General features: G+C 50.9%; 52 protein-coding genes and 2 pseudogenes (2 of these 54 cut by a window edge). 43 read left to right on the top strand and 11 right to left on the bottom strand.

Going from position 1 to position 57671, the window contains the following annotated elements; translation table 11 throughout:
• The 4 genes in view from ilvA to CIP100161_RS07950 are tightly spaced (at most 25 nt apart) and all read left to right on the top strand, a layout consistent with a single transcriptional unit that may run on beyond the window.
• Positions 1-484: the 3' portion of a threonine ammonia-lyase IlvA gene (gene ilvA, locus CIP100161_RS07965; RefSeq protein WP_155873406.1), read on the top strand. 815 nt of this gene lie to the left of the window's left edge; 484 of the gene's 1299 nt are visible here — the last part of the coding sequence; the start codon falls outside the window, past its left edge; the stop codon is at positions 482-484.
• A 23-nt stretch (positions 485-507) separates the two neighbouring features.
• Positions 508-1149, top strand: coding sequence for a YigZ family protein (locus tag CIP100161_RS07960; protein WP_155873404.1), 642 nt, complete (start codon positions 508-510; stop codon positions 1147-1149).
• Between the two features lie 25 nt (positions 1150-1174).
• Positions 1175-1405: a hypothetical protein gene (locus CIP100161_RS07955; protein WP_155873402.1), complete on the top strand. Its 231-nt coding sequence runs from the start codon at positions 1175-1177 to the stop codon at positions 1403-1405.
• Positions 1406-1410: 5 nt separating this feature from the next.
• Positions 1411-1788: an RNA-binding S4 domain-containing protein gene (locus CIP100161_RS07950; protein WP_155873400.1), complete on the top strand. Its 378-nt coding sequence runs from the start codon at positions 1411-1413 to the stop codon at positions 1786-1788.
• 43 nt (positions 1789-1831) lie between these two features.
• On the opposite strand, the gene CIP100161_RS12375 is transcribed toward CIP100161_RS07950, so the two are convergent.
• The 6 genes from CIP100161_RS12375 to CIP100161_RS07925 all read right to left on the bottom strand — a co-directional run bounded on the left by CIP100161_RS12375 (position 1832) and on the right by CIP100161_RS07925 (position 8118).
• Positions 1832-1957 (bottom strand): hypothetical protein, encoded by a 126-nt coding sequence (locus CIP100161_RS12375; RefSeq protein WP_268828313.1) that lies wholly within the window; start codon positions 1955-1957, stop codon positions 1832-1834.
• Positions 1958-2009: 52 nt separating this feature from the next.
• Positions 2010-3029, bottom strand: a complete 1020-nt coding sequence (locus CIP100161_RS07945; protein ID WP_155873398.1) for a GTP pyrophosphokinase — start codon at positions 3027-3029, stop codon at positions 2010-2012.
• 81 nt (positions 3030-3110) lie between these two features.
• Positions 3111-3728 (bottom strand): hypothetical protein, encoded by a 618-nt coding sequence (locus CIP100161_RS07940; protein WP_155873396.1) that lies wholly within the window; start codon positions 3726-3728, stop codon positions 3111-3113.
• A 134-nt stretch (positions 3729-3862) separates the two neighbouring features.
• Entirely contained in the window at positions 3863-5209 is a 1347-nt protein-coding gene (locus tag CIP100161_RS07935; RefSeq protein ID WP_155873394.1) for an exonuclease domain-containing protein, read from the bottom strand.
• A 135-nt stretch (positions 5210-5344) separates the two neighbouring features.
• A complete protein-coding gene (gene glgX, locus CIP100161_RS07930) occupies positions 5345-7552 on the bottom strand; it encodes a glycogen debranching protein GlgX (RefSeq protein WP_155873392.1) in 2208 nt (735 codons plus the stop codon).
• 20 nt (positions 7553-7572) lie between these two features.
• Complete coding sequence (locus CIP100161_RS07925) at positions 7573-8118, bottom strand: TetR family transcriptional regulator (RefSeq protein ID WP_155873390.1); 546 nt, start codon at positions 8116-8118, stop codon at positions 7573-7575.
• A gap of 224 nt (positions 8119-8342) precedes the next feature.
• On the opposite strand from CIP100161_RS07925, the gene CIP100161_RS07920 reads away from it, so the two are divergent.
• Together CIP100161_RS07920 and CIP100161_RS07915 are read left to right on the top strand one after the other, a co-directional pair.
• On the top strand, positions 8343-9005 hold the full coding sequence (locus tag CIP100161_RS07920) for an Rv0361 family membrane protein (protein WP_155873388.1): 663 nt from the start codon (positions 8343-8345) through the stop codon (positions 9003-9005).
• Positions 9006-9178: 173 nt separating this feature from the next.
• Complete coding sequence (locus CIP100161_RS07915) at positions 9179-9736, top strand: hypothetical protein (protein WP_155874562.1); 558 nt, start codon at positions 9179-9181, stop codon at positions 9734-9736.
• 3 nt (positions 9737-9739) lie between these two features.
• On the opposite strand, the gene CIP100161_RS07910 is transcribed toward CIP100161_RS07915, so the two are convergent.
• A complete protein-coding gene (locus tag CIP100161_RS07910; protein ID WP_155873386.1) occupies positions 9740-10786 on the bottom strand; it encodes a YbjN domain-containing protein in 1047 nt (348 codons plus the stop codon).
• A 349-nt stretch (positions 10787-11135) separates the two neighbouring features.
• Here CIP100161_RS07910 and hisD point away from each other — a divergent pair, with 349 nt between their 5' ends.
• The 14 genes from hisD (at position 11136) to pyk (ending at position 23748) form a co-directional block, all read left to right on the top strand.
• Positions 11136-12467 carry a histidinol dehydrogenase gene (hisD, locus tag CIP100161_RS07905; protein ID WP_155873384.1) on the top strand — a complete coding sequence of 444 codons (1332 nt, stop codon included), beginning with the start codon at positions 11136-11138 and terminating at the stop codon, positions 12465-12467.
• Positions 12468-12505: 38 nt separating this feature from the next.
• Positions 12506-13606, top strand: coding sequence for a histidinol-phosphate transaminase (locus CIP100161_RS07900; protein WP_155873382.1), 1101 nt, complete (start codon positions 12506-12508; stop codon positions 13604-13606).
• 80 nt (positions 13607-13686) lie between these two features.
• The gene (hisB, locus tag CIP100161_RS07895; protein WP_155873380.1) at positions 13687-14295 is read left to right on the top strand and encodes an imidazoleglycerol-phosphate dehydratase HisB; all 609 of its coding nucleotides are present in this window, start codon (positions 13687-13689) and stop codon (positions 14293-14295) included.
• 2 nt (positions 14296-14297) lie between these two features.
• Complete coding sequence (locus CIP100161_RS07890; protein WP_155873377.1) at positions 14298-14513, top strand: hypothetical protein; 216 nt, start codon at positions 14298-14300, stop codon at positions 14511-14513.
• Between the two features lie 160 nt (positions 14514-14673).
• Positions 14674-16086, top strand: coding sequence for an MFS transporter (locus CIP100161_RS07885; protein ID WP_155873375.1), 1413 nt, complete (start codon positions 14674-14676; stop codon positions 16084-16086).
• Between the two features lie 66 nt (positions 16087-16152).
• The gene (hisH, locus tag CIP100161_RS07880; RefSeq protein ID WP_155873373.1) at positions 16153-16785 is read left to right on the top strand and encodes an imidazole glycerol phosphate synthase subunit HisH; all 633 of its coding nucleotides are present in this window, start codon (positions 16153-16155) and stop codon (positions 16783-16785) included.
• Between the two features lie 97 nt (positions 16786-16882).
• Entirely contained in the window at positions 16883-17611 is a 729-nt protein-coding gene (gene priA, locus CIP100161_RS07875) for a bifunctional 1-(5-phosphoribosyl)-5-((5-phosphoribosylamino)methylideneamino)imidazole-4-carboxamide isomerase/phosphoribosylanthranilate isomerase PriA (protein WP_155873371.1), read from the top strand.
• The gene (locus CIP100161_RS07870) at positions 17608-18393 is read left to right on the top strand and encodes an inositol monophosphatase family protein (RefSeq protein ID WP_155873369.1); all 786 of its coding nucleotides are present in this window, start codon (positions 17608-17610) and stop codon (positions 18391-18393) included. The genes priA and CIP100161_RS07870 overlap by 4 nt, the downstream gene beginning before the upstream one ends.
• A 50-nt stretch (positions 18394-18443) precedes the next feature.
• Positions 18444-19220, top strand: coding sequence for an imidazole glycerol phosphate synthase subunit HisF (hisF, locus tag CIP100161_RS07865; protein ID WP_155873367.1), 777 nt, complete (start codon positions 18444-18446; stop codon positions 19218-19220).
• A gap of 21 nt (positions 19221-19241) precedes the next feature.
• Positions 19242-19592: a phosphoribosyl-AMP cyclohydrolase gene (gene hisI / locus CIP100161_RS07860; protein WP_155873365.1), complete on the top strand. Its 351-nt coding sequence runs from the start codon at positions 19242-19244 to the stop codon at positions 19590-19592.
• 47 nt (positions 19593-19639) lie between these two features.
• On the top strand, positions 19640-20269 hold the full coding sequence (locus CIP100161_RS07855) for a TIGR02234 family membrane protein (RefSeq protein WP_155873363.1): 630 nt from the start codon (positions 19640-19642) through the stop codon (positions 20267-20269).
• Positions 20270-20387: 118 nt separating this feature from the next.
• A complete protein-coding gene (gene trpC / locus CIP100161_RS07850; protein ID WP_155873361.1) occupies positions 20388-21194 on the top strand; it encodes an indole-3-glycerol phosphate synthase TrpC in 807 nt (268 codons plus the stop codon).
• Between the two features lie 71 nt (positions 21195-21265).
• Entirely contained in the window at positions 21266-22117 is an 852-nt protein-coding gene (lgt, locus tag CIP100161_RS07845) for a prolipoprotein diacylglyceryl transferase (protein ID WP_155873359.1), read from the top strand.
• A 209-nt stretch (positions 22118-22326) separates the two neighbouring features.
• Positions 22327-23748, top strand: coding sequence for a pyruvate kinase (gene pyk / locus CIP100161_RS07840; RefSeq protein ID WP_003852060.1), 1422 nt, complete (start codon positions 22327-22329; stop codon positions 23746-23748).
• Between the two features lie 109 nt (positions 23749-23857).
• Here the strand turns inward: pyk and CIP100161_RS07835 are convergent, their stop codons facing one another.
• From CIP100161_RS07835 to CIP100161_RS07825, 3 genes and pseudogenes are all read right to left on the bottom strand, one after another.
• On the bottom strand, positions 23858-26287 hold the full coding sequence (locus CIP100161_RS07835) for a glycogen/starch/alpha-glucan phosphorylase (protein ID WP_155873357.1): 2430 nt from the start codon (positions 26285-26287) through the stop codon (positions 23858-23860).
• A gap of 122 nt (positions 26288-26409) precedes the next feature.
• A pseudogene (locus CIP100161_RS07830) lies at positions 26410-27715 on the bottom strand (amidohydrolase).
• 43 nt (positions 27716-27758) lie between these two features.
• Positions 27759-29087 carry a DUF4921 family protein gene (locus tag CIP100161_RS07825; RefSeq protein WP_155873355.1) on the bottom strand — a complete coding sequence of 443 codons (1329 nt, stop codon included), beginning with the start codon at positions 29085-29087 and terminating at the stop codon, positions 27759-27761.
• A gap of 31 nt (positions 29088-29118) precedes the next feature.
• On the opposite strand from CIP100161_RS07825, the gene CIP100161_RS07820 reads away from it, so the two are divergent.
• On the top strand, positions 29119-29547 hold the full coding sequence (locus CIP100161_RS07820; protein ID WP_003852052.1) for a hypothetical protein: 429 nt from the start codon (positions 29119-29121) through the stop codon (positions 29545-29547).
• On the opposite strand, the gene CIP100161_RS07815 is transcribed toward CIP100161_RS07820, so the two are convergent.
• Positions 29517-30683, bottom strand: a complete 1167-nt coding sequence (locus CIP100161_RS07815; protein WP_155873353.1) for a glycerate kinase — start codon at positions 30681-30683, stop codon at positions 29517-29519. The two genes, CIP100161_RS07820 and CIP100161_RS07815, sit on opposite strands and share 31 nt — an antisense overlap.
• Positions 30684-31100: 417 nt before the next feature.
• Between CIP100161_RS07815 and gdhA the strand changes: the two genes are divergently transcribed.
• From gdhA to CIP100161_RS07705, 22 genes and pseudogenes are all read left to right on the top strand, one after another.
• Positions 31101-32447 (top strand): NADP-specific glutamate dehydrogenase, encoded by a 1347-nt coding sequence (gene gdhA / locus CIP100161_RS07810; RefSeq protein ID WP_155873351.1) that lies wholly within the window; start codon positions 31101-31103, stop codon positions 32445-32447.
• A 168-nt stretch (positions 32448-32615) separates the two neighbouring features.
• Positions 32616-33329, top strand: a complete 714-nt coding sequence (locus tag CIP100161_RS07805) for a DivIVA domain-containing protein (RefSeq protein ID WP_010935141.1) — start codon at positions 32616-32618, stop codon at positions 33327-33329.
• A 40-nt stretch (positions 33330-33369) separates the two neighbouring features.
• A complete protein-coding gene (locus CIP100161_RS07800; protein ID WP_014311436.1) occupies positions 33370-33900 on the top strand; it encodes a YceD family protein in 531 nt (176 codons plus the stop codon).
• Positions 33897-34646, top strand: a complete 750-nt coding sequence (gene rnc, locus CIP100161_RS07795; protein ID WP_155873349.1) for a ribonuclease III — start codon at positions 33897-33899, stop codon at positions 34644-34646. The genes CIP100161_RS07800 and rnc overlap by 4 nt, the downstream gene beginning before the upstream one ends.
• Before the next feature lie 17 nt (positions 34647-34663).
• Positions 34664-35554 carry a bifunctional DNA-formamidopyrimidine glycosylase/DNA-(apurinic or apyrimidinic site) lyase gene (gene mutM, locus CIP100161_RS07790; protein WP_155873347.1) on the top strand — a complete coding sequence of 297 codons (891 nt, stop codon included), beginning with the start codon at positions 34664-34666 and terminating at the stop codon, positions 35552-35554.
• 99 nt (positions 35555-35653) lie between these two features.
• Positions 35654-37120 (top strand): alanine/glycine:cation symporter family protein, encoded by a 1467-nt coding sequence (locus tag CIP100161_RS07785; RefSeq protein WP_155873345.1) that lies wholly within the window; start codon positions 35654-35656, stop codon positions 37118-37120.
• A pseudogene (locus CIP100161_RS07780) lies at positions 37120-37311 on the top strand (acylphosphatase); the annotation flags it as partial. The gene CIP100161_RS07785 and the pseudogene CIP100161_RS07780, both read left to right, overlap by 1 nt.
• Before the next feature lie 38 nt (positions 37312-37349).
• A complete protein-coding gene (gene smc, locus CIP100161_RS07775) occupies positions 37350-40835 on the top strand; it encodes a chromosome segregation protein SMC (protein ID WP_155873343.1) in 3486 nt (1161 codons plus the stop codon).
• A gap of 104 nt (positions 40836-40939) precedes the next feature.
• Positions 40940-44500, top strand: coding sequence for a hypothetical protein (locus CIP100161_RS07770; protein WP_155873341.1), 3561 nt, complete (start codon positions 40940-40942; stop codon positions 44498-44500).
• Between the two features lie 74 nt (positions 44501-44574).
• Complete coding sequence (gene ftsY, locus CIP100161_RS07765; protein WP_014302089.1) at positions 44575-46125, top strand: signal recognition particle-docking protein FtsY; 1551 nt, start codon at positions 44575-44577, stop codon at positions 46123-46125.
• A gap of 102 nt (positions 46126-46227) precedes the next feature.
• Positions 46228-46944 (top strand): ammonium transporter, encoded by a 717-nt coding sequence (locus CIP100161_RS07760; RefSeq protein WP_070794650.1) that lies wholly within the window; start codon positions 46228-46230, stop codon positions 46942-46944.
• A gap of 156 nt (positions 46945-47100) precedes the next feature.
• Complete coding sequence (locus CIP100161_RS07755; RefSeq protein WP_010935133.1) at positions 47101-47439, top strand: P-II family nitrogen regulator; 339 nt, start codon at positions 47101-47103, stop codon at positions 47437-47439.
• An 11-nt stretch (positions 47440-47450) separates the two neighbouring features.
• On the top strand, positions 47451-49604 hold the full coding sequence (locus CIP100161_RS07750; protein ID WP_155873339.1) for a [protein-PII] uridylyltransferase: 2154 nt from the start codon (positions 47451-47453) through the stop codon (positions 49602-49604).
• Positions 49605-49713: 109 nt separating this feature from the next.
• The gene (gene ffh, locus CIP100161_RS07745) at positions 49714-51330 is read left to right on the top strand and encodes a signal recognition particle protein (RefSeq protein ID WP_010935131.1); all 1617 of its coding nucleotides are present in this window, start codon (positions 49714-49716) and stop codon (positions 51328-51330) included.
• Between the two features lie 233 nt (positions 51331-51563).
• Positions 51564-52037, top strand: a complete 474-nt coding sequence (gene rpsP, locus CIP100161_RS07740) for a 30S ribosomal protein S16 (protein WP_014303577.1) — start codon at positions 51564-51566, stop codon at positions 52035-52037.
• A gap of 129 nt (positions 52038-52166) precedes the next feature.
• Entirely contained in the window at positions 52167-52667 is a 501-nt protein-coding gene (gene rimM, locus CIP100161_RS07735; protein WP_085713559.1) for a ribosome maturation factor RimM, read from the top strand.
• Positions 52667-53545, top strand: a complete 879-nt coding sequence (trmD, locus tag CIP100161_RS07730; protein ID WP_155873337.1) for a tRNA (guanosine(37)-N1)-methyltransferase TrmD — start codon at positions 52667-52669, stop codon at positions 53543-53545. Before rimM ends, trmD begins: the two co-directional genes overlap by 1 nt.
• Entirely contained in the window at positions 53529-53897 is a 369-nt protein-coding gene (locus CIP100161_RS07725; protein WP_010935128.1) for a hypothetical protein, read from the top strand. The genes trmD and CIP100161_RS07725 overlap by 17 nt, the downstream gene beginning before the upstream one ends.
• Positions 53898-53922: 25 nt before the next feature.
• The gene (locus CIP100161_RS07720; RefSeq protein WP_155873335.1) at positions 53923-56199 is read left to right on the top strand and encodes a Tex family protein; all 2277 of its coding nucleotides are present in this window, start codon (positions 53923-53925) and stop codon (positions 56197-56199) included.
• A 173-nt stretch (positions 56200-56372) separates the two neighbouring features.
• On the top strand, positions 56373-56714 hold the full coding sequence (gene rplS, locus CIP100161_RS07715) for a 50S ribosomal protein L19 (RefSeq protein WP_155873333.1): 342 nt from the start codon (positions 56373-56375) through the stop codon (positions 56712-56714).
• Between the two features lie 89 nt (positions 56715-56803).
• The gene (gene lepB, locus CIP100161_RS07710) at positions 56804-57598 is read left to right on the top strand and encodes a signal peptidase I (RefSeq protein ID WP_088262101.1); all 795 of its coding nucleotides are present in this window, start codon (positions 56804-56806) and stop codon (positions 57596-57598) included.
• Positions 57595-57671, top strand: the 5' end (the start) of a protein-coding gene (locus CIP100161_RS07705) for a ribonuclease HII (protein WP_155873331.1). The gene runs 613 nt beyond the window's last position; the window shows 77 of its 690 coding nt (coding positions 1-77); it begins with the start codon at positions 57595-57597; its stop codon lies off the right edge, out of view. Before lepB ends, CIP100161_RS07705 begins: the two co-directional genes overlap by 4 nt.

The following is a 57671-nucleotide window of genomic DNA, read 5'->3' as shown; positions in this document are numbered from 1 at the left end:
CCCGATCAGCGTTAATGAAGGCGCTGTGTGTACTGAGATGCTTGACTTGTACCAAAACGAGGGAATTATTACAGAACCCGCAGGTGCGTTGTCGGTTACTGGCTTGAAAGAGTTGTCACTAGGAAGCGGGGACGTCGTTGTCTGCATTATCTCAGGTGGTAACAACGATGTGCTGCGTTACGGGGAAATCATGGAGCGCTCCCTCGTTCATCGCGGACTCAAGCACTACTTCTTGGTCAATTTCCCTCAAGAGCCAGGGCAGTTACGCACTTTCCTCAACGACATCTTGGGCCCAGATGATGACATCACTTTGTTTGAGTATCTCAAACGCAACAACCGTGAAACCGGAACTGCGCTCGTAGGACTTCAGCTCGGGGTTGCTTCCGAACTCGACGGTCTGCTCGAGCGAATGAATGCTTCGCGCATTGATTGCCGGCGACTGGAACCAGGAACGCCAGAGTATAGTTACCTCGTTAATCTGTAACAACTCGGACGAAAAGGAGAGCGGTGGACCTCTACCGTAGGCCTGTTGCCCACGAGGAATTTCGTAACGAAATCGAGATTAAACGGTCACGATTTATCACAGTAATTCGACGGGCTACGACGGAACAAGAAGCTAGAGACGTTATCAATGAACTGAAAAATGAATTCCCTGATGCACGTCACCACTGCAGCGCATTTATAGTTCATGTGGACGATGCAGTTCCCGTGGAACGCTCAAGCGATGATGGTGAACCTTCTGGAACTGCAGGAACTCCCATGCTCGACGTCGTCCGTGGTAGTGGTCTGCTAGACATCGTTGCGGTCGTCGTTCGCTATTTCGGTGGCGTAAAACTGGGCGCAGGTGGGCTAGTTCATGCCTACTCTGATTCGGTATCGCAGTGCCTTGAATTGGTTCACAGCGTACAACGTAGGCGTCGAGAGCTATATACTATCGACGCTAACCATAGCGATGCTGGCAGGTTGGAATCTGAGTTACGGCGCCGAGATATTGATATTGTTGATGTCTCCTATAGCAACCGAGTGACGATGACGATCGCGATTGAAATTGGGCAGCGAGAACAGACCCAGGGATTATTGTCTTCTCTTACTTCGGGCGCGGCAGTTTTGCGAGAAGCTGGGGTGTCATGGATTGAATCGGCATCCTAAGCTGTGCTGCATTAGTATCTAGAGCATGACTATGCAAAGGCGTCCTATTAATAGCATTGAACAGCGCAAATTGGAAGTGCGTAAGTATTCTCGCAACGCCGTGGTGTCCGTTGCTGGTGGAGTAGTCGGCGGCATTGCTCTCGCCCTTATTGCCGAGTCGGCAACATGGCTTGTCATCGGCCTGGTCATCGCTGTAGTGGGCGGTTGGGTTAATTGGTCTAAGGTTCAAAAAATAGTCAACCATAAGGACGTATAGCGCCCATGGCAGAGAATGCGGCATCTGTGCGTATCGACGTGTGGGTTTGGGCTGTTCGCTTGCTCAAAACACGGTCGTTATCGGCGCAGGCGTGCAAAGCGGGGCATATCAAACTCAACGGGGTTGCAGTTAAGCCTTCGCAGTTGGTAACTCCTGGGGATCGAGTGCGGGTATGGGCTGATCACCGCGAGCGTGATGTAGAGGTTGTGAGCACTGTTCGTAAACGTGTAGGTGCTGCGATTGCCCAATCCTGCTACATTGATCATTCTCCGCCACCGCCGCCGAAAGAAATTCTGCTTTCTATGCCGCGTCGTGACAAAGGCGCGGGGCGGCCAACGAAAAAAGAACGCCGAGACATTGATCGGTTGCGCGGTAGGCGCTGATAGTGGGCGTTTATGTGAAAGGCTTTCGTTGATTTTGGGTGAATTAGGATAATCCCCAGCTTGGTAGTGGAAAATCAATTCCAAACTTGCGGAAGAAGTCCGCGATGCTTAGCGCCCATGTGGCAATAAAATCTGCGAGATCTGGAAACATCAAAATGGATGAAGTCATCTATCCGTATTCTCCTCAACGTTGAAGTATGTTATTTCCACGATACGTTTGTTCAGGATTGTTGTAAATCTGAGCGGTTTCGAGGGGCATGTTTGTTGAGGATCCGGAGGCGTTCGTTAAGCCGGGGGAGACGGAGTCGAGGATTCTTTCCAGTCTCCCCAGTGGCTTCAATATGCTTGGTGCCATAACGGTACAGTAGGAGGTCGTCGATAATGCGTACTTGTCCTGGCTTGAACTTGTAGTTCAAGGCCTTGCGCACTGCTTCGATGTCGCGATCGTTGAGCAATTCCTTGAGTTGTGCTGCAGTGTTGATGGAGTGAGCGAAGAGTAATTCTTCGAGCCAACGATAGTGCTCGCTGCGTGATTGCGGGAAACGGGATCCTACGAGCATCGCGATGACTCCCGGCAACGTTTCCGCAGTAATATCTACCTCAAGGTTGGGGCTGTGCTTTTGAGGTTCTTGGATTGCGGCAATGAGGTCGAACTGTTGATCCGCTAATTCGATGAGCCCTGCGGCTAAGGTAAAAGCTCTGTCGATTTGGGGATCAAGGTTAGCTGAACGCTTGTATCGGATGTCGTGTTCGAATTCTGCCCACGCATGTTGCAAAACGGTACGAATTTGTACTTCGAAAACCATGCCGACGTAATTGTTGAGGTCTTCAACGCGGTCGTCGATTTTGAGAATAAGATGATGCGATCCGTAGCCAAAGCTTCCAGAAATGCGAGTAAGGGCGGTCTTATCGACGGAGCGCTCCACCGTGAAAACATCCGCGAGGGCTTCGATAATTTGTGGGATCTCGGTGGAATGCAAAGTAGTAATTCGCACGCCGATGATGTCGTGGACATCGTCCCATGGGTGAGGGTAAATAAACGCACCTTGGGCGTTCTTTTTTCGAGCTTTGGTTTTAAGAGAGTGCCAGTCTTTAATACGAGCGCTGACGCGATCATAGGTAAGACCAGCATCGGTAAGGACATCTTCGAGCGCATCACTGAAGTCACGTTCGGCATGGGGATGTTTCCGAACGAATTGAGCGTACTGAGAATGTAGCTCAGAAATCAGTGACTGAGGCATTGATGCTCCTTACTGCTACGGGGAAGAATTTTCTAAGGGATGACGATGACCGGCGCTACATATTACCACTATGCAGCAATGTTAGGCCGATAATTGATTAGCGGACCCGTGGTGCAGCGGTTGTTGCCATGCTGTGGACTTAATATGCGCTGGGAATCCCTCGTGGTAAATCAAGGCATCGCTGACGAGCGGGGTAGAAAACGTTGACAGCCACGATTCCAATTGTGGGCTCACAATGTGAGAAGCAACGGCGATTAATAATTGAGGATGCGGTACGTAGAAGACTGGGGTTGCACACAAGATGTTGGCCAGATGGTGATAAATAACCTCGAAGGTAAGCGGATGCGCGATCCATGAACTTGTGGGAGCGCCTGTGATGTCAACCTGAAGGCCTTCGGTCATGCGCTTTGTGAGAAAAGTGGTGGGTCTTGTTCTGATAGGGATCCCGCGTGCATTACTTGTGGTGCGGATCAGATTATTTGCCGCAGTATCCCATAGGTATTGCGCACTTATGTCTAAGTCGTCGAGTGAATACTTGCTACTAGCAATATTGGCGTTAAGGCATGGAGATAAAGCAATGTGAACACTTGTTTGTTCGCCGATGATGGTTTCTTCAAAAGCGGGGTCACGGCGTGGCGTGAGCGACAGTTGAAGGGACGCGAGAAGATCGGTGTGGGTGAAAGTGGTGTCGGACTGCATGCTGATCCCCAGTGCTCCTTGTCTATTTATATGAAGGCTCTACATATTCAGACGTAATGAACACGGGGGTTGGTTCCCAAAGATATATCTTTTACCCCTTTGTGTAGCCCCCTTTATGGCCACTGCGTGGGATATTAAAACGGCGGTTGTTCATCCGCAGGATTAAGACCTAGTTGCGCAAACAGGTCTTCTTGAGTCCATAGGTCAATCTCTTGGCCTTTGGCACGTAGCTCTTCGGCACGTTTTTGTTTAGAGGTTGGTTTGTCCCATGGACCGCACACAAGAATTGTCGTCTTTTTTGTTACGTTTTTGCCAATAACACCTCCTTGGCTCGCAATTCCAGCCCATAGCTCGCCTTTGTCGTAAGGGGCGAAATCGCCACTAAGCGTGACAGATTGTCCAAAGAGTCGGCCTTGAGGATCGGCGTCAGGATTAGGATCAGGGATTGTTTCTGGAGTTGCTACTTTCGACCAAGGCGCACGCGCCTCTTTGGTTACTTTGCGGGGTTTTTCTGCTGATGGGGTTTCAATATCAGAGGTGGCAGAAAGAGGTGAAGCTGTCGCGTTCGTTACACCACGAACTTTGAGAACGGGATACACACGGGCGTCGGATAGCTGACCAGTGTGGAAACCTAGCGTGTTAAACGCGGAAGCAAAATCAGTAATTTCGGTGTTCAGACGCTGCGTAAGAGCGATGAGGATACCTGCACAGGCTTCGGCATCCGCACAGGCGTTATGGTGATGCCGAAGCTCAACATGAAGATGTTGTGAGACAGTGGGAAGCTTGTGATTCGCAATAGGTAGGTGTGCTGCGCGTGCAGCGGCGAGGGAACAACCAAAATTGGTAGTACGTAGGCGAATGCCTGCAGCCTGAGTAGCACGCAGGAAAGCTGTCATATCAAATTGAGCGTTGTGCGCAGCCAGTGGAAGTTCTCCTGCGAAGTTGGCAAATTGCTCGTAGCATTCAGCGAAGCTAGGCGCAGTCGCGACCATATCTGCAGTGATACCGTGGATGACGATGTTGGCTTCGTCGAAGTAATTCAAATCGCCTGGTGGGGTACATAGCCATTCTCTAGTTTCCACAACATGGCCATCCCGTACTTTTGCCGCACCGATCTGGCAAATGGAACCCCAGTCACTATTCGCGGTTTCTACATCGACTGCCACAAAATCTAAATGGGGTACGGGCTGGGGAATAGGACCATCGCCATTCATCGCTGCTGACAATGTACGAACAAAAAGTTCTTGTTCGGTAGAGCTATTAGGCGGGAACCAAATAGCAATATCTTTGTCGGCAGTGACAGTAACTAGTCCGCGGTCAAAGGCATCAGCTACAGACACCGTTTTTACTTCTGTGATGGTGGAAACCTGCAGGTGAACGTCGTCAAGCCCTAGGCTTGCACGTAGTAGCGACGACTGACCCGTCAGCGTTGAGGCATCCACGCGGAAGCTTAAGCCGTGTGCTGGGATGAGGCCGGACATAGTGCTGTGCTCCTTGAATTCCTATGGTTTGTGCTTGCTCAGATGTCTGACACTAGAGGTGTGCAGTGACATGATCACTGCAGCGCTCGAACACGTTATCGCATGAACGAGCGCCGCAGTGCGTGTCGACGTTAACTAGTCACTGTAGTCGTCGTCTCGACGGTCCTTTTCCACGGTCTGGGAATCAGGGGTGGTTTCGACGAGTCGAAGGATCAGCGTGCTGCGTGCTTCGACGGTAATCGAGTCTCCTGCGCGAAGTGTCTTTGCCTCGTCAGGATAACCGGTATCAACGTTGGTATCGACGATAAGTTTCCAAGCTGGGCCGAACTCGGCGTCAGGAAGAGTAAAGTCGATCGGCTCGTGATAGGCATTGAACATCATGATGAAGGAGTCATCTTCAATGCGTTGGCCGCGCGCATCGGGTTCTTGGATGGCCTTGCCGTTGAAATAGACCATGAGGGACTTGCCAAAGGCGAAATCCCAATCGCTTTGACCCATCAACTTGCCAGAAGGAACCAACCACGCAATATCGCGGTCGCCTACTTCTGATCCCAACGGGCCACCGGCCAAGAAACGGCGGCGTCTAAACACGGGATGGTTGCGGCGGATCGTGATAAGTCGTTTGGTGAACTCCATCAATGCAGCGTTTTTGTCTGCTAGCTCCCAATCCATCCACGACGTCTCATTATCTTGGCAGTACACATTGTTATTGCCATCTTGAGTACGTGCCATTTCATCGCCGTGGGCAATCATGGGGGTGCCTTGGCTTAGCAATAGCGTAGTGAGGAAATTACGTCGTTGACGTGCACGTAGTTTGTTAATCTCAGGGTCTTGAGTGGGGCCTTCTTCGCCGCAGTTCCACGAGCGATTGTGGCTTTCGCCATCTCGACCGTCCTCGCCATTCGCATCGTTGTGCTTGTGGTTGTAGCTAACTAGGTCATTGAGCGTGAAGCCGTCGTGAGCAGTGATGAAGTTGATAGAAGCCGTAGGGCGGCGACCATTATTGGCATATAGATCTGAAGAGCCGGTAAGACGGGAAGCAAATTCGCCGAGTGTCGACGGCTCACCACGCCAGAAATCACGGACAGTATCGCGGTATTTTCCATTCCACTCAGTCCAAAGAGGTGGGAAATTACCCACTTGGTAACCGCCCTCGCCAACATCCCAAGGCTCGGCGATAAGTTTGACTTGAGAAACAATCGGATCTTGTTGGACAAGATCGAAGAATGTGGCGAGTTTATCCACGTCGTGAAGCTCGCGAGCCAAAGTCGAAGCAAGGTCGAATCGGAAACCGTCAACGTGCATCTCTGAAACCCAATAGCGTAGGGAATCCATGATCATTTGCAATGGATGCGGATCTCGAACGTTGAGTGAATTTCCGGTGCCTGTGTAATCCATGTAGTGGGCTTTATCGCCGTCAACGAGGCGGTAATAGGCCTCATTGTCGATACCGCGGAATGCGATCGTGGGACCCATGTGGTTGCCTTCGGCGGTGTGGTTATAGACCACGTCGAGGATGACCTCGATGCCTGCTTCGTGGAAGGCGCGCACCATCCCTTTGAACTCGGAGACAGCGCCACCTGGCTCTTGAGCCGCTGCATAATCTTGTTGAGGTGCAAAGAAACCAAAGGTGTTGTAGCCCCAATAGTTACGCAACCCCAAGTCGCGGAGGCGGTCATCTTGCAGGAACTGATGTACTGGCATGAGTTCGATTGCAGTGATACCGAGGTCTTTGAGGTGTTCAATGATCGAAGGATGCGCTAGACCCGCATAAGTACCACGGAGGGATTCGGGGACATCGGGATGGCGCATCGTCATGCCTTTGACGTGAGCCTCGTAGATCACGGTCTCGTTATACGGCGTGTTTGGGCTGCGGTCAGAACCCCAGTCAAAGAAGGGGTTCACCACAACCGACTTCATGGTGTGTTCGAGACTGTCTTCTGTGTTGCGACGCTCTGGATTATCCGGATCGTTGATGTCATAGCTAAACAGCGATGGATGTCCGTCGAATTCGCCGTCAAAAGCCCGTGCATAAGGATCGACTAGTAGTTTGCTGGGATCGCAACGTTTGCCTTCAGCAGGGTTATAGGGGCCATGGACGCGGAAACCATAGCGTTGGCCAGGTTTGATGCCTGGGAGGTAGCAGTGCCAAATATGGGCATCGACCTCGTCGAGGAGAATTCTTTCCTCGTTGCACTCTGCGTCGATGAGGCAGAGCTCAACTTTTTCGGCAACGTCAGAGAAGATAGCAAAATTCGTACCTGCTCCGTCGTATTTAGAGCCCAGTGGGTAGCTTTGTCCGGGCCAGATTTGACGATCGGACGTCACAGGGGAGTCGTTCATAGCTACTCACTCTACTGCTTTTAGGAAAATCCCTGTGATTTTAATCCAACGATAATAATCTCAAGGCTGCTGATAAAGAGGTGATCTTGGTCTTTAACAGCCGCAGCCGTCCCCGATTCGACTTCTTGGCGTTGTACCTCGGATTGCTCGATGAGGCATGAACCAAGAATAAAATTCAGCAATGTTGATGCGCCGACGTAGGCTTTGTCGCAGCCGCCGAGGATGGCCGAAACGACACTAATAATATCGTTGCGTAACGACGCGTCTGTCAGTGCGGCACTTAAAAGTTCAGCACCATCTCGGTGGCGCAGCATTAAGGACCGAACGTCTAGTGCTAACGAAGGGATATCGTGATGGTAGGTAGCAGGGGAGGCGTGGATAAGTGGTGACATAATGTGGCGAGCGATGGCATCAATTAACGCCTGTTTGTTTTTAAAATGCCAATACAAAGCGCCTGGAGCAACGCCTAGGTGGGTTGCAAGCCTTCGCATTGTCATATCGGCTAGGCCATAGGAATCCAAAATATCGAGGCTTGCAGAAATGATGGACTCTTTACTTAATTGCACAGCAGTCAGCCTATCCTGATTTGGTTGCTCGTGATGGGGGAATACGGTCCGTGTATAGCACAACGTGACTTAGGTGATGCTAACACCGTAATGTATCTCAAGGATCATCCGATTAACATCGTAACGAACACATCGATCAGCCAACTTTTGTATTAAAAGCTAGAGTCAAATACACATCTTCGTGGCACCCCACGACGAAACCCAGATCGCAGAGGAGATACTCAGTGTCGATTAATCTTCACCTTTCCAGCCTTAAGCTTCCTGTTCTTGCCTGTGCTACCGCCGGTGTCATGGTGCTAACAGCTTGTGGTTCCGATGGAGATAGCTCGGATTCGTCGGCAAATAAGACCTCAACCGGTACGTCGACCTCAAAGTCTGCAAGCGCAAAAACTGGCGAGCCGTCTGATGTTCCTGCATCAGAGTCAGCTGCACCTGCACCTTCACCAGAAAACGAGCAACCGGCTCCTGGACAGCCGGCTCCTGGCCCGATCGACAACCCAGAAATTTCTTTCATTCCACAAGCCCCTGTTGCAGATGGTGCACCCGCGAGTGCGGAGGATCAACAGGCAATTGAAGGTCTTGTTCGTGGCATGATGAATGCCACCACGGTGCGTCAGTTTATGGGCTACATTCCTCAAAACACCTGCGCACGTTACCTTGAAGCTAACGGCGGACTTGCAGCGATGAATATTGACCAGATCCCTGACGTTCCGTTGGCGGACTTCCCTCAATACGCGCACGCACGTCCTACTATCGATTCTGTGACTGATGTTCAGGTCAATGGTGATTCTGCGTCTGCAACTGTGACCTCAACGGCAGATGGCCAGACAAATTCTGCGGTCCAGCGATTTGCTCGCGAAAACGGTCGGTGGACGTTCTGCGACTAATCTCGTAGTAAACGCGTGCTCTGCCGCTCAGTAGGTACCGAGCACGCGTACGCATTCTTGATCGATCCGGCAGACACGGTACCCTGTGTCTCATGCGAAAAACTTCAACCACCTCGACAGCTCCGCACATTTCGGAGAATGTTGACCCACTCCCAGAGAATCAAGGAAGTGGTGTGGTCACCTCACGCTTTCGCCCTTGGCTGCATTCGGTGCAGTGGTATTCCGCGATTGTTGTGATGGTGTCTTTGTTATTCGCTGGCACGGGAGCTGTATGGGCATGGTTTCGCCCCACATATTCAGCGGAAATCGTGGAAGATAACCAAGTGCGCGTTGGCTCGGAAGTAAACGTAGAGTTTCTTTCTCTCGCGCAATTTATTGTCATTTCGGGAATTCTTTCCCTCGCCATCACATATATCCTTGCACGGAAAGTGCGTTCGCACCACCGCCAAGTGCGCATCATGATGTGGCTCTTGCTATGGACGCTCATCGGCGGATTAATCCTCGCCGCCACTGGAAACATGGTTGCTTCGCTCATTCATCACACGACTGATGCTGATCAGCTCCTACCAGGAACAGTTATCCGCTTCGCGCCGCCTGTTGCGTTAGGGGCCAACGCAGTGATGTGGCCCCCTTTTGTTGCCGGATGCGCTTTTTGGCTATCGCTTTTCATTCATGTCGATGACGATAGCGACAACGACGTTTCGGCCGACAACCGTAACATTGATGGCTAAGCGTTATTCTTGGTGCGGAGGGGCGTCGTAAAGCCCGTACTTTGGGCTTTTTAATTGTGAGATGCTGTGCATCAATGCGTTAAACCCCTCGGTGAGAAAAGTAGTCAGCTGAGTATCGGTAAGGCCACCACCAGCATCGATATGAGTCTCTACACGGATTTTAAGCGTCTCGTCTTTATTAGCGATAAAAGCTTTCGTTGCAACTGCTTCGTCATTCCAACGATTACAAATAAGAAATATCCGCATAAAATCACTGCGCTGTAACCCAGAATCCCACTCCGCCCACATCATGATGGTGGGGCCGGACTCTAGATCACAAGCAATCATGGCTTCGGAATGCCAAATTGGTGCGTATAAGACCTCCAAAGAATCCGCAGTGGAAGTGATCTCTTCCATAACCGGAGAGATTCTGTCCATCGTGACCACAGTGGGCACATCCGAAGTGTCATCTCCTAGATCGAAAAAACCAGAAGAAGCATCCTCATAGAGGTGCGCATTGAGTAACTGTTGGTGGTCTACTGACAGCGCAGGAAAAACGTCGAGGAATGTGCGAACCGCAAGGGCAGTGGCATCGCATGCAAGCTGCAAAAACTCTGCCAGTTGCAGGTCAGTTTGCGGAAGTGAAATAGAGTTGCTTGACCTAAATGCAACAGAAAGCGATCCTGAATCATTAACGCGAATGCGCGCTGACGGGCTTACGCGCTCGTTGTTCCACGAGTTCACACTTTCTGCTACCCGAGAAAACTCATCTAACGGCAGGTGGCCGTTTAAAAAGCCCTCGACAATCAATTGTGGATTAGCTTGCGCTGAATCCTGATGATGAGTGTCTACTTCAGTAATCGTTCCACAAGCATTTTCATTGACGAGGCCAACAATCAGGCTATATTCGCGCCATTCGATTTCGATCACGCTACTGTGGTGCACCATAATCCGGCGATGGACAAAACCCAGTCGTGACAGGATGCTCTCCACACTGTGCAGGGTGATGGGATTACAGGAAACAGAAGAAAATTGAACCCCTAATGTTGGCTCGTTTGAATGTGTGCCCACCCCTTGCACCTTCTTTCCTTGTGTATTGAACAATCCGTGAGAACTTTAGCAGTCTAGCAGCTGGCAGATCACAGAAACATGAAGGAATAAGCTACCGAGATTAGGGGGTAGAAGCAGAAAAATATCTCTATGCAGGTGGAACTACAACGATAGAATGGCCCAATACAAAGCGTGAGGCCAAATGGCCGTGAAAACTTTCATGGTGTGTGCCCTCGTGATGGCCTTCACCATGACGGGGGTGCTCCATATGCCTAGTAGTGGAGATGGCTGCATATAATGTGAGCTTTAGATCCATCGTAGGCGGTGTTTTTACGGGAAACATCGAAAAATATTGAGGAAACGTAAAATTATGTTGAATGTGATTGATCTTCGCGGACACGTTCCCACCACAAGTGAGCTGCGTAGAACATTGCCACGAGGCGGAACGGATATTAATTCGGTATTACCGATCGTCGAGCCTGTGGTTACCGACGTTAAAAATAGAGGCGCTGCTGCCGCACTTGATTACGGAGAAAAATTCGATCACGTTCGCCCAGCATCAATTCGAGTGCCGCACGATGTCATAGATCAGGCCCTTGACAGCTTGGACCCCAAAGTCATTGATGCACTGAAAGAATCGATCGCCCGAGTACGTGCAGTTCACTCCGAGCAGCTTCCAGCGCAACACACAACCTCCTTTGGCGAAGGCGCAACAATCACAGAGAAGTTCATTCCGGTATCTCGCGTCGGCCTTTACGTTCCTGGCGGAAACGCTGTGTATCCCTCCAGCGTCATTATGAACGTAGTCCCTGCGCAAGAAGCGGGAGTGGAATCATTAGTCGTTGCTTCCCCTCCGCAAAAAGATCACGGTGGATGGCCTCACCCCACTATTTTGGCCGCAGCTAAGCTTTTGGGGGTAACTGAGGTTTGGGCTACTGGCGGTGCGCAAGCAGTGGCATTGCTGGCCTATGGTGATGATACTCAGCAGGATAGTGCTGAAGTCTTGGAACCTGTCGATATGATTACTGGCCCCGGCAATATCTTTGTCACTGCTGCCAAGCGTTTGGTGCGTGGGGTAGTTGGCATCGACTCTGAGGCGGGTCCAACAGAAATTGCTATTGTTGCCGATTCGCAGGCAAACCCAGTCTGGATCGCCTACGACCTCATTAGTCAAGCTGAACATGATGTGCTTGCTGCTTCGGTACTTATCACGGATTCCGAAGAGCTAGCACAGCGGGTTAATGAGGAAGTCGCTGCTCGCTACAGCGTGACCCGCAATGCAGATCGCGTATCCGAGGCGCTCAAAGGCCAACAATCAGGCATCGTGCTTGTCGACGATCTCCCTACCGCTGTCATAGTGGCAGACGCATATGCTGCTGAACACTTGGAAATTCACACAGCAGATTCCCACAAAGTTGCAGAACAAATTCGAAACGCCGGAGCAATCTTTGTTGGTGGATATTCTCCGGTACCGCTAGGAGATTACTCAGCAGGTTCGAACCACGTACTGCCAACCTCTGGTAGCGCTCGTTACAGCTCCGGACTTTCTACGCATACCTTCCTTAAACCAGTCAATGTTATTTACTACGATGAGGTGGCACTAAAAGAAATTTCCGACACCGTGATCACCTTGGCTGATGCTGAGGACCTTCCTGCACACGGCGAAGCGATTCGTACGCGATTTGAAAACCTTGGCAACTAGGTCTCACTGAATAACCACGGAAAGAATGCAGTAAACCCATGAAAGATCTAACACTGAACGATCTTCCTATTCGGGAAGAACTACGAGGCCAGTCCGCTTATGGCGCACCACAACTAGACGTTGATGTTCGTCTCAATACAAACGAAAATCCCTACCCGCCCTCTGAAGCACTCGTCAAAGAACTCGCCCGAATAGTTGCCGAGCAAGCAAGTAACCTGAATCGTTATCCCGAGCGCGACGCTGTAGAACTTCGTACAGAGCTCGCCCGATACATTACAAAGTGCACTGGTGTGCCAGTGACCTATGAGCAATTGTGGGCTGCCAACGGCTCAAACGAAGTCCTGCAACAATTGTTACAAGCATTCGGAGGTCCAGGTCGAACTGTTCTGGGGTTCCAGCCAAGTTATTCAATGCACCCCATTTTGGCGCAAGGAACTCAAACTACGTTTATTAACTGCCCCCGTGATAAGGAGTTTCGCATCGATGTAGATGCAGCACTGGCGGCGATTAAGTTACAACAGCCCGATATCGTCTTTGTGACTACCCCGAATAACCCAACAGGCGATGTGACCTCGCTGGATACGATCCAAAAGATCTTAGATGCCGCACCGGGAATCGTCATCGTGGATGAAGCATATGCAGAATTTTCGGAACAGCCTAGTGCCATTTCCTTGCTGGAAAACTATCCCACCAAGTTGGTTGTTTCTCGAACAATGAGTAAAGCCTTCGATTTTGCTGGTGGTCGATTAGGGTATTTTGTCGCTCATAAGGCATTTATCGATGCCGTGATGCTTGTTCGACTGCCTTATCACCTCTCGCAGCTCTCGCAAGCAGCGGCCATTGTAGCGTTGCGGCATAGCGAAGAAACCTTAGCCACCGTGGCAAAACTCGTAGCGGAACGAAAGCGGGTCCAGCAAGGTTTGCTCGAACTCGGATTTGAAATTGTGCCTAGCGAATCTAATTTCTTATTCTTTGGGCATTTTGAAGATCAACACGCCGTGTGGCAGGCATTTCTCGATCGTAAAGTGCTTATCCGCGATGTGTCTGTTTCTGGTTATCTTCGTGCCACTATCGGGTTACCAGAAGAAAACGATGCTTTCCTCAAAGCTGCTGGTGAGGTAGCTCAACAATTCCTGTAATCGCATAAAAGTAGGGTTTATCTTTATGCAGTACAAACACTTTAGACTCTAAAACACAGAAAGCACGGTGACCTTCAACTATGGCATCCCAACCTCGTATTGGTTCGATTTCTCGTGTCACAAGCGAATCAGATATTCGTGTCGAAATAAATCTCGATGGAACAGGTTCAGTCGATATTGACACTGGTGTACCTTTTTTCGATCACATGCTTACTGCCTTTGGAGTCCATGGTGCATTTGATTTGAAGGTAAAGGCCACGGGAGACACACACATTGATGCTCACCACACAGTGGAAGACACTGCAATTGTGCTGGGGCAGGCCATAGCGCAAGCTGTAGGTGATAAGCGCGGAATTAGACGATTTGGCTCTTTCCAACTACCGATGGATGAGACGTTGTGTGAAGCCATCGTCGATTTCTCGGGGCGTCCCTATTTTGTCACCAAAGGCGAGCCTGATTACCTTGTGCATTCTGTCATTGGTAGTCATTACCCGACCGTCTTAAATGAGCACTTTTTTGAATCCTTGGCGCTAAACGCAAAAATCACATTGCACGTATTGTGCCGTTACGGTCGGGATCCGCACCATATCACTGAAGCTGAATTTAAAGCTGTCGCACGAGCGATCCGTGAAGCAGTTGGCCCCGATGACCGTCTTACTGGAATCCCCTCAACTAAAGGAGCGCTATAAACGTGACCGCTGTCCACACTTCGGTTGTTGCCCAGTCTACAATTCAGCCAGCAAGTTTTTTGATGGTATACGTGTTGTTTTTGGTATCTGGATTGTTAGTCGGTGGAGCTTGGGCTGCATATAAAGCCGATAACAAACTCATGGTGATTGTTCTCGGAGTTCTCGCTGCAATGGCTGCAGTGGGTGGCGTCGTGTGGGCGGTAGGTATCTACCAATAGGCTGTAGTAGGGGGAGTCGATTGACTTTTATATACCTCACGCTAGGCTCGAAGTAGCGATAAAAATTTGTTAAGGCTGGGAAGCAACTTCTCAGCCTTTCCATTTTGTTCCCCATATTCAATAGTCCTTTAATCCTCGTTGACCTCTAAGGAAGGAGCCTGTGAAAACACTCGAAGCTACCTCCACCCAGTCTGAAGCTCCCGCGCAACCATGGAAAATTTCTGGTTTTACCTCAACACTTATCGCTGTTGCAGCAGCTTTCGCGGCGTTTTCGCTCATGCTGCCAGTCATCCCGTTGGCGGTGATTGCCTCAGGGCAGTCTGATGCCCTTGCCGGAGCGACTACCGCTACGTTTATGGCTATCACAGTGCTGACTCAAATATGTACCTCTCGGTTGATCCAGGCTTTTGGGTATCGAGCGGTCATGATCGTTGCAGCGCTTCTTCTCGGTTTGCCGTCTTTGTGGTACGCAGTATCGCTAGATCCTGCTTCAGTGCTGATCGTTGCGGCAATTCGTGGTGTCGGATTTGGTTCGTTGTGTGTTGCACAGTATGCACTTATTGGGGAAATAGTTCCAGCAGGCATGCTCGGAAAAGCCTCGGGGTTACTTGGAGTCGCAGTAGGTGCGTCTCAAATGGTGGCGCTTCCTGCAGGCCTTTTGCTGGTTAATGCAGGCTACAGTTTTGACTTGGTGTTCTTTATTGGTGGCGGCATTGCCTTGATTGCTGCGTTTATGGCGGTAGCAATTCCCAACGTGGAGTCAGATGCTTCTAGCATAGACACGAAAGGAAATGACGAAGCCGGAGTAGCTGTCGACGACCCAGCTTGGCGACGCGCTGAACTGAAGTACGAGCGCCGGCAACGGATTATCCATTCTAAGATGGTTCAAAAAGCGAAATTTGCTATTCCAGCTAAGCCGCGTGCAAAAATCAGTGCGCGTATTCATCGTCGTCCGAGACCCCATGGTTTGATTGTGACAGTCGTTCCAGCATTGGCGTTAGCAAGTGTCTCTATGGGATATGGAGCGGTTTCGAGTTTCTTACCGGCTTCAGTACGCGACATCGATCCAGCACGTGGAGCTGCCTTAGCCGGTGTCATGTTGTCTATCGTGGGCGCTGCGCAGATGATTTTCCGCTTTTTTGCAGGCATGCTAGCTGACAAATTGAATCGTCCAGGAACAACAATGATCCCTGGTTTGATTCTGTCGGCATTAGGTCTTGCTGGGCTCGTTGCGGTGCTCGCGCTGGGATGGCCACTGGCAACACTGATTTGTGCCGCTATCTTGTTCGGTGCTGGGTTCGGACTCGTGCAAAACGAAGCTTTGCTGGAAATGTTTCTGCGAGTTCCTCGAGAAAAAATTGGTCACGCATCAACTATTTGGAATGCAGCGTTCGATTCGGGAACTGGCGTAGGTGCCATCATGTTGGGCATGGTGGCAGCACACTCTGGTTATGCAATGGCTTTTGCTGGAGGAGCGGTTCTTGTAGCTATTGGATTCATCGCAGAGCTAACTGATCGTGGTGTGCAACGTCGGCATCGTGCCCGGCGTGTAGCGGCTTCTGTTGCGGATTAACGTGCGGGGGTAGTTATGCACGAGCGCCCCACAACGGTAGTTGATAACCAGTTAGGATGAGAAACCATGAAGAAAGTGGCACTTCTCGATTACGGTTCTGGGAATCTGCGTTCAGCGCAACGAGCGTTGGAACGAGTGGGCGCAGATGTAGAGGTAACAAACGATCCGGATGTAGTACTCGCTGCGGACGGCCTCCTCGTACCAGGTGTGGGTGCTTTCGATGCGTGCATGAAGGGGCTCAAATCGGTCCAAGGTGACCGAATGATTGGTCAACGCTTGGCGGGGGGACGCCCTGTGATGGGCATTTGTGTAGGTATGCAGATCATGTTCGATTCTGGCAACGAACACGGAATCTCTGCTGCTGGATGTGGGCAGTGGCCGGGAAACGTCGAAAAGCTTGAAGCTCGTGTTCTGCCGCATATGGGCTGGAACACTGTGGAAGTATCGCAAGGCTCACAGCTTTTTGCTGGACTCGATGCTGATACTCGTTTCTATTTTGTGCACTCTTACGGTGTGCGCTCGTGGGAGTTCGAAGGCGACGGCTTAACACGTGCGCCATTAGTAGCGTGGGCTCAGCATGAATCTGATCGATTTGTTGCTGCAGTTGAAAATGGTGCATTGATGGCTACTCAGTTTCACCCAGAGAAATCTGGGGATGCTGGTGCTCAACTCCTGCGAAATTGGATTGGTCTGTTGTAAATCGCGCAGTGGGGAGTAACGTGAGGCTTTAGCGGGGTGGGGGTGCAACCCCGCTGAGGTGAGCCTTGTTGTGCAGAAGCGTCTACACTATTGCTTTATGACTTTCACACTTCTCCCCGCCGTCGATGTTGTCGATGGTCAGGCAGTTCGTTTGGATCAAGGTGAAGCCGGAACCGAAAAGTCGTACGGTTCCCCCATTGAGGCTGCGCTGAAATGGCAGGAACAGGGGGCGTCGTGGTTACATTTCGTGGACTTAGATGCAGCTTTCAACCGTGGATCGAACCATGAATTGATGGCGGAAGTTGTTAAAAACCTAGACATTAATGTTGAGCTGACCGGTGGCATTCGTGATGATGCATCGCTCAAGCGAGCGCTTGCTACAGGTGCGCGTCGTGTCAACATCGGAACTGCTGCTTTGGAGAAACCCGAGTGGACCGAAAAAGTTCTTGGTGAATATGGTGATGCGATTGCTGTCGACATTGCAGTTCGCAATATCGATGGTCAATGGCGTACGCGCGGTAACGGTTGGGTTTCTGACGGCGGAGACCTGTGGGAGGTACTCGAGCGCCTTGATAGCCAAGGATGTACACGATTCGTAGTCACCGATGTATCTAAAGACGGGACGCTAAGCGGGCCCAATATCGATTTGCTTCGCGACGTTTCCGCGGCAACCGATGCCAAGATTGTAGCCTCTGGTGGAATTTCTACCTTGGAGGATGTGTTGGAGCTTGCGCGATATGAAGATGAAGGGATCGATTCTGCCATTATTGGCAAAGCGCTGTATGAAGGTCGTTTCACCCTTAAGGAGGCGCTCGCCGCGCTATGACCGATGTTCGGGACCTTTATCATATTGCAGAGGCAATACTCGATGATGCCGAGCGTCTATTCATTCAGGGCATAGGTTCAGCGCCTACCACGTTTAAAAACGGCGGTGATTTTGCTACCGAAATGGATCTGAAAATCGAGCAATATCTGCGCACCCAACTGGTCATGATGACTGGAATTCCTGTTTTTGGTGAGGAATACGGTGGAAAACTAGGAACACCCATGTGGGTGGTTGATCCTATCGATGGAACTGCTAACTATGTGGCTGGGAATCCAATGTCATCGATATTAATAAGTCTCATTGTGGATGGGGAACCCGTTATTGGGCTGACCTCAGTTCCCATGGTCGGACAGCGCTTCGGTGCGTACGCTGATTCACCATTGTTACTGAATGGGCAGGTTCAACCCCAGATGAGTGCTCGGGATCAACGACATGTTTCCCATGTTGGATTCACATCAATCGCATCGCCACGAGAATCCTCGTTTCCTACGGTTGTTCGCCAAGGTCTACTCGGTGCCTTGGCGCAAACGTATCTGCGGCCGCGTATCACAGGATCAGTAGGAATTGATCTAGCTTATGTGGCCTCAGGTATTTTTGATGCTGCTTTGAGCCTAAGCCCTAATCTGTGGGATAACGCTGCAGGGATCATGCTTGTTCGCGCTGCTGGGGGAGTAGTTACCGACCTTGATGGCAACCAGTGGACTCCTACCTCACAGGGGGTAATTGTGGGTTCGCCCCGATCTCATGAAGTGTTGATGGCTACCATTGACACAATGAGATAACTATCTCGCGTTACTTTTCCAGCAGTTATTTCACACAAGGAGCTAACACCATGCCAGTCGCAGTTCGAGTGATTCCATGTTTGGACGTGAAAAACGGTCGCGTGGTCAAAGGAGTTAACTTTGAGGGACTTAAAGATGCCGGCGATCCAGTAGAGTTGGCTGCTCGTTATGATGCCGAGGGTGCCGATGAACTAACGTTTCTCGATGTTTCAGCATCTCAAGATGGCAGGGGCACCATGCTGGAAGTCGTGCGACGAACAGCAGACCAAGTGTTTATTCCGTTAACTGTTGGCGGTGGTGTTCGCAGTGCTGAGGATGTAAATCAACTACTGCGTGCAGGTGCTGACAAAGTCAGTGTGAATACTTCTGCGATCGCTCGTCCTGAGTTACTACAAGAGCTTTCTCAGCGGTTCGGCGCTCAATGCGTTGTTTTAAGTGTAGATGCTCGTCGAGTACCAGAAGGGGGCAAACCACAGCCATCGGGCTTTGAAGTAACCACACACGGGGGAACGCGGTCTGCTGGAATTGATGCGGTCGAGTGGGCACAGAAAGGCCAAGAGCTGGGAGTCGGCGAAATTTTGTTGAACTCCATGGATGGTGACGGAACAAAGCGTGGCTTTGACCTAGAACTGATCGAAAAAGTCCGTCATGCTGTGTCTATTCCCGTGATCGCATCGGGTGGAGCAGGTAAACCTGAAGACTTTCCTCCAGCGATTGCTTGTGGCGCTGACGCTGTTCTTGCGGCTTCAATTTTCCATTTTGGTGAAGTCACAATTTCTGAAGTGAAAAAGCAGGTAGCGGCTGCTGGCTACGAAGTCCGAAGCTAGTGCTTGAGGAAGGAATAACACATGGACGATCCAGAATCCTATGAGCTCGATCCCAGTATTGCGCAGCGAGTAAAATTCAACAGCGCTGGGTTAGTTCCCGCAGTTGTCCAGTCCACAGATGGGGAAGTGCTCATGCTGGCTTGGATGGATGCGCATGCGTTGGCGTACACCATTGCCACGCGAAAGGGTACGTATTTTTCGCGTTCTCGAAACGAATATTGGATCAAAGGTCTTACTTCAGGCCACACTCAGCAGGTAATAGGTCTGCAATTGGATTGTGATGGCGATACCGTGTTGATGACGGTGATTCAGCAAGGCGGAGCATGTCACACAGGTGACCGCACCTGCTTTGACGCTGACGTTATCATTTAATTTTTTGGTACGGATCAAAAACGTGAGCTGGAAGGGCGGCAACGCACATGGCTGGTAGGAAGATAGTCTCGGCTTTGGCTATCGGACTCGGAGGAATCGTTTTGTGGGGCTCCTCGCGGATGCCGTGGCTACATGTTGAAGCATTCGATGACAAATCGGGTGCAAAACAGGTTGACATGCTCGGTGCAACATGGAGCACGGAAACGACGGCGGTTGCTTTAGTACTTATAGCTGCTTGTGTGGCCATTCTTGTATTGCGTCGCTCTGGACGACGTGTCGTGGCCTTAGTCTCAGCTGTGGCCGCAGCCGGTGGATTGTGGGCACCTGTTCAACTGCTTTTTAATGAACCAGATGCAACACGTGCGCTAAATATCTTGACTTCGCATGCGGCTACTGGTCATGCGAAAGACGGTGCTGCTTTAACCGGATGGGCAGAAATCACGCACATTTCTGTGCAGGCACCTTCAGTAATTTTGGCGATGTTTGGTGCGGGATTTGCTCTCATTGCAGCGATTATTGCCACCATGGATCCTGGCGAGGATTCTGCGCAAAAATCGAGGTTTGAACGCCAGCAGGCGCGCAACGAAAAAATTGAGTCGGAGTTGGAAGAAGCTCCGGATTCGGGGCGCGTGCTTTGGGACGCTATCGACGCAGATATTGATCCGACTGACCGCTAGTAGGTTTGGATACGGTATTAGTCCATTGTGACCGTGTAGCCGAATGATTTTTTAACTTGGTAGGCAAACAAGTAGCCTAAGAAGTGGCAAACGTCGCTTGAGACCCTGTGGGATGGCTATGGTTACAGTCTTCGATGAGATCATCGCTGGTGTGGTGGAAGACGTTGCCGCGCGTGAAGCGCAGGTATCATTCCAGGACATCAAAGCGCAGTCCCGTCTGTGTGAGCCCCCTAGGGATGCTTGCGGAGCATTGTTAGCAAGTGGCTGTGGAATCATCGCGGAGATTAAAAGGGCAGCGCCTGGTCAAGGTTTGCTTGCGGAAATTCCTTCGCCAGTAGATCTGGCTCTTGAGCTCGAGTCCGGTGGTGCGGCATTGATTGCTTGTCAAACAGAGCGTCGTCGGTTTCATGGTTCTTTGACAGAGATGGCGAAGATTCGTCGTCATGTGTCCGTTCCTGTCATGTGTCGTGATTTTATTGTTGATCCCTATCAGATTCATGAAGCTCGCTGTTATGGTGCTGATATGGTGCCGCTTCGGGTAGCTGCGCTTGCACAGTCACGGCTCGTTGCATTAATTGACCGGGTGGAGTCTTTAGGAATGGCTGCGCTTGTCGAGGTTCGCGATACTGCAGAGGCTTCTCGTGCTTTAGACGCTGGTGCCCGAATCATCGGAGTTAATGCGAGAGATTTTTCTACGATGACACTTAATCGGGCGGCTTTTTGCGACATTGCTCCAGGACTTCCTAGCGACGTAGTTCGAGTGGCGCTTTCAGGGGTACGAAATGCCAAAGAGCTTTTAGATTATGCCTCGGCTGGGGCAGACGCGGTAGTGATTGGTCAAAGCATTGTGACGGCGCAATCACCACGAGCGGCGACACGTGCATTGGTCGCTGCAGGCCAACATCCCTCGTGTCCCTCTCGATAGCGAAGCTAACGGTTAAGATGGACCACAGTGTGACTTTGTCCTGAGACTAAAAATACTGTGGAGAAAAATTAGTGGGAAACATCCAATATCTTGCGGCTATTCCATCGCCTCCTCAAGGTGTATGGCACCTTGGCCCGGTACCGATTCGTGCGTATGCGCTGTGCATTATCGTTGGTATTTTCGTTGCGATGAAGATCGGTTCAGTTCGCTACCAGCAACGAGGCGGTAACCCTGATCTAGTCATCGATGCGGGTATTGTCGCTGTGATTGCTGGAATCATTGGTGGTCGTCTGTATCACGTGTTGACGGATAATCAGAAATATTTTTGTGCTGATTGCAATCCAGTTGATGTTTTTAAAATTACTAATGGTGGGTTGGGGATTTGGGGAGCGGTAGCACTAGGCACTATCGCGGTTTACCTTTATCTCAAGAAAAAAGGTGTTGCTTTTGCCCCATTCGCAGATGCTGTTGCACCTGGAATTATTTTGGCGCAAGCCATTGGGCGATTGGGTAACTGGTTTAACCAAGAACTTTATGGCCGCGAAACCTCGGTGCCTTGGGCGCTGGAGATCTATTACCGTGTAGACGCATCGGGGAAATTTGCGCCACTAACGGGGCATTCTACGGGCGAGGTTATCGCTACTGTTCATCCGACGTTTTTATACGAGATGATATGGAACCTTGTAGTTTTCGCAGTGCTGTTGTGGGCCGATAAGAAGTTCACGTTGGGACATGGCAGGGTATTTGCATTGTACGTGGCGGGCTATACCGCAGGTCGATTTGTCGTTGAGAACATGCGTGCCGACGATGCCACGATGGTGTTTGGGCTTCGAATCAATGTGATTGTTTCGGTGGTCGTATGCGCTATAGCGGTATGGGTTTTGTTCGCGTTGCGACGTGGGCATGAATCCATTTTGAGCTAAAGCTTCATCGCTGATTCGTCAAGTGTGATTGAAATCGCTTTCAATTTTTTGGCACGTTGAATTTTGTCCGAATATGTCCGAAAATGCCCGCTTGTGGGCATTTAGGATGTGTGATTTCGATGTGTGATGGCGCCTAACTGGCTATTTAATTGCCTTTCACACGGTCCGATTCCTAGCGGTGATCCGCTAACAGGGTTAGTGTTTAGAGCATGGAACGTCGAACTAAGATTGTTTGTACATTAGGGCCGGCAGTCGCTTCCCGTGAGGGAATTCTTGGACTGGTCAAAGCTGGCATGAATGTCGCACGTATGAATATGTCACACGGCGACCACGCAGATCATGAGAAGAATTACCAGTGGGTGCGCGAAGCAACGGATGAAACCGGACGGGCTGTTGGTATTCTTGCCGATTTGCAGGGGCCAAAGATTCGTCTCGGTCGCTTTATCGATGGCGCAACTGTGTGGGAGAACGGCGAAATTGTTCGCATCACAGTTGATGACATCGAAGGTACACACGACCGTGTGTCTACCACCTACAAGAACCTCGCTAAAGATGCGAAGCCTGGCGATCGTCTCTTGGTTGACGATGGCAAGGTTGCGTTGCGCTGTGTTGAAGTAGACGGAAATGATGTTGTTTGTGAGGTCGTAGAAGGCGGCCCAGTTTCTAACAACAAGGGTGTTTCCCTTCCAGGAATGGATATTTCCGTTCCAGCTTTGTCTGAAAAAGACATTGCTGATTTGCGCTTCGCTCTCAAGCTCGGCGTTGATATTATCGCGTTGTCCTTCGTGCGCTCCCCAGCAGATGTGGAACTTGTCCATGCCATCATGGATGAAGAAGGTCGCCGTTGCCCAGTGATCGCGAAGCTTGAAAAACCAGAAGCGATGGATGCTTTGGAGTCCATCGTCTTGGCTTTCGACGGCATCATGATTGCTCGCGGTGACTTGGGTGTTGAGTGCCCACTGGAGCAAGTGCCACTGTTCCAGAAGCGTGCTATCCAGATTGCTCGTGAAAACGCTAAGCCTGTGATTGTGGCAACCCAAATGCTCGATTCCATGATCGAGAACTTACGTCCAACTCGTGCTGAAGCTTCTGACGTTGCCAACGCTGTTCTCGACGGCGCAGATGCCGTTATGCTCTCCGGTGAGACTTCAGTCGGTATCGATCCAGCCAACGTTGTCCGTACGATGTCACGTATCGTTTCCTACGCTGAGATTGATGGCCGCGTACCAAACTTGGCTCACATTCCACGTACTAAGCGTGGCGTGATTTCCTACTCTGCACGCGACATTGCAGAGCGTTTGAATGCAAAAGCACTTGTAGCATTCACCTCTTCAGGCGATACCGCAAAGCGCGTTGCTCGTTTGCACTCGCAGTTGCCACTGTTGGTCTTTACCCCTCATCAGGAAGTCCGCTCTCAGTTGGCTTTGACTTGGGGTGTAGAAACCTTCCTTACCGACGAGGTTAAGGACACGGACGAGATGATGCGTACGATCGATGAGCAGTTACTTGCTCTCGATACCTACAGCGAAGACGATATGATCGTGCTCGTAGCCGGAACCCCTCCAGGAGTCCAAGGCAATACCAACATGATCCATGTGCACCACCTAGGTGAGGACCTCAACGGTCTATAAAGCTTGGATGATAAAAGACCGTAGGTGCTACCTAGCGCCTACGGTCTTTTATCATGAGAAAGTCCACTGTGGTCAGGGAAGACCCTGTCCACAGTGGACTTGTTATGCACTAGTGGTTAATCGGCGTTGCATCGATCTTCCATACCTCGCGCGCGTAGTCGGAGATGGTGCGATCGGAGGAAAAACGACCGGATTCGCAAATGTTAATCCAACACTTACGAGCCCATGCCAAACGATCAGACATGTAATCATTGGCCATACGATCGCGAGTCTCGCGGTAGGAGGCATAGTCGCCGAGGACGTAGTAAACGTCGGGAGTTTCCCAGCCGTTGCCGTCGAGAAGTGAGCCACGCAAGTCGTGGAACCAACCGGAATTGTCGTCGTTGACAGTGCCGTTGATCAATGCGTCGAGGACACGCTTAAGCCCTGGCACAGTTTCGTATTTCTCGTAAGGGTTGTAATGAGCCTTGAGTTCAGGAAGCTCCTCGTTTTTAGCTCCGAAGATGTAGGCGTTGTCGTCGCCAACAGCATCGAGGATTTCCACGTTGGCACCGTCGAGAGTACCGAGAGTCAGCGCACCGTTCATCATGAACTTCATGTTTGATGTACCGGATGCTTCCTTACCAGCGGTAGAGATCTGCTCAGAAACATCAGAGGCTGGGATGATGTGCTCTGCAGGTGAAACATTGTAGTTTTCTACGAACACAACCTTGAGAGTCTTGGAAACCTCAGGATCATTGTTTACCAGCTCGGCAATGGCGTTGATCAGCTTGATAATAGCCTTTGCGCGGATGTAGCCAGGTGCAGCCTTTGCACCGAAGATGAAGGTGCGTGGCGCGATACCGGTTTCCCCGTCTTCCTTGATACGGAAGTAGAGATCCATGATGTACAAGGCATTGAGGAGCTGGCGCTTGTACTCGTGGAGGCGCTTGATCTGGGTGTCGTAGATAGAATCAGAATCGACGAAGATTCCTTGACGGTCTTCAATCCACCGAGCGAAATCGACCTTGTTGGCGGTCTTAATCTCGAGCAGTTCCTTCATCACGGCATCGTCGTTGACGAATTCACGGAGCTTATGCAGCTCGGACAAATCGGTTACCCAAGCGTCGGATCCCAGCAGGCGAGTGAGCAATGCCGATAGACGTGGGTTGCACATCTTGAGCCAACGGCGAGGCGTTACGCCATTTGTCTTGTTGTTGAATTTCTCAGGCCAGAACTCATGCCAATCGCGAAGCGTTTCGGCTTTAATGATCTCAGTGTGAAGCGCAGCCACACCGTTGATAGAAAATGCTGCGTAGCAGGCGATCCATGCCATGTGAACGTTGCCGTCTTGGACAGGTGCCATGTAGTCTATCTGACCTTGGTCAACGCCGCGGGCTTGCATTTCCTCGCGGAAGCGGCGGTCGATTTCCTGAGTGATTTCCCACACGCGGTAGAACAGCTGCTGGAAGATAGAGACGTTCCACTGTTCAAGTGCCTCAGCGAGAACCGTGTGGTTGGTGTAAGCAAACGTTCCTTGAACGACTGCCCAAGCATCGTCCCAGCTCATGTCGTGTTCATCAAGCAGCAGGCGCATGAGCTCAGGAATGGCGAGCACTGGGTGGGTGTCGTTGAGCTGGATGCTGTTGTACTTGTGGAAGTCTCGCAGATCCGTACCGTGGTGCTCGATGTAGTTATCTATCATCTGCTGCAAGGAAGCAGATACGAAGAAGTACTGCTGGCGTACACGCAGCACCTTGCCGGCGTAAGTGGTGTCGTTAGGGTAGAGGACACGGCAAATATCCATGACCCGTTCGCGTTCGACGATAGCGTCGGTGAAGCGTTGGGAGTTGAAGGCGTCGTAGTCGAACTCCTCCATGGGCTCAGCTTTCCACAGACGTAGTGTGCCTACGTTATCGGTACCGTAGCCGGTAATAGGCATGTCGTATGGGGTAGCACGGACAACTATGTCGTCGAAGGTGACGGTGCGCTGTTGATCGTCACGACGAATGGTAAATGGGTAACCATCTTCACGCCATGCGTCGGGGTGCTCGGTTTGGAAACCGTTATCGAAGGTCTGCTTGAACAGGCCGTAGCGGTACAAGATGCCGTAGCCGGTAACTGGGAAGTCTTGCGTAGCGCATGAATCAAGGAAACATGCTGCTAGGCGTCCAAGACCACCATTGCCCAGTGCTGCGTCGTTTTCTGCTTCGAGTACGTCGGCGAGTTCGTGGCCATTGTTGCGAACCTCTTCGGCTACGGACTCGTCTAAGCCGAGGTTGGTGAGGTTATTGAGTAGTGCACGTCCCATGAGGAACTCTGCAGAAAAATAGTGTTGCTGGCGCGTTGCACTGTAGGCCTTGGTTGTGGCATCCCAGTTGTCGGCTAGTTGCTGCATGACTGCAGCGGAGAGTCCGAACCAGAACTTGCGGTCGGTTGCATCTGCGGGGGCAGTGCCTGAGGCTGCACGGACGTAGCCGGCGATGTTCATATCAGCGCAGGCAGGGTGGGAATCAGAGGCGGACACGTGTCCTGTTTCGAGGGAGTGATGTTTGCTCATGCCTACTCCTAAAAGTATTTCTTATGCTCTATAAGTACGACACTTATGACGTACTTATTCGAAGTGCTATCTTACTTGTCTGTTTTGTACTCTCGGAGCCAAATGGGCATTCCGATCGGAACCTAGTTATGGGCTAAGTCACTTCGAGGGGGGAGTGTCTGGAGTGAGATAACTGAGTACGGCAATAATGGCAGCTTGCGTAGATGAAGTGACAGTTGGGACAAAATCCGGCAGGAACGTCCCTGAATGATTTACTGGAATGTCTTGATCGATGGTTCCAGCGTCACGTGCAGCTTCCCACTGTTGTTGAGGGGTGCAACCAACTGTCCAAAAAAGGTACGGCGCTTGAAATGCGTCCGGAATGTTGGAAAAGTCTTCCGATGCTGTCCACTTTTCTGCTTTTGTTGACTTATCGCCGAAGTGGGCATCGAGTTGTGGCCTAACCGTAGCAAAAACTTCGCTATTGTTGCTGGTCAAGGGGCCGTGGGCGAAGTACCTAAATGTTGGGTCAACGGTTGTTGATTGGGCTGCGCATTCGGCGCGTACGACGCGTTCGATTGCGGAGTAGAGGGTATCGCGAACCCCCTCGTCGTACATGCGACAGTTCACAACGATGCGGGCAGTACCTGGAATGGTGTTATTCGAATTTCCAGACTCTAAGGTGCCCACAGAAACTACCGCGAATTGGTCTGGTGGGATTTCGCGCCCGACAATACCTTGCAGCCTAATCACGATCATCGAGGCAATATACGTGGGATCGATGGCGTTATGGGGCATGGAACCGTGGGCGGAACGGCCCGTGATAATTATCTCAATAGAATCGCAGGCTGCGAGTGCAGGTCCAGGCATTGTCATTACTTGGCCAGCAGGTCCAGGCACAATGTGCTGACCAAAGCAGACATCGGGACGTGGGATTGCACGGCCTAATCCGTCGGAAACCATGGCTGCGGCGCCTTGACCATTTTCTTCCGATGGTTGGAACAATGCCACAAACGTTCCTGACCATGCATCGCGATGAGCATTAAGAGCTGCGCAGCATCCCAAAAGTGCAGTGGTATGCATGTCGTGACCACAAGCATGCATGACGGGCACCAAGGTGCCGTTGCGATCTTGTTTGCGTGTCGACGCAAACTCGGCGCCCGTGAGTTCTAGCACTGGCAGGCCATCGAAATCTGCGCGCATGAGAACGCAGGGGCCGTCGCCATTGCGAAAGACAGCGACAATTCCGTAGCCACCAATATGGGTAGTGACCTCGCAATCAAATTGTTTCAATTCATCGCAGATCAATTGGGCGGTCCATTGCTCGGTGCCCGATAATTCTGGATGCTGGTGCATGCGCTTGTATATATCGCGCTGCCACTCTAAGCGTTCCATACTGTGTGCGAGCACTGTTTTCATAGTGGAAGATTTGGCTTCGTTAAAAGTCATAAACTCCACCATAGGGGAAAGCTCATAACTCGCTGTAGTTGCGCTACATGTTGAGATTTTTGTTGTACAGAAGACTATTTCGACGCACGGAACATTCGGTGGCAATCCGAATAGAACCATCGATGGCACCACTGTCTCTGAGCTCATAAAGTCGAGGCACGACCCGATCACGGACATCCCACGGAGACAAAGTGTTGAGATACACCTTGGTACTTCCCTCAAAACCTGCCAGTGTTGATACGCGCCACTTGATCATCACTCGCCATGGCATTGCGATATCAAGATCGATAGGCTTGTGGTGCCATTCTTCATTGCACGGAACGTGTGGGCCAGCTGCAGCATGACATGCATGAATGAGATCACTCATCGCCTTAATTTCTTCATTCGTTTGTAACCATGGCTCAGGGGTAGCCGAACGAGAAAAAACTTCCAATGTGGGATAACGGTGACCAAAACCAGCAAAGCAGACTGCATGATCATTTTCCGCGATGATCAAATTGCGCTGGCCTGCGTAGTCAACAGCCCACTCGTTGTACATGTTGGGGTAATTGCGTAGTTTGGCTATTTCCGTTTCCCCATGCACGCCACGCTCATCGATGGCAACAAGCTGCTTATGCAGATGGTCAAAGGATGCGCCAGCTGGCTTTAACCAGTTTTGGAATACTGCCACATAGGGTGCATACCTATTGCGCTGATAAGCTTCGCGCAGTGCGTCGACAGTAAAGAAAATAAAGGCAAAATGCTCGTCCGGACTCAGCATCCCAGCAGACGCGAGCTGATCACTTTGTGTTGCATCAGGGACAAAATGACGTTGTCCGATGATGAGGTCATGGCCGCCTCCGAAAAATGCTTCGCCTTGGGGGAGCAAGGTGGCGTCGTCAGGCATGTCCTGTATTCCTGCGGCCTGGAGTTTTGTGCGCACCGTGGCAAGCACATGCTCTCGGCCTTTTTCGGTGCTGATATAGGACTGCATCCAATCTGTGGTTTCAAGATCCATACTGAAGCCGTAGTTGTTGCGCCAGTAATCATAAGAAACAATTTCGAACAGATTAGAAACCCTACGAAACGCAGGAACTGAATCGTGCAAACGATCCGGCAGCACTCCTCTTAGTATTGTCCAGCCGTCATCGTCACGAACGATACGAGCCTTTTCAGGCGGAGTATCGAGATAACGATCCGAACAAAAAGCGCAAGTATTTGAGTGATCACTTGGTGTAATCGGAGTGATATTCCCTTGTGGCGTAGATAGTGGTCTATGGCCACGGCCTGGGACTGTCCACACCTCCGTGCCCGAAAACGGGTTGACCTGCTTTATGGTTCCATCAGGCATTGTCTGGATAGCGGTGGGGTGAGAGTACATGTGGCCGTTCATATCTTTCAAGGATATTCGCTAGGCTAAACACATGCCTAGGATTGTGTTTGACTGTTTAATTGACGAACCTGCAGCCCGTCATCTTATCGAGCGTATCGACGCTCTCACAGCGCTGCTGGTGCGAGACAACGTAGTGCACAGCGCGCACGTGGATCATCAACCGCAATCTCCTCAACCAGACAGTGTTCGCGAAGAACTAACCACTACGTATCTGCGCGATCGAGGTGCGGAAACCGCAGATGAGCTCAGTGATGACGTCGTAGCGCTCGATGAGTTATCCCTCCAGCGATTTACCATCGTGGTTGATGGTTTGAACGGATCACTCAACGAGACGGCAATGACATATTCGCGCCTGCTCACCCCCGCCGCACGCTTGAGTAACGATGCATTCGACTTCACAGACGAGCAACGCTACGAAGTTCCAGCAGCTTATCCTTGGACCGTTTTTGTCAGCGCATAAGTAGTAAAGGCCTGTTGCGCTGCGGAACGGATCTGATCTCGCACGCTCAAATGCTCCTTGAAGTCAGGTAGCTCGACTGCTGTCATCGATAAATGATCGAATTGTTGAGAGCAACTAGGCTCTACGCTACCGGCAAGAACCATCATGTCTACTTCATGCTGTGCTGCGAGACGGGCGATAGTGCCAACGACCTTGGTATTAAACGAAGTATGATCCAAGCGACCTTCACCAGTAATCACGAGATCGGCATTCGCAATGTGTTCTTCAAGATTGCATGCGTTGGCAACCACCTGCGCGCCGGGCATGATAACCACATTGTTATTGTTGCCATGGATAAGGCTAGAAAGCCATGTGATTCCAATGGGAAGTCCGCCTGCGGCACCTAGACCTGGGGTTGTCGGATCAACACCGGAAACAGCACAGATTGTTGCGATCCCGTTTTCTAACATGGCTATGTCTTCCGCGGAGGCTCCTTTTTGGGAAGCAAAGGTATGTGCTGTGCCTTCAGGACCAGTTGCAGGGGAGTTAACGTCGGTAAGCAGTACCCACGACATGGCAGCCGCAGGGATGTTTACTTGGGCGGTGTCGAGATAATCAAGCTCACCGAGGGCTCCACCGCCTTGGCGTAGGGGCAGGCCTTGCTTATTCATAGGTGTTGCACCTAAAGCCACTAATATTCCGGTTCCGGCATCGGTGGTGGCAGTTCCGCCTAGTCCCAATACAATGCGTCGAGCACCTCGAGTTTCTGCATCCGCAATAAGGACACCGGTGCCGTAAGTATCTGCAGTAAGCGGGCGAAGTTCATCTTCTACTGCAGGTAATCCGGAGGCTGCTGCCACATCAATGTACGCAGTTTCCGATTGTGGGTCGAAACGATAAGTCGCTTCGGTAAGTCGGCCATTGGCATCTGTTGTCGGAAGCGTGATGTCGATTCCTTCGAAGCATGACGACGTACCTTCGCCACCGTCCGCCATGGGAACCGTTGTTATCTCAACGTTTATACCTTCGCACTCGTTGCTTTGAACGGCTGCTTGAATGCCTTCCGCAATAAAAGCCGCAGCTTGTGAAGTGGTAGCGGTGGATTTAAAAGAATCTGGAGCGATCACAATCTTGAACGTGCGATTGGGGTGGGGCATACCTATCCTTGTGCATTTTGGGGAGACAGTAGTAGTAGAATTGTGGAGTATTGATCCTAAACATTGTACGGGGACGCTCGTAGATACCAAGCCGACAAGATTTCTACTATTCGATTGAAAACTCCTGATTTTTTTGGAAGGTTTTTGGATTCTTGAGGCTATCGGTCAAAAATTTTTTAACCTCAAGGGTTTCACTACTATCGCAGCTAAATGCATTTATATCTACGTTTAAGGGAGTGGAGTGGGGAAAGAATTTGGTTAACTTTCGATAGTTCAATAGGAATTTTGTTTTTGCTTGTGTAGAGTCTCACTTGCTGGATAACACACCGGCCGAAAACGGACATAGCTCAAGCGGCTAGATAGCTGCAGGGGCATAGTCCTTAAGTCCGGAGACCACGTTCCTGAGGAGGTACGAAAATGTCGTCTATCGATGAGAAGGTACAGGGCTACTACGAGCTGCTTTTGAAGCGAAACCCTGCGGAGCCGGAATTCCACCAGGCAGTTAGTGAAGTCCTTGACTCTCTGAAAATTGTTTTGGAAAAGGATCCTCACTACGCGGACTACGGCTTGATTCAGCGCTTGTGTGAGCCTGAGCGCCAGCTTATGTTCCGCGTTCCATGGGTAGATGACAACGGAGTTGTCCAGGTTAACCGTGGTTTCCGCGTTCAATTTAACTCGGCCATCGGTCCTTACAAGGGCGGTCTGCGTTTCCACCCATCCGTTAACTTAGGCATCATCAAGTTCTTAGGCTTTGAGCAGATCTTTAAGAACTCTTTGACCGGTCTTCCTATCGGCGGTGGCAAGGGTGGTTCCGACTTCGACCCTAAGGGTAAGTCTGATGCAGAAATTATGCGCTTCTGCCAGTCCTTCATGACAGAGCTTTACCGCCACATCGGCGAGTACCGTGACGTTCCTGCTGGCGACATCGGAGTTGGCGGCCGCGAGATTGGTTATCTATTCGGTCAGTACCGTCGACTAGCAAACCAGCATGAGTCCGGTGTTTTGACCGGTAAGGGTCTTACCTGGGGCGGATCCTTGGTCCGTACCGAGGCTACCGGTTATGGATTGGTGTACTTCACTGCTGAGATGCTTGCTCATCACGGCCAGTCCTTCGAAGGTAAGAAGGTTATTGTTTCCGGTTCCGGCAACGTGGCAATTTACGCCATCGAGAAAGCTCAGGAACTGGGCGCAACCGTGATTGGTTTCTCGGATTCTTCTGCTTGGGTTGAAACTCCTAACGGTGTGGATGTTGCCAAGCTCAAGGAGATCAAGGAAGTCCGTCGTGAGCGTGTATCGAGCTATGTCGACGAAGTTGAAGGCGCAATCCTACACACTGAGGGCTCGATTTGGGATCTCACCTGTGATGTTGCTCTTCCATGTGCCACCCAAAACGAGCTTGATGGCGAGCATGCCAAGAAACTAGCTGACAATGGCTGTGCCTTCGTTGCAGAGGGTGCCAACATGCCATCGACCGCTGATGCTATCGAGGTCTACCGCGAGCGTGGAATCCACTTTGGTCCAGGTAAGGCTGCTAACGCTGGCGGCGTGGCAACCTCAGCACTGGAGATGCAGCAGAACGCATCTCGTGATTCGTGGAGCTTCGAGTATGCAGATCAGCGCCTTCGCGAGATCATGAAGGGTATCTTCAAGAACTGTGAGTCTACTGCTCGTGAATATGGTCATGAGGGTGACTACGTAGTAGGTGCCAACATTGCAGGCTTCAAGAAGGTCGCAGATGCGATGCTCGCACAGGGTGTGATCTAAGTTCTGTTAACGGGTGCAGTGGCCCCCTCTAGTACTAGTCGGTCGAAAAAATTGACTAGTGTCAGAGGGGTCTTTTTGTTGCAATAATAAGAGGTAGAACTCTATAAAGGGGCAACACGCGTTGATATTAACAAGCGACACAACAGTTACTTGGTTACCATGTTTATCATGTACCGCGTATTCGAATGCTTCGATGAACTTATTGACATACTAGAAAAGTCCACCGGCGTCCCGATGACCTCAAACTGTATGGTTCCACGGCATCATATGCTTGCTTTGATCGATGAGGCACGTAATGCGCTGCCTAATGAAATTGATGATGCTCAAGATGTGATCGATCAACAAGATGAGATTTTGCGCGGTGCGCAAGAACGCGCACGCACAACAATTGATGAGGCTAACGAGGAAGCTCGTCGTACTGTGACGCAGTCCCGTGAAGAAGCCGATGCATTAGTCGCAGACGCTGAAGAACACGCAGAACGCGTGGTACGTCAAGCTCAGGACGAGGCAGATCGTCTCGTGGACGGTGCTCGTCGTGAAGCGGACGATACCGTAAATCGTGCGCAGGCTGAGGCCGAGCGACTTATCGCAAGCGGTAACGATCAATACCAGCGCTCTGTTGACGATGGACTGGCAGAACAACAGCGACTGGTGAGCGAAGCTGAAGTGGTCCGTCGTGCGAACGAAGAGGCCCATAGGGTAGTAGATGCGGCGCATGCAGACTCCAACAGACTGCGCAAAGAATGCGATACCTTTGTGGAAAACAAGCTAGCGGATCTCGAGGAATCCTTGTCGTCTACATTGCGGACGATCTCTCGTGATCGAGCAGCTTTGCGACGTGGTGCCGGCGCGTCCGGCGGTGGGAACCATTCACAGTCATAATTCACCGAAGATATCGTGACGCGAGTACACTAGTGCAACGATGAATACTGAGTCTTCTCCCTTTGTTTTTAACGTTGGAACTTTAGTACGCGGCAGTGCAGTTCCAGCGTCGGTGCAGCAGACAGGCCCCAGCCCTGTCCGAATTGGCCCTGCGATGATTGCGATCCCCGAAAACGGTGACGTTACAGTCAATGCCACCATTACTCCACTCGGAGATGCATTAATGGTGGATGCAGATGTGTCTGCGGAGCTCTCTGGTGAGTGTGTGCGGTGTCTCCAGCACATGGCACCGCAGGCGCAATTTCATGTTAACGAAGTGTTTGCGTTGACCGAAGACTTTATCACTGGAGATGACGGTGACGGTGAAGACGACGATGTCACGGTAATTACCGGTGACACCGTGGATATTCTGCAAGCTGTTATTGATGAGGCGGGGATGTCACTGCCGTTTAATCCACAGTGTGAAGGCGGTTGTGTGCAGTCGGATTCTGATGTGCCAGAACCTGATGGTATTGCAGGAGAAACAGAACTAGTTGATCCTCGTTGGGCTGGATTGGAGAAGTTCCTGTGAGCAGGAGAAAAAAGCGCGTCACTGGTGAGCAGGCGCTACGACTTGAATTCGAGAGTGTTGATCACCAACCACTGATTGATGCGTTGGGGGTTAACATCCCACGTGAGCTACTCGTTCTGGCATTAACGCACCGTTCGTTTGCTAACGAAAATGGCATGCTTCCCAACAATGAGCGCTTGGAGTTTCTAGGTGATTCGGTCTTAGGGCTTTCTGTCGCAGGGCAGTTGTATCAGCAGTACACGTCGAGCCCTGAAAGTGATATTTCCAAGATGCGCGCGAGTATCGTGAGTCGTTATGGGCTCGCAGATATTGCTCGCGAAATTAACTTGGGACAGCACATTTTGCTGGGTAAAGGTGAACAGCTTCACGACGGTCGCAGCAAGGACTCAATTCTCGCAGATACGACGGAGGCGCTTCTCGGTGCTATTTACCTAGCGCATGGTTTTGAAGTTGCTCGGGACACGGTGCTTCGTCTGTTCAAGCACAAGATCGATACGGCAAGTGCTACGGGTCTTCACCAAGACTGGAAAACCACCTTGCAAGAGCGCTTGGCAGAGCGCAATCTTGAGATGCCAACTTATACATCTACTGTTACGGGGCCAGAGCACGAACAAACTTTCACAGCAGAGGTTGCAGTTCATGGCACTGTGCTAGGAACTGGTGTTGGAACAAACAAAAAACTTGCGGAGCAAGCTGCAGCCCACAAAGCGGTTGACTTCCTTCAAGATAATCCCGCGTTTGTCTAACAGCTTAGAGGATCTTCATGCCTGAACTGCCAGAAGTTGAGGTTGTACGCCGCGGGCTTACTCCCTTTGTGCTTGGCGCAACTATCATCGATGTTGCTGTTGAGCATCCCCGCAGCATTAGGACAGTTGAAGGTGGGGCCGGCGAACTCATAGGGTCAATACAAGGTCGTGAGATCACTCGTATAGGTCGCCGTGGCAAATTTTTGTGGTTCGAGCTCGCAGACCATGGCGACTCTACATGTGGAGCTTCCCAGCAGGGGCTTCTGATTCATTTGGGTATGAGCGGCCAAATGTTGATCAAAACCCACGATTCGACTCTGCATTCTCATCGTAGAATTCGTACCACGATTGTCCGCCCGGATGCTCAAGAAAGCTATGAGCTTTGGTTTGTTGATCAGCGCACTTTTGGTTATTGGGCGCCGACCACATTTGTAGAAACCGCTCACGGCTGCGTTCCAGAACAGATCACCCACATTGCACGTGATCTTTTAGATCCTCAACTCGAAAGAGAAGATCTTGCGCGATTGATCCGTACGAAAAATAGTGAAATTAAAAGAGTCCTGCTTAACCAAGAAATTGTCTCTGGGATCGGCAATATTTACGCCGATGAGATGTTGTGGGCTGCGCAAATTCATCCGCAAACTCCAGCCTCGCATTTGTCTGTCGCACAGTTAAGTAATTTGCTCGAACACGGTCAGCGAGTCATGAACGCCGCTTTAGTTCAAGGCGGAACTAGCTTCGACTCTCTTTATGTTAACGTCAATGGGCAATCGGGTTATTTTGATGTATCTCTTCATGCCTACGGTCAACAAGGTCGAGCGTGCGATCGCTGTGGGATGAATATTATCCGTGAAAAGTTTGCTAACCGCTCGAGTCATTTTTGCCCACGTTGTCAGCTTATGCGCTAGGCCACGATACGTGATCGGCATAGCATTGTCGCGGAAAACGTTATCAACACCATAGGTAAATTTACGTGATTACCGCATGTGCCAGTACTATTCCACTCTATGGAAAGCCTGCAGACGTTCATCACAGATGACATTAACGATAATTATTGGAAGATCATTCCATTTCTTCTGATAGCAGCCGGTCTTTATTTCGCGTGGCGCACAATCCTCGTCCAAATTCGGATGATTCCGGAGATGTTCCGAGCAGTCGTAGAAAAGAACGACACCCCAGAATCACATACGGACGCAGAAGGTATCTCTGCATTCAAGGCGTTTACAATTTCTGCTGCTTCACGCGTGGGAACCGGAAACGTTGCAGGTGTTGCAGTGGCAATCACCCTAGGCGGCCCTGGTGCCGTGTTCTGGATGTGGATGATTGCGCTGTTGGGTGGCGCAACTGCATTCGTAGAATCAACACTGGCACAGCTGTGGAAAACTAAAACCGATGACGGCACCTACCGCGGGGGTCCTGCGTTTTATATGACGCGTGGACTGAACGCGAAATGGTTGGCCGTCATTTTTGGTGTGGCGATCACTGTTACCTACGGCTTTGTGTATAACTCGATTCAGTCAAACTCTATTGCTGAGGCAGTGGGCGAATCGCTAGGTACGAACGATAATCAATTCAAGATTATCGTTGGCGCAGTATTGGCACTGCTGACTGGTGTCATCATTTTTGGTGGCGTGCAGCGTATTGCTAACTTTACCCAAATTGTGGTTCCTCTCATGGCTTTGGCTTACATGGCCATTGGCATCATTGTTTTGGTGCTTAATGTCGAAAAAATCCCTGGCATGTTTGGCGATATTATTGGTCATGCGCTGGGTTTTGAAGAGATCGCAGGCGCCACCGTCGGCGCTGCATTTATGAACGGTATGCGACGCGGCTTGTTCTCCAATGAGGCAGGACAAGGATCTGCTCCCAATGCGGCAGGTACTGCCAATGTTTCGCACCCAGTAAAGCAAGGACTGGTGCAAACTTTGGGCGTTTACTTCGACACTATTCTCGTGTGCTCGATTACTGCGTTTATCATTTTGCTGAGTGATCCAGAATATGGTGCGGACGTTAAAGGTGCCACGCTTACTCAGCAGGCATTGAGCGGGGAAGTCGGTGTATGGGGTACGCACTTCATCACTGTTATTTTGTTTTTCTTGGCGTTCTCATCGGTTATCGGTAATACATTCTTGGCGCAGTCCAATATCGAGTTCTTCACGCAATCGAAGACCACCATGACGATTTTCCGTTTGATCGTTGTCGCTTGCGTATTTGGTGGCGCTATAGGTCCGTTGCCGTTGGTATGGGCTTTGGGCGATACATTCGCTGCAACCATGGTGGTTATTAACCTGATCGCTATCGTGCCTCTGGGTGGCGTGGCTGTTGCTCTGCTGAAGAACTACAACCAGCAAAAGGCTAAGGGATTTGATCCGGTATTCCACCGCGATATGCTTCCTAATGTTCGTAACATCGAATGCTGGGACGGATCTGACCCAGTCACACGTCGCGATCACAAGATTGTGCGCGAAGTCTAATGCATGATACGAATGCACGGCTTACGGCGTGGGTACTTGGCGCAGTACAGGGAGTGGGATTTCGCTAGTGGGTGTATTCCCAAGCAAAGGAACTCGCATTGGCTGGTTCTGCTTCCAACCTTGTCGACGGCCGTGTGTGCGTAGTGGCCGAGAGGCCGAAACATTTGTGTGAAGAATTGTTGCGCAGGCTTTCCGCACTCGCTAGCGCAGGTTTGCTAGAATCCCACGAGTGTATTTAAAGTCGCTGACGCTTAAGGGATTCAAATCGTTTGCGTCTGCCACCACGTTAAAATTCGAACCCGGAATCTGTGCGGTTGTTGGCCCTAACGGTTCCGGAAAATCGAACGTTGTGGATGCGCTCGCGTGGGTAATGGGGGAACAAGGCGCTAAGAACCTGCGCGGCGGAAAAATGGAAGATGTGATCTTTGCGGGGGCAGGAGATCGCAAGCCACTAGGTCGTGCCGAAGTAACTTTGACCATTGATAACTCTGATGGTGCTTTGCCTATTGAGTACACCGAGGTATCGGTAACTCGCCGAATGTTTCGTGATGGTGGCGGTGAGTATGAAATTAATGGGCATAAAGCGCGTCTGATGGATATCCAAGAGCTTTTGTCCGATTCCGGTATTGGCCGTGAAATGCATGTGATCGTTGGTCAGGGGCGATTATCTCAAATTTTGGAATCACGGCCTGAAGATCGTCGAGCTTTTATTGAAGAAGCCGCTGGCGTTCTGAAACATCGACGACGAAAAGAAAAAGCTCAGCGCAAACTGGTAGGTATGCAGGCGAATCTCGATCGTCTTAGCGACCTCACCGTAGAACTAGGTAAACAACTCAAACCGTTAGCCCGGCAAGCTGAAGCAGCACGCAAGGCTGCAACCATCCAATCTGAAGTCCGCGACGCACGATTGCGCATTGCTGGTTATCAGATTCATTCGTTAGCGAGCTCGTTAAAGGACGCGCAGTCGAACTATGATTCCATTGCGGAAAAACTAGAGGAAGTTACCAAACAATTAGAAGAAGCCACAGGTGCACAGCTTGAGGCGGAAGAAGCTTGGGGGAAGATCAGTCCTGAGGCCGAAAAATCCCAGCAGTTGTGGTTTGAACTGTCTTCATTAGCTGAGCGGGTTTCTGCTACACAAAGAATCGCTACAGATCGCGCGAAAAACTTCTCAGAAGTGCGGTATTCGGGCCCAGACCCAGATGAATTGGCAGAAAAAGCTGCACGTGCCGATGCTGAATACGCAGAAGCGGAAGAAACCGTAGACATCTTGAGCGAACGGTTGGAGTCTATCCAAGACAACGTTGCTGAGCTTGAAGAGCGGGCGCAGCGTGCGGATCGAGAACATTTGGCTCAGGTTCGTGCCATTGCTGATCGTCGCGAAGGAATTGTTCGACTTCTTACTCTTGAAAGCCAGCAGCGGGAGCATATTGTAGCTGCTGAAGCAGAGCTGGAGCGGTTGCGCGAAGCAGAATCCGATATTGCTACTCAAGCTCGGAGCAAGGACGCAGAGCACAAAGATTGTCAAGCGTTGTTGCAAGATGCACGTTCACGTATTGAGCCATTGTCGCAGTCACGTGATACCGCTTTGTCTGAATCTCGTGCCGCCGATAGTCGATTGGAACAGCTACGAGAACAACAAAGCGATATCGATAAATCGATATCGCGGTTGGAGTCTAAAATTGAGACTCTCGAATCGCATCGAATGACCCGAAATACGGTCGAACAATGGGAAAAGCTGCAAAGTTTTTATGGGGTTGACCGTTGCATTATTCCTCAGCGCGGCATGGAAAAAGCAATTGCGGCTGCGTTGGGGCCGGTTGCTGAGGCACTCGTAGGAGAAACTACAACAGCGGAACTACAAGCGCTTGATATTGAATCATTGGCGCGTCACATAGTTATCACTCCAAGCGAATCTCATGATTGGCGACTCGATACGGATTTGCCTAATTACGCTTCGTGGCTGCTGGATTATGTTGAATTAGCTCCGGAAGTAAGTTCAACGATCGTTCAAATTTTGGCAGATGTGGTGTTCGTAGATTCCTATGAACACGGATGTGAAGTGGTCAACCATGATCCCCGATTGCGTGCTGTCTGCGTAGACGGAACGATGTGGGGTCATGGCTGGGTTGCCGTGGGGTCTGCAGAGCGATCTGCTGTCGAGATTACTGCTGAAATTGACCGAGCCGAAAAGGATTTAGAAGTTGCCCAGCTGCAACGGGCGGAGCTTGCTGGCACACTCAATGGGGCACATGAGGCTGCTGATGAGGCGCGCGTGCGGTCGGCTCAGGCTCAAGCAGTGTGCCGTGAACAAGAAATTGTCGTAGAAAACTATTCTCGTCGAGTAGAAGCTGTTTCGAATGAGCTAGAAGCTAGGCAACAAGAACTTCATCGACATGCGTTGCGGGTGCGAGAAGCTCAGGATCGGTTGAACCAACTACGACAGCTGTGGGAAGAGACTTCTGATCGGTTGTCGCGAGTAGAAGAAGATAACTCAGAAGAGGAACCTTCAACCAATGAACGTGATGAGGCAGCAGCTGCGTTATCTCATATGCGTTCTATGGAGGTAGAAGCTCGTTTGAGCTTACGTACTGCGCAAGATAAAGCCGAGCATATCCGAGGACGCGGTGACGGGCTTCGTCGACAAGCAGAATATGAACGTCAGGCTAGGGCTCGTCATGATCAAGCCGTGGCACGTCAACGTCGAAAAGCGGAGATTGCGAGCGTAGTGGCGCAGCAATGCCTCGTGGTAGCAGAACGTGTCGACGATGCTCTTGCTCGTGCGACTCAGTGGAAAGAAAACACGATCGCGCAGCGCAGGATCATTTCTGCTCGCGTGTCTGCGGCGAAAGATGCGGTTTCGGCGCTTCGTACTAACGCGAATCGTTTGACAGAGAAATCACATGCAGCGGAGTTGTCGTTAGGGCAAGCACAGGTACGCCTTGAAGAAGCTCACGAGAAAATTGTTGAGCAATTAGGCATTGCGATTTCAGATCTCATGCGTGATTACACACCTCATGAAGGCTTTGATATTGGAGCACAACGAGTGCGCCTGAAAAATGCGGAAAAAGACCTCAATGCATTAGGAAAAGTCAACCCGTTGGCGCTCGAAGAATTCAAAGCATTAGAGGAACGCTATGAATTTCTGTCAACGCAGTTAGCTGACGTGGAACAAGCACGACGTGATCTTCATGGCGTTATCAACGACGTAGACGCCAAAATTCTGCAACTTTTTACCGACGCTTGGAAAGACGTAGAAGCCGAGTTTCCTCGGGTATTTGCCACCTTATTTCCAGGTGGTGAGGGACGTCTTGTGCTCACCGAACCACACGATATGTTAACGACTGGTATCGAGGTGGAAGCTCGACCTCCTGGGAAACGAGTCAAGCGCCTGTCGTTGCTTTCAGGCGGCGAGAAGTCGTTGACTGCATTGGCGATGTTGGTTGCCATCTTCCGTGCGCGCCCATCTCCGTTCTATGTGATGGATGAAGTCGAGGCGGCGCTTGACGACGTCAACCTGCGTCGACTCATTGCACTGTTCCAAGAACTACGTGATGACTCACAGCTGATCGTTATTACACACCAAAAGCCGACAATGGATGTAGCAAACGTTTTGTATGGGGTGACCATGCGTGGTGACGGTATTACGCGGGTAATTTCGCAGCGAATGACACCAGACGTCACCAAGCTTCCTGAGCCTCAACCCGCAGAGTAGACTAACCTGCGAACGATTTAAGATCGCACGCGAATTCGTTGTATTGTTTTTGTCTTGTCTTTTTCATCTCACGACCTGTCAAGACACCGAAAGAAAGAGGATTCATGACCGAGCCAGTTCATCCAATTGCAGATCTCACCGACTCACTTCTTGGATGGGCATCGCAAACCGAATTGGAACTGGCTCAACGTTTGGCTGGAGGCGGACTCGTCATCGCCGCGGGGCTTAGCGACGATGAACTTGAGCGTATTGAGCGTCTCTACGGCATTTTTCTTACCCGTCAGTTGCTCGCTGGTGCCGATTTCGCTGCACTGATTGGTGTAAGTCCTGCGTTGACATTGACCACCTTGGTGGCTCGTGCTCGTCGCGTAGTCGAAATCGATGATTTTGTTTCTGAATTCCTAGGTGGCCTTGGACTTGCAACCGATGAGTCTTCGGTTATCGACATCGATGAAGCAACAGCTGCTATCATGGCCGCAATTCCACAGTCTTTAGCTCGTTTTGAGCTCCTTGGAGCACAAGAGGCAACGGATGCACTTTCAGCCATTGTTTCTTTGTGCACGCAAGCTGGAATTGTGAACAACGAAGTTCCGGCATTGTTAGAGTACTTGGACGCGGTCAATGCCGAAGGAGCTGTGTCGAGTGAAGATCTTGTTGCAGCGATTGCTCAACAAGAAAACCTCCCATTGTTGGCTACTGCATTACAGATTGCGCCTGCCGCAATCACAGAACTTATTGATGGTGTAGCAGCTGTTCGACAATTTGCGGTGGACCATCATGACTCGTGGTTTGACCGTTCGCGCGAACATCTCACACCACAATTGCCGCGCCCCATTGAGTTCTCTGTAGTGTCAGAACTTCGTGAACGCCCCGTGGGCACAGTTGATCGTGAGGCTTCAGTCGGTGTGGCAAGCCGTGAGATGCGCCCTCGTATTCTATTCGATGCTGATCGAAGCAAAGTGTATCTCCGCTTGCCTGAGCAGCGCCTTCCGATTGCCGATGACGGTACTCGTGGCGAGATTACGTGGCGTGTGAGCATTGAAGGCACGACAAAGATCTATCACACCGGTAGCCCATGGGGAGATACCAGTGGCTTTGCCGAATCATTGGATGTTCATATTGAGCGGCCTGTTCGTGAACTGACGGTTCAAGACGAGACGAACGAAATTACGTGGACTGTTCCCGTACTGGCACATGATGATCCTGCGCTAGTTTTTAGCTCCCGTGGCACAAATGTTACAGATAAGGTGGCTTTGCATCACCAGAGTCTTATCGTGGTTACGCCTCAAGATGTGACGTTGACAGATGTGGTGAGCGGTGATGACATCGTGGCCGATTCCGAGACAGCTGTTGAGGGATGGGACAAATGGGTAGCTCGCTATCTTGATGTTTCTCATGTGACGTCGTTGTCAGCGGTAGAACCTGGCAAAAATGCCAATATGGAAACGCTGCGTAGTATTGATCCACGGCAGCGTGTTCGGTTCCTAGCTCCCAGTGAGCCAGTGGATTTTCTGAAAACTACCGGTGGGCTTCCTGTTCATTCGGAATCGCTCATTGCTGAGTTTCCACCGACTCCTTCTGGGCGCACCGAAACATGGTTCTTGTCTATTTCTTCCTTCGCTGGTGCTGGAGTTGCAGGCGATGAAATTACTGCGCCCGAGCCACTAGAAATTCCTGCAGAAGGCGGCGCTTTTGCTGTTTTCGATCCAGAGCTTTACGACGCTCCGTGGGTGGGCGAATACCTCGTACGTTTGCGCGGTCCGCGTAACGAGAGTTTCCGCCATGAGTTTGCGATCGTCGAAGGTGTGCAAGCAAACGTCAACATTGTGGGCGCTTGCCGTTCTTTCCGCATTCCATCAGGTGGCGGACTAAGCGAGACTGTTTTAACTTTGCGTTCTGGGGCTAAAGAATTTGCTGTAGAGCCCCACGAGGTAGTGGTTGGACCTCAGCAGCCAGCAGCGGACCTTGTCGTTTCCACTGAAGAAGGCGACCAGCTGCCGCTTCGTTTTACACCACCACGTTTGAATTTCGAATTGCCTATGGTGTCGGAACCACCAATGTGGCGTGCAAGCCGTGTCACGTTGCGTCCACGCGATGTTGATATGAAGGCTTCCTTGCGCATCCGTGGTACAGGGATGCTAGGTGATCCTAAAGTAACCGTACGAAACAACCATGGTGCACCGATTAAAACAGCCAAGCTGTCGAGTTGTGATGGCGGTCTTACTTATGTAGCGCCGATTTCTGCAATCGCTAGCTCGACTAATAGCGTTCCTTCGGGTCGTATCGACTTTGAATGGACGGACCCGATGAGTGATCGTCGTGTGTCGGTTGCTCTTGCAGACATTCAATCGACTGAGCCGGAAACTATGGAGCTGGTTGATGGAATTATCACGGTGACTGGTGCAGGGGAGCGCGGTCTCGGAGTGTGGGTGTGGCCTGCAACCGCACCATGGGAAACCGCTCGCGCATTCTCGGTCATCGATGGTCGCGTGGTGCTTCCAGAACAGTTGCGTGACGCCGGTCCATTAGTTGCACAGCTGCATATTAAAGATCCGTTCATGACATTGGTAACGCCCGTTGCTAGTGGCGTGACAGCGGTAACACTGGATCAACCTGGCCATTATGTAGGTACGGATCCTAACCTAGGCGCATTGTCAGCATTCTTGGCAGGGGAGACCGAAGAGGTCCCTGATGCCAACGAAATCATGTCAGTGCTCTGGGACATGGTGACTACCGGTGTTGCACAAGGTGAGTCCGCCCGAGCTGTTCGCACTGCATTTGTAAGCAATCCCAGCGCAGCGCTTACTGGCCTGTCGGAGTCACTAGTCCCAGCGGAAAAACAGCCTGGCAGGGTTGTAGAAAGTGGACTTGTTCGTGCGAAGTTCACCGCCTCCAACGATGAATCTGGGTCCTCGCATCACCGCGCACCTTGGATTGCAGTCCTTGAGCTCTTGGGCTCCCTTGACGCAATGACTGATCAATCTGGTAAGCCGATTGAACTGGAAACAGATGCCCCTGCGCCTGCTGGCAAGAAGCTGAGCGAGGGGGTCGTCGCAAAGCGTGCGTTGTTGGCCGAGATTAAGGAGCTGGCCGGCGAAAATGCGGTAGCGATTGTCAAAACGGCTCGTGATACCACTTTGGACACAGCATGTATTGACCAATCCACGGTTGCTATTGCAGGTATGGCAAAAGCTCAACAAGAAGCATTGCTTGAGATGTTCTTCTCGCGGTCGAAGATCGTGCCAGGCTTAATCATGGACGACGGCAACCGACTTCTTGCTGTTTTTGAAACGTTTAACAAGCGTGTTGAGCTAAACGAGCTACTGGCAAGTGAAGGACTCATCAAGTCTGCTGTGACATTGCTACGTACCCTGCGGAGCACAGATAAGAACCTTTATTCACTGGCACGAATCAGGTTTGACAAGCTCGATGGTGTTGATACGAACGCGCCAGAAAACATGTGGTCGCTTACCCCTGTTGTTTCTTTGGTGTTGGCTCTAGCTGCCCGCATGCATGCCCATGGATTTATTTCTTCGAACAAAACGCTCGATTCCGCAACACCCGGTTGGGCAAAACTTGCTGATATCGTTCCTGATCTTGTCACCGGAGATCTCATTGCCGCAGATGCCATCATTTTGGCCATGAAGAAACCAGGAATTGCGTAAAGCATCAGTGCTGCGGGGGCTATCGTAGCCCCCAAAAGGTGTAAAAGCCACGGCAATTTGCCACTATTAGATGTATGAACCTCATCCCGATAGTCGTCATTATTGCCGTGGTTGTGATTTTCGCCGTTGTTATTGGCGTGATCATTGCCCAGCGAAATAAAAAAGCGAAGACCGTAAGCTTCGAATCCGCCGCAGATTCAGAGCAGAAACAACTTACGCAACAGCAGCGATCTGGAAACTACCAAGCACAAGGAGAGTTTTCGTTCGCGCCCGCGCAGGCGCCTATGGCTGTTAAAGATGCAGTCCCTGCTACGCCGCCCGTGGGCTCGATTCAGGAACCTGAGTTGCCGCATGAAGAAGCTCCCATTGTGGATTCCGAGCAACCTTTAGATCACCAAGTGGAATCTGAATCTGATGCAGACAAAGCAGCAGAAGAAGCTCAAGCAGTTGTAGAAGAGGCTGCTCAGCTGCGTGAGGAAGAACAGCTTCGCGTAGAAACTGAGCAAGCTGCTCGCGATAATTTCGATGCACTCGAAGAATTTGACAAGCCTCAACCTGATACGAACAACGCTGCAGAGACTGAGGCTCAAGAGGCTGCTCTGGCTGCTGACGTAGTAGCTGAGGCTGCAGCTGAGGCGCGTGAAGTATCAGAACCATCGGATGTAGAAGAGGCACCGGTTGCCGAGGCTGTCACGGATTCCATTGATCCAGCAGTTGGTCGAATTGGACGTTTGCGTGGGCGCCTCGCGCGTTCCCATAACGTGTTCGGTAAGTCTGTCTTGGGAATGCTATCGGCTGGCGACTTGGATGAAGAGGCTTGGGAAGATATCGAAGCCTTGTTGATTCAGGCGGATCTTGGCGTTGGAATCACCACGGCTGTTATTGATCAGCTACGTCAGCTGATCGCGGAACGCGGTGTAGAAAACGAGGCACAAGCCCGCGCTATGCTACGCGAATGCCTCATTAATGCGTGCAAGCCTGAACTCGATAGATCTATTAAAGCGATGCCTTACGACGGCAAACCCGCCGTTGTATTGGTTGTAGGAGTAAATGGCACTGGTAAGACCACGACGACCGGAAAACTTGCCCGTGTATTAGTGTCATTGGGGCACTCGGTGGTGCTGGGCGCAGCTGATACTTTCCGTGCTGCAGCCGCAGATCAGTTGGAGACGTGGGGACGTCGCGTAAATGCGCATACTGTCCGTGGTGCTGAAGGCGCGGATCCAGCATCGGTTGCGTTTGATGCCGTGGCTTATGGCGTAGATTCTCATGCTGATGTCGTTCTTATTGATACCGCCGGACGCTTGCACAATTCTTCCAACTTAATGGATCAGCTGGGCAAGGTTAAGCGCGTGGTGGAAAAGAAGGCTGTCGTCGATGAGGTTCTTTTAGTTCTTGATGCTACGACGGGCCAAAATGGTCTGGCTCAGGCACGGACGTTCTCTGAGGTAGTCAATATCACCGGTGTGGTATTGACCAAGCTAGATGGTACGGCGAAGGGCGGAATTGTTTTCCAGGTCCAAGAAGAATTAGGTGTACCAGTGAAATTGGTTGGTTTAGGAGAAGGCTCTGATGATCTAGCGCCTTTCGAGGTCGAAGGGTTCGTCGACGCTTTACTAGGCTGATGTGCCGTGGTGCTTAATGCACCTTAAGCTTGTATGTCCCCCTTTTATCGTTGTTTCTATGAGCATGTAATTGTTCAAATAACGGCTGAAAGGGGGATTTTTATGTCTATTTTTAAGATGTTTTTCGTGGTGATAGTGGCGTATATCGGCTGGGGTTGGTCCATCTCGTTCAGACACCATGGTGTCGCGGGAGTTTTTGCGCATCCCTTTGAGTTCTTTGGACTGCACAATGCAGTGATCACAGACGACAGGAACATCGTTGACGGCAGCCACGGATATGCCAATGTGATAGATATCGGGTTTCAACTTACATTTGCTGCGATTGCTACCGCGTTGATTTCTGGTGCTAATGCAGAGCGAGTGAAATTTGGTACATGGCTTACGTTTGTTGGTTTGTGGGTCACTCTGGTTTATTGCCCATTAGTTTGTATGGTGTGGAATGATGACCTACTTTCAGCAGCGTCTGAAGACATAGCAGCACATCTATTTGGTACTCATGATGGGCGTGCAGCTATTGCGCCGATCGATTTTGCAGGTGGTTCGGTCATCGAGGTGTCCTCAGGTGTATCGGGCGTGGTGCTTGCATTGGTCGTCGGCAAGCGTCGAAGTTTTCTGCGCTCTCCGCAACGTCCGCACAATTTTCCGATGGTGATGCTAGGCGCGGCGTTGTTATGGTTTGCATGGTTGAGTTTTAATGGTGGATCAGCGTTTGGAGCCAACGGAACTGCCGCATTGGCATGGATGAATACGACTGCAGCAGGGGTAGCCGAGCTTTTGGGGTTGATTGGAAATATCGATTGCGTTACGACGACACCCTAGACATCGTAGGCGTCCATCTGGTTTCAAAGCTGTCCACGCCGAAACCGCCTATGACAATGCTGGTTCAGAGTTTCGCTAAACTAGTCCCCGTATGCACGAGGTAGGAGTGAAAACTGTTGCCTTATGTCGAGGTACAACATCGTGAGGAGATCCCCTATGAAGCTGGTGACGGCTATCGTCAAACCTTTCACCTTGACGGATATTAAAGATTCCCTAGAGCAAGTGGGCGTTCATGGCATGACAGTCACCGAATCTCAAGGTTTTGGCCAGCAAAAAGGTCACACTGAGGTTTACCGTGGTGCAGAGTATGCAGTTGATTTCGTACCAAAGATCAAAATTGAAATAGTGATCAATGATGACTTGCTAGACGACGTTGTTAAAGCAATCGTTGATTCCGCACACACCGGAAAGATTGGCGACGGGAAAGTGTGGGTTACTACGGTCGATGACTTGATCCGTGTGCGCACCGGCGAGCGCGGCGACAGCGCGGTCTAGATTCATTGTCAATGATGCCCTTTTCTGCCACGCCGGCTGATATCCGAGAACGAGCCTGTGAGCAAGCATTAGCTGTCATCTCGCAGCTTCAGATTCCCCCTAGTTGTGCAATCGCCGCTACGGGGTCTTTGGCGCGACGCGAGATGACAAGTTATTCGGATATTGACCTTATTCTTTTACATCCGGAAGGCAGTATTCCTTCAGGGCTAGAACACTTTTGGTATCCCATTTGGGATGCAAAAATCCGGTTGGACTATACCGTGCGCACTCCCAAAGAATGCGCCGATATGATTTCTGCCGAACCTACGGCAGCATTGGCATTACTAGATATTTCTCATTGCAGCGGAGATCCACAGTTAACGGCGACAACCCGCTGCGTCGTGCTAGAGCAATGGCGTCGGGAACTGAAGAAAAATTTCAACGATGTGACTGATACTGCGATTGCTCGGTGGAATCGTTCTGGATCCGTTGTGGACATGACCCACCCTGATCTCAAGCATGGGCGGGGTGGGCTACGAGATATTGAGCTGATCAGAGCATTAGCTCTAGGAAACCTTTGTGACAAACGTCCTCTTGGTGAGGAACGCCAACTATTGCTCAACATACGTACAATGCTTCATCAACATGCGGGCAGGGCACGTGATGTGCTCGATCCAGAATTTGCTGTTGACGTCGCTTTGGACTTGGGATGTGAAGACCGATACGACTTATCGAGAAGCTTGGCAAAAGCTGCACGCACTATCGATGATGCCACTAATGCCGCATTGTCTACAGCGCGCAATCTGCTCCCGCGGCGAAGTAGCGTACGAAAAGCAGTACGTCGACCAGTTGATATTGATGTTGTCGAAGTTGACGGGACTCTTGCGTTGTCGAGAACCCCAAATCTGGAGGATCCCAGCTTAGTGCTTAGAGTTGCTGCAGCAAGCGCGCGAACAGGTATGACGATTTCGGAATCAGCATGGAAACAACTCGAAACTGTTCCTAGCATGCCACCTACATGGCCGAGTGCTGCTGCTAGCAACTTTTTTGCATTGCTTAGTTCTTCGGTACATAGTCAACGAGTTATCCGAGAACTTGACGAGCATGGATTTTGGTCAGCAATGATCCCACAATGGGAGCATATTAGGGGACGTATGCCACGTGAATCCGTGCATATTCACACTATTGATGTTCATAGCATGGTGGTAACAGCCAACTGTGCGACGCAAAGTATTCGAGTTGCGCGTCCTGATCTGTTATTCCTTGCAGCCTTATTCCACGATATTGGCAAGGGGTATGGGCGTCGTCATGAAGAGGTCGGCGCAGAATTTGTCGTCGATATGGCTACAACGTTGCGGCTCAACCCTTCTGATACTCAAATCGTAGAGACACTTGTCGCACAGCACACCATAATTCCGCACATTGTTGGACGCTATAACCCAACAAGCGCAGAGGCGATAGACAAACTTCTTGATGCGGTCAACTATGATCTATTGACTCTTGATCTGCTAGAGGCACTAGTTGAGGCGGATGCCCAGGGGACTGCCCCTGGGGTGTGGAGCGCAGTACTGCGATACGGCACACGAGAGCTGTGCGCGCAGGCGCGGCAACGTCTTACCGCTATCGTCCCTAATCCACCTTCGCTGAGTGCTGTCTCGCCACTGGCCTTAACAGTTGTTAAAGACACCTTGCCAACAGGGAAGAACTATGCGGCAGAAGTGGAATGGTCTGGTGACTATGTCAGGGAGATAGTGCGCGTCCTAGCATTGATAGCTGCTAAGGAATGGAACATTGAATCCGCAGAAATTGTCGTGGTGTCTTCGGATGATGAACCAGCATCTGAAAACGGCTCGGTGGGAGTTTCAGCGCGTATGAGGGTATATAACCGACTCGGCACGCGTTTCGACTCTGCGGAATTTGAGCAGGCGTACAAGTCAGGCGTGCACTCGTCCTTACCACCGTTGGATCGTGGCAAATGCGCGAGTTTCTGGGTCGGTAATATCTTGGAAGTGCGCACGACAGATCGTCGAGCTGCACTAGGCCACTTATTGGGAGTGCTACCTGACCTTAAGTGGGCGCGGATGTCTAATCCAGGCGCCACGATGATTGTGCAATGCGAGCTGAAAGATGGCTTTGATCGCTCCAAAGTTGAGCGTGATGTGACCCGCGTGCTCACCAACGGTTAGCATAGGTACGTTAAAAGATAATGGGTCTGGGTGTTGCTGCGCTGCATCGCCGATCTCCACGTGTCATATGGTTGCTGGAGAAATAAAGTTTTAGAGGAGAGTACGTCTCGTGTTTGAATCCCTATCTGACCGGCTCGGCAATGCCCTTTCTGGGTTGCGTTCTAAGGGCAAGGTTACTGAGGCTGACATCAATACCGTTGCCCGAGAGATCCGCCTTGCGTTGCTCGAAGCCGATGTTTCATTACCAGTCGTTCGTGGATTTATCTCGAGGATAAAAGATCGTGCGTTAGGCGTTGAAGTCTCCAAAGCGCTTAATCCAGCAGAGCAAGTTATCAAGATTGTTGATGAAGAGCTAACGGGAATTCTTGGTGGCGAAACACGACGATTGAACCTAGCGAAGAACCCGCCAACGGTGATCATGTTGGCTGGTTTGCAGGGTGCTGGTAAGACCACTCTCGCAGGTAAATTGGCTAAGCACCTGGTGGAGCAGGGGCATACTCCGATGCTGGTTGCTTGCGACTTGCAACGCCCCGGCGCTGTTCAGCAGCTGACGATCGTTGGTGAGCGAGCAGGTGTTCCTACCTTTGCACCGGATCCAGGTACCTCTATCGATTCCAGTGATCATGAAATGGGTACGTCCCATGGTGACCCAGTAGCAGTGGCACAACAGGGTATCGCAGAAGCCAAGCGTACCCAACATGATATTGTCATCGTCGATACAGCTGGTCGCTTGGGCATCGACGAAGCCTTGATGACGCAGGCTCGCAACATTCGTGATGCTATTAATCCGGATGAAGTTCTGTTTGTCATCGACGCGATGATTGGTCAAGATGCAGTTAATACTGCAGAAGCTTTCCGCGATGGCGTGGATTTCACTGGTGTTGTTTTGACCAAGCTTGATGGTGATGCCCGCGGTGGTGCAGCGCTATCTATTCGAGAAGTCACCGGCAAACCGATCATGTTTGCCTCTACCGGTGAAAAGCTTGAAGACTTCGACATTTTCCACCCAGAGCGTATGTCTAGCCGAATTCTCGGCATGGGCGATATGTTGACGCTGATCGAACAAGCAGAAAAGAAACTCGATCAGCAACAAGCACTGGAAACTGCACAAAAGCTCGGTACTGGCGAACTTACTCTCGACGATTTCTTGAACCAGATGCTCATGGTGCGTCGAATGGGGCCACTAGGCAACATTTTGAAGATGCTGCCTGGTGGAAAAGCTATGTCGGACATGGCGGATATGGTTGATGAGAAGCAGCTCGACCGTATTCAGGCGATCATTCGCGGCATGACTCCAGCTGAGCGCAACGATCCAAAGATCTTGAACGCTTCTCGACGCAAGCGTATTGCTCTTGGTTCAGGAGTTTCGGTAGCCGAAGTTAATCAGCTTGTAGAGCGCTTCTTTGAAGCGAAGAAGATGATGAACAAAATGGCTGGCCAGTTCGGCATGGGTGGTGGATCGCGTAGTGCTACCAAGAAGAAGCCCAAAGGTCGAAAAGGTAAAAACGGTAAACGTAAGCCTGCTAAGAATCGCAGTGGCGGAATGCCGAATATGGGCGGTATGCCGGGTATGCCGAACATGGCGGAATTGCAAAAACTTCAGCAGCAGATGGAGCAGGGTGGCGGTATGCCAGGGATGGGAGGATTTCCTGGAATGCCTAAACTTCCAAAAGGCATGGAAAATATTGATCTCAACAACCTTGATTTCGGTCAAGGCAAGAAGTAATAGATTTGCTTTATAGTCGGTGCCGCTGACACATTCTGATTTGAAAGTGTCGGTGGCACCGACTATATTTACTGAAGTTGTCTGTAGTAGGGCAGCTTGTATTCTTTTCCTGCGTCATACCGTCACCGTCTACGGTCGGCCGGTGTGAGTCACCGCAGGTAAATCAAGGGATGAACCGGTTCGCTAAAAGGTGAACGTCTGTACTTCCCAGTGACCCACATAAAGGAGCCATCATGGCAGTTAAAATCAAGCTTCAGCGCTTGGGTAAGATCCGTACCCCTCACTACCGTGTAGTCGTTGCAGACGCTCGCACTCGTCGTGACGGTAAGGTCATCGAGAACATTGGTATCTACGAGCCAAAGCAGGATCCATCTGTCATCAAGATCGATTCTGAGCGCGCACAGTACTGGTTGGGTGTTGGCGCACAGCCAACCGAGCCAGTTCTTGCTCTGCTGAAGGTCACCGGTGACTGGCAGAAGTTCAAGGGTCTTGAGGGTGCAGAGGGCACCTTGAAGGTTGCAGAGCCTAAGCCATCCAAGCTCGAGCTGTTCAACCAGGCTCTTGCAGAGGCTAACGAGGGCCCAACCGCTGAGGCTATCACCGAAAAGAAGAAGAAAGCTAAGGAAGAAGCTGCTGCTAAGGCTGCAGCTGAGGCTGAGGAAGCCGCAAAGGCTGAGGAAGCTCCAGCTGAAGAGGCTGCTGAGTAAAACAGTTTTCTTAACCCCACGATGCTTAATGATCCTACCTGCGGGTAGGGAAAGTATCGTGGGGTTTTCTCATATCATTATGAGGTTTGAGATTCTGAAGATTACTGGCATGCGGTAGCCTTAGATCTCATGGAATTAATGATTGGTCGTGTGGTGAAATCCCATGGTATTCGTGGTGAGGTTGCCATTGAGGTAACTACGGAAGAACCAGAGATTCGGTTCGCGCAGGGTGAAATTCTCAACGGGCGACAAGGCGGGAAAGAACATTCCCTCACAATTGCATCTGTGCGACCACATCAAAATCGACTTCTCGTGAAATTTAAAGAAATTGCCGATCGTACTGCTGCTGATAGCCTACGGGGTACGCGCTTTTTCGCAGCTCCACTCGATGACGATGACGACGATGGATTCTATGACCATGAGCTAGAAGGTCTAGCCGTTATCCACGGAGAAAAGAAAATTGGTGAAGTATCCGGAGTTATACATGGGCCAGCTCAATCACTTTTAGAAGTAACCCTTGAAAGCGGTAAAGAGGTTCTTATTCCATTCGTCCACGATATCGTTCCCGAAGTTGATCTTGACGCTGGAACGTGTGTGATTACTCCACCGGAAGGGCTGCTGGAACTTTAATGAGACTTGATGTCATCACAATTTTCCCTGAATATCTTGATCCGCTAAGACACGCACTTTTAGGGAAAGCGATCGAGAAAGATTTGCTTAGTGTCGGTGTTCATGATCTGCGGTTGTGGGCTGAAGATGCGCATAAGTCTGTCGACGATTCTCCCTTCGGCGGTGGGCCAGGAATGGTGATGAAGCCAACGGTGTGGGGACCGGCGCTTGATGATGTAGCTACCATGTCGGGTAAAGCGCACATGGGTGCGCAATTAGATTCGGCACGCGTGCACGTCGATAAGCCTCGTCATGATGAGCTAGAAGGTATTCAATTTGCAGGTTATGATGCCGCAGAGATAGCAGAAGCCGATAAACCGTTGCTTTTGGTTCCCACGCCAGCTGGTGCACCCTTTACTCAAGAAGATGCACGCGCGTGGTCTAACGAAGAGCACATTGTTTTTGCTTGTGGGCGATACGAAGGCATCGATCAACGCGTTATCGAAGATGCTAAGAAAACCTATCGAGTACGTGAAGTCTCCATCGGCGATTATGTTCTCATCGGTGGAGAAGTTGCCGTTCTTGTCATCGCTGAAGCCGTAGTTCGCCTCATCCCAGGTGTCCTTGGAAATACTCAGTCGCATCAAGACGATAGCTTTTCCGACGGCTTGTTGGAAGGCCCAAGCTATACCAAACCTCGTGAATGGCGTGGATTCGAAGTACCTGAAGTGCTCACTAGCGGCAATCATGCCAAGATCGAACGGTGGAGGCGAGAACAATCCCTCAAACGCACGTGGGAAGTACGCCCAGAATTGCTGGATGGTATGGAGCTGGATCGACACGACCAAGCCTATGTAGAAGGCCTGCGGCGAGGAAACACCAGTGATAATCTCAACTGATCTTCAGCTGCTGATTTCTCCTATGCAATGGGATCAGGTGGCGTCTGAAATTGCACAACAACTTTCAGCTGTGGGATACAACGTTACGGATATTCGTGCCGAAGTAATCGACTTGACCTGTGAACCGGACAATATGCTGGTTAATCAGTGGCAGCAGGAGCATGGGACGATTCCCACTTCAGAGCAACTTCATAGGGTAGTTATTACCGGAGAATTTGATGGTGAACTGCGAAAAGCCACCGAATGTGTTGTGCGTCAGCTGCCAGAAGGAAGCTACTGGTACGGGACCTCGTTAGTAGGTGAGATCGAACCAAGTGTTACTGCTGCGTGCGCATGGCAGGCAGATGTGTAACTAGGCGGCTGCTAGGATTGTTCGAATGATTGCAGCTACCATTGCCAAAGAACTTGGTGTGAAACAATCCCAGATCGAAACGGCGCTGACATTGCTTGCAGAGGGCAATACGGTGCCGTTTATTGCTCGCTACCGAAAGGAAGCGACAGGGGGACTCGATGATTCGCAGCTTCGTATCATCGAAGAGCGTGCTTCGTATTTGCGTGAATTAGAAGAACGCAAGCACAGTATTGCGGAAGCAATTGAGGAACAAGGCAAGCTGACCGATGAGCTGCGTCGCAAGATTTTTGAGTGCGATACCAAGGCGCGACTGGAAGATCTCTATCTTCCTTACAAAAAACGCCGTAAAACTAAGGCTGATAACGCACGCGAAGCTGGCCTTGAAGCACTGGTTGATGAGCTCATCGCACATCCAAGCGCTGATTCCGAGCAGCGCGCTCAGCCGTATATAACTGCTGGTTTCGAGGACCCCAAGAAAGTACTTGAAGGTGCACGCGCCATCCTTGTCGATCGATTCGCCACGGATGCTGATCTCGTAGGTAATGTGCGTGAACGTATGTACTCCACCGGAACTATGCGTGCGGGAGTCGTCGCCGGAAAAGAAACTGAGGGGGCGAAATTCAAAGACTATTTTGAGTTTTCTGAGGCCTTTGACTCGCTGCCAAGTCACCGCTTTTTGGCGCTGCTCAGGGGTGAAAACGAAGGCGTTTTGCAGCTTGATCTGGATGCCGGAGATGATGAAATCTACCAAGGCATGATCGCTGATCGCTTTAAGCTAGACACCAATTCTGCATGGCTGGCTCAAGCTATTCGCTGGGGGTGGCGTACTAAGCTGCAGGTTTCTGCTGCCTTAGATGTTCGTATGAGGTTGAAGGAAAAAGCGGAGGCCGGCGCTCTCGAGGTGTTTGCGCGAAACCTTCGCGACGTCCTCCTAGCTGCACCAGCAGGACAGCGTGCGACACTTGGACTCGATCCTGGCTATCGCAATGGAGTGAAATGCGCTGTGGTAGATGCCACCGGAAAAGTACTTGATACGGTGATCGTTTACCCGCACCAGCCGCAAAACCAGTGGACCCAAGCAGTGCAGACGCTTGCTTCGGCATGTGCTACACATCATGTTGATCTGATGGCTATCGGTAATGGCACCGCTTCTCGTGAGACTGAAAAGTTGGCGCATGAAGTAGCGGATCTATTGAAAAAGGCTGGGGGAGCACGCCCTACGCCGGTCGTTGTTTCTGAAGCTGGTGCTTCGGTGTATTCAGCGTCTGAGACTGCTGCACGGGAGTTCCCAGATATGGATGTTTCGCTTCGTGGCGCAGTTTCTATCGCTCGTAGACTTCAAGATCCTCTGGCCGAGTTGGTCAAGATTGATCCGAAAGCGATCGGAGTGGGGCAGTATCAGCACGATGTAAACCAAACGGCTTTGGCGAAGACGCTTGATGCAGTGGTTGAAGATGCGGTTAATGCAGTAGGTGTTGATCTCAATACTGCCTCGGTTCCTTTGCTTGCCAGGGTAGCGGGTGTCAGCCCAACCATTGCAGAAAATATTGTCCATTATCGTGATGAACATGGTGCCTTTGTCAACCGTACAGCCTTAAAAAAGGTGCCAAGATTGGGTCCGAAGGCGTTTGAGCAGTGTGCAGGTTTCTTGCGGATTTCAGGCGGTAAGGATCCACTCGATGCCTCTGCTGTCCACCCTGAGGCTTATCCGGTTGTTCGTAAAATGTCCGAAGCTACAGGGCTTTCTGTGGATAAGTTGATCGGAAACTCCCGCGTTTTGTCTTCGCTTCGTCCGGCGGATTTTGCTGATGAGCGCTTTGGTATTCCGACAGTTACTGACATTATTGCGGAGTTGGATAAACCGGGTCGTGATCCGCGCCCAGAATTTAAGACAGCGACTTTTAAAGAAGGAATCGAAAAGATTTCAGATCTTAAACCTGGAATGGTTTTGGAAGGAACCGTGACAAATGTTGCTGCATTTGGCGCATTCGTAGATGTCGGAGTTCATCAAGATGGGCTCGTGCACGTATCAGCACTGTCAGACTCTTTCGTCTCTGATCCCCATCAGGTTGTTCATTCCGGTCAAGTGGTGCGAGTCAAGGTGGTTGATGTTGACACACAACGCAAGCGAATCGGATTAACAATGAGGCTTAACGACGACCCCGCAAAGCCGCGTCAGCGTTCCGAAACTCGGGAACATTCGGGTGCAAAACCGAAGCGATCGGGTAGTAAGGCTAAAAATAGCCCCGCTGCAAACGGATCTCTTGCAGATGCGCTGAAACGTGCAGGATTTGGCCATTAGATTTTCTGCGCGGATTAACTTGAAATACCAGTTTTTCACTGGCATAATCTTTCAAGTTGTCTGTCTCTGGTAGAGACGGCTGCTTCCATGTCTCGGGCACGAACCGGCCGAGCGCCCTGATGAGGGAAAAGCCGCTAGGGTCCTCTGTCCTATAAAAGTAAGGAATTGGTTTTATGAACCTTCTTGACAAGGTCGATGCAGCTTCGCTGCGCGACGATATCCCAGCTTTCCGCCCAGGTGATACCCTCAACGTTCACGTTAAGGTTATCGAGGGTAGCAAGTCCCGTATCCAGATCTTCAAGGGTGTAGTCATTCGTCGTCAGGGTGCTGGCGTTCGCGAGACTTTCACCATCCGTAAGGTTTCCTTCGGTATCGGTGTTGAGCGTACCTTCCCAGTACACACCCCTAACATCGACAAGATCGAGGTTGTTACCCGCGGTGACGTTCGTCGTGCGAAGCTGTACTACCTGCGCGACCTGCGTGGTAAAGCAGCCAAGATCAAGGAAAAGCGCTAATAGCTTCCTTGCTCAGTGCTCTAGCACGAAGCGCTCAGCTTTCTCTTCCTGCGCGACGCAGGGAGCGTGGCTGGGTGTTTTTTCATTCGATGACTGAATCAGCTGCTAGAGTTCTCAAGGTGAGTTCAGCTAATAACGAGACTGCGTCCCTCACGGATGGCGTCGAAACGCACGACAATGACAAGAAGCCACTGCCATGGTTTGTGGAAATCCCTTTGGTCGTAGTGGTGACCCTTCTCGTGATCACCTTGCTTCAAACATTCGTCGGACGAGTCTATATGATCCCAAGTCAGTCAATGGAGCCGACGCTTCATGGATGTGCAGGGTGTACCGGAGACCGAATTTATGTAGATAAGCTGGCTTATCGTTTTGGTGAACCAGAAGCCGGCGACGTTGTAGTTTTTGCAGGTACAGAATCATGGAACACCGGATTTACCACTTCACGGTCAGAAAATCCTCTGGTTCGTGGAGTACAAAATGCGGGTGCTTTCGTCGGATTAGTAGCACCAGACGAAAACGACCTTGTGAAACGCATCGTAGCAACAGGGGGTCAAACGGTGCAGTGCCTTGAAGGCGATGAAGGCATCAAAGTAGACGGTAAAGTCATCGACTCGTCATATACTCTGATGCCACCAGCGTATCCGGTCGACCAGACCACAGGATCAGAGGCGTGCGGCGGCTTTTACTTCGGACCTATCAAGGTACCTGAAGGAAATTACTTCATGATGGGCGATAACCGGACAAACTCCGCGGATTCTCGTTACCACATTGGTGATCAGTATCAAGGCACCATCCCTAAAGAAAACCTCAAGGGGAAAGTTCAGTTCAAGATTTTCCCATTTAACCGTATTGGTGCAGTCGAGGATTACGATATCCAACAGTGATCACTCAAGAACACTACTGTGCGTTGCCAGCTCCCAAAATCCGGACGCTGAAGCATCTTCGAACCTTCGAAGT

The organism is Corynebacterium rouxii, from assembly GCF_902702935.1.
GTDB lineage: Bacteria > Actinomycetota > Actinomycetes > Mycobacteriales > Mycobacteriaceae > Corynebacterium > Corynebacterium rouxii.
Note: the sequence above shows the minus strand (reverse complement) of the source record. Positions and strands in the feature narration are given on the sequence as shown.

Coding starts and splice junctions, on each gene's coding strand:
- CIP100161_RS07870 (WP_155873369.1), top strand. CDS start 17,608: ATGACCGATGTTCGGGACCTTTATCATATTGCAGAGGCAATACTCGAT.
- CIP100161_RS07805 (WP_010935141.1), top strand. CDS start 32,616: ATGTACCGCGTATTCGAATGCTTCGATGAACTTATTGACATACTAGAA.
- CIP100161_RS07800 (WP_014311436.1), top strand. CDS start 33,370: ATGAATACTGAGTCTTCTCCCTTTGTTTTTAACGTTGGAACTTTAGTA.
- CIP100161_RS07945 (WP_155873398.1), bottom strand. CDS start 3,029: ATGCCTCAGTCACTGATTTCTGAGCTACATTCTCAGTACGCTCAATTC.
- glgX (WP_155873392.1), bottom strand. CDS start 7,552: ATGAACGACTCCCCTGTGACGTCCGATCGTCAAATCTGGCCCGGACAA.
- trpC (WP_155873361.1), top strand. CDS start 20,388: ATGGTTACAGTCTTCGATGAGATCATCGCTGGTGTGGTGGAAGACGTT.
- lepB (WP_088262101.1), top strand. CDS start 56,804: ATGACTGAATCAGCTGCTAGAGTTCTCAAGGTGAGTTCAGCTAATAAC.
- CIP100161_RS07900 (WP_155873382.1), top strand. CDS start 12,506: ATGAAAGATCTAACACTGAACGATCTTCCTATTCGGGAAGAACTACGA.
- CIP100161_RS07955 (WP_155873402.1), top strand. CDS start 1,175: ATGACTATGCAAAGGCGTCCTATTAATAGCATTGAACAGCGCAAATTG.
- CIP100161_RS12375 (WP_268828313.1), bottom strand. CDS start 1,957: ATGACTTCATCCATTTTGATGTTTCCAGATCTCGCAGATTTTATTGCC.
- CIP100161_RS07820 (WP_003852052.1), top strand. CDS start 29,119: ATGCCTAGGATTGTGTTTGACTGTTTAATTGACGAACCTGCAGCCCGT.
- CIP100161_RS07950 (WP_155873400.1), top strand. CDS start 1,411: ATGGCAGAGAATGCGGCATCTGTGCGTATCGACGTGTGGGTTTGGGCT.
- CIP100161_RS07835 (WP_155873357.1), bottom strand. CDS start 26,287: ATGAGCAAACATCACTCCCTCGAAACAGGACACGTGTCCGCCTCTGAT.
- rimM (WP_085713559.1), top strand. CDS start 52,167: ATGGAATTAATGATTGGTCGTGTGGTGAAATCCCATGGTATTCGTGGT.
- CIP100161_RS07720 (WP_155873335.1), top strand. CDS start 53,923: ATGATTGCAGCTACCATTGCCAAAGAACTTGGTGTGAAACAATCCCAG.
- CIP100161_RS07760 (WP_070794650.1), top strand. CDS start 46,228: ATGTCTATTTTTAAGATGTTTTTCGTGGTGATAGTGGCGTATATCGGC.
- hisI (WP_155873365.1), top strand. CDS start 19,242: ATGGACGATCCAGAATCCTATGAGCTCGATCCCAGTATTGCGCAGCGA.
- CIP100161_RS07770 (WP_155873341.1), top strand. CDS start 40,940: ATGACCGAGCCAGTTCATCCAATTGCAGATCTCACCGACTCACTTCTT.
- gdhA (WP_155873351.1), top strand. CDS start 31,101: ATGTCGTCTATCGATGAGAAGGTACAGGGCTACTACGAGCTGCTTTTG.
- CIP100161_RS07855 (WP_155873363.1), top strand. CDS start 19,640: ATGGCTGGTAGGAAGATAGTCTCGGCTTTGGCTATCGGACTCGGAGGA.
- pyk (WP_003852060.1), top strand. CDS start 22,327: ATGGAACGTCGAACTAAGATTGTTTGTACATTAGGGCCGGCAGTCGCT.
- trmD (WP_155873337.1), top strand. CDS start 52,667: ATGAGACTTGATGTCATCACAATTTTCCCTGAATATCTTGATCCGCTA.
- CIP100161_RS07815 (WP_155873353.1), bottom strand. CDS start 30,683: ATGCCCCACCCCAATCGCACGTTCAAGATTGTGATCGCTCCAGATTCT.
- hisF (WP_155873367.1), top strand. CDS start 18,444: ATGCCAGTCGCAGTTCGAGTGATTCCATGTTTGGACGTGAAAAACGGT.
- CIP100161_RS07750 (WP_155873339.1), top strand. CDS start 47,451: ATGATGCCCTTTTCTGCCACGCCGGCTGATATCCGAGAACGAGCCTGT.
- CIP100161_RS07935 (WP_155873394.1), bottom strand. CDS start 5,209: ATGTCCGGCCTCATCCCAGCACACGGCTTAAGCTTCCGCGTGGATGCC.
- CIP100161_RS07755 (WP_010935133.1), top strand. CDS start 47,101: ATGAAGCTGGTGACGGCTATCGTCAAACCTTTCACCTTGACGGATATT.
- CIP100161_RS07940 (WP_155873396.1), bottom strand. CDS start 3,728: ATGCAGTCCGACACCACTTTCACCCACACCGATCTTCTCGCGTCCCTT.
- rpsP (WP_014303577.1), top strand. CDS start 51,564: ATGGCAGTTAAAATCAAGCTTCAGCGCTTGGGTAAGATCCGTACCCCT.
- mutM (WP_155873347.1), top strand. CDS start 34,664: ATGCCTGAACTGCCAGAAGTTGAGGTTGTACGCCGCGGGCTTACTCCC.
- priA (WP_155873371.1), top strand. CDS start 16,883: ATGACTTTCACACTTCTCCCCGCCGTCGATGTTGTCGATGGTCAGGCA.
- hisH (WP_155873373.1), top strand. CDS start 16,153: ATGAAGAAAGTGGCACTTCTCGATTACGGTTCTGGGAATCTGCGTTCA.
- CIP100161_RS07825 (WP_155873355.1), bottom strand. CDS start 29,087: ATGAACGGCCACATGTACTCTCACCCCACCGCTATCCAGACAATGCCT.
- rplS (WP_155873333.1), top strand. CDS start 56,373: ATGAACCTTCTTGACAAGGTCGATGCAGCTTCGCTGCGCGACGATATC.
- ftsY (WP_014302089.1), top strand. CDS start 44,575: ATGAACCTCATCCCGATAGTCGTCATTATTGCCGTGGTTGTGATTTTC.
- hisB (WP_155873380.1), top strand. CDS start 13,687: ATGGCATCCCAACCTCGTATTGGTTCGATTTCTCGTGTCACAAGCGAA.
- CIP100161_RS07785 (WP_155873345.1), top strand. CDS start 35,654: ATGGAAAGCCTGCAGACGTTCATCACAGATGACATTAACGATAATTAT.
- hisD (WP_155873384.1), top strand. CDS start 11,136: ATGTTGAATGTGATTGATCTTCGCGGACACGTTCCCACCACAAGTGAG.